Origin of the sequence: Kitasatospora sp. NPDC048407, assembly GCF_043200475.1 — a bacterium.
Taxonomy (GTDB): Bacteria; Actinomycetota; Actinomycetes; order Streptomycetales; family Streptomycetaceae; genus Kitasatospora.
Window position 1 is genome coordinate 102401 of record NZ_JBICXW010000019.1, and the last position, 43236, is coordinate 145636.

The window sequence follows — 43236 nt, forward strand, 5'->3', positions numbered from 1 at the left end:
CCCCGCCGCGACAGCACGAAGTCCCGGAACGCCGCCGCCGGCGGCGTGAGTGGGCGGGTCGCGTGCCAGGCGAGGCCGATGGCTCGGCGGGTGCGGGGGGCGGTGACTTCGAGTTCGACGACGCCGGGGCGGGGGACGAGCGCGGGTGGGAGGAGGGCGACGCCGAGGCCGGCGGCGACCAGGCCGCGGAGGGTTTCGACTTCCTCGCCCTCGAAGGCGATCCGCGGGGTGAAGCCGGCCTCGGCGCAGAAGCCCTCCATGATGTGGCGCAGCCCGTAGCCCTCCTCGACCGTCACCCACGACTCCCCGGCGACCTCGGCGAGCCGGATCCGGCGGCGGACGGCCAGCCGGTGGTCCGCCGGGACGGTCAGGTAGAGCCGCTGCTCGTCCAGCCGGCGCGCTGTCAGGTCGGGCGCGTCGGGGAGCGGGGAGACCAGGCAGAGGTCCAGCTCCCCCGCGCGCAGGCGTTCCAGCATCGCGGCGACGTAGTCCTGCACCAGCTGGAACCGCACCTGCGGGTGCCCGGCCCGGAACCCTCGCAGCAGGGCGGGCACCGCGTCCGTCCCCATGGTGTGCAGGAAGCCGAACGCGACCCGTCCGGCCGCCGGGTCGGCCTCCGCCCGCGCTGCCTCCGCGCCGCGCTGGACCTCGACCAGTGCCCGTTCGACGGCGTCCAGCAGCAGTCGTCCGGCCCGGGTGAGGCGGACGGTGCGGCCCTGCCGGGCGAGCAGGTCGACGCCGAGTTCGGCCTCCAGGCGGGCGACGGCGCGGGAGAGGGTGGGTTGCGGCATGCCGAGGAGTTGGGCGGCCTGGGTGACGTGTTCCAGTCGGGCGACCGCCGCGAATTCCGCCAACTGCGGTGCGAGGCGCGTCACATCGGTGTCCGGGCCGAGCTCGGCGAGGCGGACGGGGGCGGAGCTGCTCTCATGCGTCACAGCATGGATCTTCCCGCATTCATGCATTGGACGCATCAGGCCGCGCGGCCATAACGTCAAAGCCATGCAGCCTGCCAGTACCGAGGCGTTCGCGCCCGCCCCCGAATCCGCCACCGACCTGCGCATGCGCCCCGGCAGCCGGGACTTCCGCCGCGCCAACCTCGCCCTGTTCGCGGCGGGTGTCGCCACTTTCGTCCTGCTGTACTCCACGCAGGGCCTGCTGCCGATCCTCTCCGCCGATCTCGACCTGACGCCCGGCCAGGCCAGTTGGACGGCCTCCGCGTCCACCCTCGGACTCGCACTCGCCCTGCTGCCCGCCAGCGCCCTCTCCGACCGGTACGGGCGCACCGCCGTGATGACGGCCTCCACCCTCGCCGCCGCGCTGCTCGCCCTCGCGCTGCCGTTCGCCCCGGACCTCACCACGCTGGTGGTGCTGCGTGCCGTCCAGGGCGCGGCGCTGGCCGGGCTCCCCGCCACCGCGATGGCCTACCTCGCCGAGGAGGTGCACCCGTCGGCGCTCGCCTCCGCGATGGGCCTGTACGTGGCCGGCAACTCGATCGGCGGGATGGGCGGACGCCTGGCCTCCGGCTGGGTCGCGGCCGCCTGGGGCTGGCGCTGGGGGCTGGCGGTCTCGGCCGTCCTCGCGCTGCTCGCGGTGCTCGCCTTCCGGCTGCTGATCCCCCGCGCCCGGCACTTCCGGCGGACGCCGGTGGACGCCCGGGCACTCGCGACGACCGTCGCCGGGCACCTGCGCAACCCGCTGCTGCTGCGGCTGTACGCGCTCGGAATGCTGTTCATGGCGGTCTTCGGCGCGGTCTACAACACCGTCGGGTACCGGCTCACCTCGGCGCCGTTCCACCTGCCGGAGTCGATCGCCGCGTCGATCTTCGTGGTGTACCTGGTCGGCACGGCGTCCTCCGCCTCCGCGGGCCGTCTCACCGCCCGCTGGGGCCGCCGCGGCACCCTCTACCTGGCGATCTCCACCACCACGGCCGGCCTGCTGCTCTCCCTCGCGAACTCGCTGCCCCTGGCGATCCTCGGCCTGGTCCTGATCACCGCCGGCTTCTTCGCCGGCCACGCCACCGCGTCCTCCTCGGTCGGCCGCACCGCCACCGCCGGCCGTGCCCAGGCCTCCGCGCTCTACCTGATCGCCTACTACCTCGGCAACAGCCTCGGCGGCACGATCGGCGCCGACGCCTACCACTCCACCGGCTGGTCCGGCACCGCCACCGTCGCCCTCACCGCCATGGCCTGCGCGGCCGGCGTCACCCTGTACGCCACCCACCGCGCGACGACCGCCCGACGGGCGGTGGCCGTCGATACACTCCGGGCATGAGCATCGACCCTGCTACGTTCGCCAGGCTCCGCGAGATCGCTGATCTGCTGCCGCAGGTGCCGGGTATAGGGAAGATCGAGATCGCGGACGGCGAGATCGTCATGATGATGTCACCGGTGAGCCGTCACGAGCTGGCGGTGGTCCGGCTGGCTCGCCAGCTCAACGAGCAGCTCCCGCAGACGCACCCGGGGTACCTCGCCCACGGTGGGGCGGACCTGGAGGACCCTGGGCTGGGCCGGCTTCGGAACCCCGACCTGATGGTGTTCCCGGAAGCGGCTCTGGATGCGGAGAAGCCCGCGCTGCTGCCCCACGAGGTGCTGATGGTCGTCGAGATCGTTTCGGCGTCCAACCCCGAGAACGACTACCGCGCCAAGGTCGCCGACTACGCCGCCATGGGCATCCCGCTCTACCTGCTGGTCGACCCCCGCAAGGGCACCGGCATCGTCCACGACGAGCCGGGCTACACCCGCCGCACCGACTTCGTCTTCGGGGACGTCATCACCGTCGGCCCCTGGACCCTCGACACCGGCGTCCTGCGCACGTACACCTGACGGAGCGTGCACAGGACGCCGTGGCAATCCGTCAGGCGATCCGGTCGAGGACGATCGGGGCCGGGGTGAAGAGGGTGCCGGTGGGGGCGACGGTGATGGCGTCGGCAAGGGCCTCGATCGCGTAGGGGAAGCGTTCGGGGGTGTCGGTGTGCAGGGTGAGGAGGGGCTGGCCGGCGGTGACGGTGTCGCCGGGCTTGGCGTGGAGTTCGACGCCGGCGCCGGCCTGGACCGGGTCCTCCTTGCGGGCGCGGCCGGCGCCGAGGCGCCAGGCGGCGACGCCGACGGCGTAGGCGTCGAGGGTGGTGAGGACGCCGGTGGCGGGGGCGGGGAGGACGTGGGTCTCGCGGGCGACGGGGAGGGGGGCGTCGACGTCGCCGCCCTGGGCGGTGATCATGCGGCGCCAGTGGTCCATCGCGGAGCCGTCGCGGAGGGCGTCGGCGGGGTCCTTGCCCTGGACGCCCGCGGCGGCGAGCATTTCGCGGGCGAGGGCGAGGGTGAGTTCGACGACGTCGGCGGGGCCGCCGCCGGCCAGGACCTCCAGCGACTCGCGGACTTCGAGCGCGTTGCCGGCGGTGAGGCCGAGCGGGGTGGACATGTCGGTGAGCAGGGCGACGGTGGCGACGCCGGCCGAGCGGCCGAGTCCGACCATGGTGCGGGCGAGTTCGCGGGCGTCGTCGAGGTTCTTCATGAACGCGCCGGAGCCGACCTTGACGTCCAGGACGAGTGCGCCGGTGCCCTCGGCGATCTTCTTGGACATGATCGAGGAGGCGATCAGCGGGATGGCCTCGACGGTGCCGGTGACGTCGCGCAGGGCGTAGAGCTTCTTGTCGGCGGGGGCGAGGCCGTCGCCGGCGGCGCAGATCACGGCGCCGCAGTCGCGCAGGACGGCGAGCATTTCCTCGTTGGAGAGCAGGGCGCGCCAGCCGGGGATGGATTCGAGCTTGTCGAGGGTGCCGCCGGTGTGGCCGAGGCCGCGGCCGGAGAGCTGCGGGACGGCGGCGCCGCAGGCGGCGACCAGCGGGGCGAGCGGGAGGGTGATCTTGTCGCCGACGCCGCCGGTGGAGTGCTTGTCGGCGGTGGGGACGGCGAGCGAGGAGAAGTCCATGCGTTCGCCGGAGCGGATCATGGCGTCGGTCCAGCGGCTGATCTCACGGCCCGTCATGCCGTTGAGCAGGATCGCCATGGCGAGGGCGGACATCTGCTCGTCGGCGACCTCGCCGCGGGTGTAGGCGTCGATCACCCAGTCGATCTGGGGGTCGGTCAGTTCGCCCCGGTCGCGCTTGGCCCGGATGACGGAGATGGCGTCCATGCAGGTGCTCCAGAGAGGTGTGAAATGCGAAGAGTGCCGCGGGATGTCCTCCCGCGACACTCTACGCGCGTAACAATGTGATCAGCCAGCAGAAACTACAGCTTGTCCGGCCCGAACGCGTCCGGCAGGACCTCGCTCATCGGCCGGACCCCGGAGGGCAGTTCGACCAGCAGGTCCGGTCCGCCGTGTTCGTACAGCAGCTGGCGGCAGCGCCCGCACGGCATCAGCAGCTCGCCGGCGCCGTCCACGCAGGTGAAGGCGGTCAGCCGGCCGCCGCCACTGGCGTGCAGCGCGGAGACCAGGCCGCACTCGGCGCACAGGCTGAGGCCGTAGGAGGCGTTCTCCACGTTGCAGCCGGTGACCGTGCGGCCGTCGTCGACCAGCGCCGCCGCTCCGACCGGGTACTTGCTGTAGGGGGCGTACGCGTTGCGCATCGCCTCGCGGGCGGCGGCGCGCAGCGCCTCCCAGTCGACGGTGGTCACTTGGCCTGTCCCTTGCGGTAGATCTGGCCGTCGGCCTTGGGCATCCGCAGCCGCTGGGAGGCCAACGCGAGCACCACCAGGGTAATCACGTACGGGGTGGCGACGATCAGCGGACGCTGGACGGCGTCGGTGGTGACGTACCAGAGGGCGACGCCGCCGGCCACCACGATGGTGATCGCGCCGGCCAGGAACTTGCGGCGGTAGAAGTGCCACAGCGCGAGCGCCGCCATCGCGATGGCGACCACCAGCAGCAGCACGTGCACCGAGTCGGCGTCGCGCAGCTGGAGGCTGTCGGTGAAGCCGAACAGGCCCGCGCCGGCGGCCAGGCCGCCCGGCATCCAGTTGCCGAAGATCATCGCGGCCAGGCCGATGAAGCCGCGGCCCTGGGTCTGGCCGTCCCGGTAGAAGTGCGCGGCGACCAGCGAGAGGTACGCGCCGCCGAGGCCCGCGAAGGCGCCGGAGGCGATCACCGCGAGGTACTTGTACTTGTAGACGTTGACGCCCAGCGACTCGGCGGCGGTCGGGTTCTCGCCGCAGGAGCGCAGCCGCAGACCGAACACCGAGCGCCAGAGCACGAAGTAGCTGACGATCAGGAACGCGGCGGCGATCAGGGTGACCACCGACAGGTGGGTGGTCAGGCCGCGGAGGATGCCGGCCACGTCGGAGACCAGGAACCAGTGGTGCTGCTCGATGCCGTCCAGCCAGTTCGACAGGCCGGGGACGGTGATGGTGGGCAGCGACTCCGAGGGCGGCGACTGGCTCGCACCGGCGCCCTGGGCCTTGTAGTCCTGGTAGTAGATCCGGTTGACGTACGCGCAGATGCCGGGGATCAGCAGGTTGACGCCGACGCCGGACACGATGTGGTCGACGCCGAAGGTGACGGTGACCAGCGCGTGCAGCAGACCGCCGAGCGCGCCGCCCGCCATGCCGGCCAGCAGGCCGACCCACGGGTTGACCAGGAAGCCGCCCCAGGCGCCGCAGAACGTGCCGGCCACCATCATGCCTTCGAGGCCGATGTTGACCACGCCCGCGCGCTCGGACCACAGGCCGCCGAGGCCGGCCATGGCGATCGGCACGGCGGAGGACAGCGCGGCGCCGATCTGGCCCGAGGAGGTCAGCCCGTGGTTGCCGGTGATCGCACCGACCGCCGCGAACAGCAGCAGGGCGGCCGCGATCAGCAGCAGCACCACCGGCCAGGTCAGCTTGGACTTCTTCTTCACGGGCGCGACGGGCGCCTTCGGCTTGGCGACAGCGGTGCTCATGCCGCCACCTCCTTCTGGGCGGCCGCGGCGACGGCCTGCGCGGCGAGCTCGGCGCCGACCTTGTGCTGCTGGCGCTTCAGACCGAAGCGGCGCACCAGTTCGTAGGCCACGACGACGCAGATGACGATGGTGCCCTGGATCACCGGGATGATCTCGGACGGGTAGTCGCCCCGGGTGGGCAGCTGGGCGCCGGAGGCGTCCAGGAAGGCGAACAGCAGCGCGGAGAACGCGATGCCGATCGGGGTGTTGCGGCCGAGCAGGGCCACCGAGATGCCGATGAAGCCCAGGCCGACCTGCACGTTCTGGCCGAAGTAGTAGGTGTTCTGCATCAGTTCGGGCAGGCCGACCAGGCCGGCCAGCGCGCCGGAGACCACGATCGAGGTGATCACCATGCGCTTGACGTTGACGCCGGACGCCTTGGCGGCGGTCTCCGAGCGGCCGGTGGCGCGCAGGTCGAAGCCGAACCGGGTGCGGTTCAGGGTGAAGTGGAAGACCACGCCGACCAGCACCGCGATCACGATGAAGCCCCACAGGGTGCCGCCCTGGGTCTCGATCGCGAAGAAGTGGCTGGACTCGGAGATCTTCGCGGTCTGGATCGAGTTGGTGACGCCGCTGGTCTTCGGGGCCAGGATGCCCGGCACCAGCATGACGCCGATCACGGCGGTGGCGATGGCGTTCAGCATGATGGTCGAGATGACCTCGCTGACGCCCCGGTAGACCTTCAGCAGACCGGCGATCGACGCCCACAGGCCACCGACGAACATCGCGACGATCAGCATCAGCGGGATCTGCAGGAAGGCCGGCAGGTTCATCTGGGAGCCGACGAACGCGGCCATCATCATGGCCAGCTTGTACTGGCCCTCGATGCCGATGTTGAAGAGGTTCATCCGGAACCCGAACGCGGCGGCGGCCGCGGCCAGGTAGTACACGGTCGCCTTGTTCAGGACGGCGACCTGGCCGTCCGACGCGGTGCCGTAGTCCCACATGATCTTGAAGGCGCTGAACGGGTCGCGGCCGGAGACCGCCAGCAGCGAGCCGGCGATGATCACCGACAGCAGCACGGCCAGCACGGGGGCGGCCAGGCCGAGGCCGATCCGTTCCAGGTCGAACCGCTGCGGACGCGGCCGGTCGGCCGTTCCCGCAGCCGGGGGGTTGGGACTGGTCATGTGGCTACTCCCCCGCCTGCACGTGCTCGGCGGTGTCGGTGGGCGGAACCCGGTCGGAGACTATGTGGCCGGTCGCGGCACCGGTCATCGCGGTGCCCAGGTCCTCGGCGGTGACGGTGGCCGGGTCGGCGTCGGCGACCAGCGCGCCGCGGTAGATCACCCGGATGGTGTCGGACAGGCCGATCAGCTCGTCCAGGTCGGCGGAGATCAGCAGCACCGCCAGGCCCTCGCGCTGGGCGGAGCGGATCTGGTCCCAGATCTGCGCCTGCGCGCCCACGTCCACGCCGCGGGTCGGGTGGGCGGCGATCAGCAGCTTCGGGTGGTGGCTCATCTCGCGGCCGATGATCAGCTTCTGCTGGTTGCCGCCGGACAGCGACGCCGCGGTGACCTCGATGCCGGGGGTGCGGACGTCGTACTGCTCGACGATCCGCTGGGTGTCGGCGCGGGCGCCGGACGGGTCGAGCAGCACGCCCTTGGAGTTGGGCCGCTCGGTGACGTGGCCGAGGATCCGGTTCTCCCAGAGCGGGGCCTCCAGCAGCAGGCCGTGCCGGTGCCGGTCCTCCGGGATGTAGCCGATGCCGGCCTCCCGGCGGGCCCGGGTCCGGGAGCCGCTCAGGTCGGTGCCGTCCAGCGTGACGGTGCCGGCGTCCAGCGGCAGCATGCCCATGATCGCCTCGACCAGTTCGGCCTGGCCGTTGCCCTCGACGCCGGCGATGCCGAGGATCTCGCCCTTGCGGATGCGCAGCGAGATGTCGTCCAGCACCACCCGCTCGACGCCCTCGGCGTCCGGCTTGGCGATCCGCAGGCCCTCGACCCGGAGCATCTCCACGTCGGTGACGGTGGACTCACGGCTCTCCGGGGACGGCAGTTCGGCGCCGACCATCAGCTCGGCGAGCTCGCGGGCCGTCACGACCTTCGGGTCGGCGTCGCCGACCGTGGTGCCGCGGCGGATCACGCTGATCGCGTCGGCGACCGACAGCACCTCGTGCAGCTTGTGCGAGATGAAGATGACGGTGACGCCCTCGGACTTGAGGTCGCGCAGGTTGTCGAACAGCGCGTCGACCTCCTGCGGGACCAGCACCGCGGTCGGCTCGTCCAGGATCAGGATCCGGGCGCCGCGGTACAGCACCTTGAGGATCTCCACCCGCTGGCGGTCGGCGACGCCGAGGTCCTCGACCAGCACGTCCGGCTTCACGCCCAGGCCGTACTGGTCGGAGATCTCGCGGATCTTCGCCTTCGCCTTGGCGCCGATGCCGTACAGCTTCTCGCTGCCCAGGACGATGTTCTCCCAGACGGTGAGGTTGTCGGCCAGCATGAAGTGCTGGTGCACCATGCCGATGCCGCGGGCGATCGCGTCACCGGGGGTGGCGAAGGCCACCTGCTCGCCGTTGATGGCGATGGTGCCCTCGTCCGGCTTCTGCATCCCGTAGAGGATCTTCATCAGGGTGGACTTGCCGGCGCCGTTCTCGCCCATCAGGGCGTGCACGGTGCCGCGCTGCACGGTGATGTCGATGTCGTGGTTGGCCACCACACCGGGGAAGCGCTTGGTGATGCCACGCAGTTCGACGGCCGGTGTCGCCGTCCCCGCGCTGGGGGTGCCGCCGGGAGGGGCGGAGTCGGAGGGAGTGATGGCGATCTCCTGCTGGTCGTCGGGCGCTTCGTCGCGCTGGAGGCTCAGGGGGGCCGGGGTGGGGCAGCCGCTGGACGGACACCGGAGCGGCGGTGGAGGCACAGGCAGGGGCCCGGGGGATGCGCGTGACGCACCCCTTCCGAGCCCCTCCTTGTGATGCGTCAGACCACTGCGCCGCCCGGCGGGCGGGCGGCGCCGTGGCAGGGGATCAGCCCTGCGGAGCGGTCGGAACCTTGGTGGCGCCGCTGACGATCTGCGCGGTGGCGGCGTCGAGCTTGGCCTTGATGTCGTCGATGAAGCCACCGGTGGTGGCCAGCGACACGCCGCCGTCCTTCAGGTCGAAGTTCTTCTTGCCGGACTGGGCGCTGCCGTCCTTGGCCGACTTGATGAAGGTGAACACGCCGGTGTTCACGTTCTTCACCATCGAGGTGAGGATGTGGTCCTTGTACTTCGACAGGGCCGGCTGGCTGGCCTGGTCCGAGTCGACGCCGATGGCCCACTTGCTGCCCGAGGCGCTGTAGACGGCCTCGATGGCGCCGCTGCCGGAGGAGCCGGCGGCGGAGTAGATGACGTCCGCGCCCTTGTCCATCTGGCCCTGCGCGGCCTGCTTGCCCTTGCCCGGGTCGGCGAAGCCGGTGTTGTCCGGCGGGGTGCTCAGGTAGGTGACCTCGATCGCGATGTTCGGGTCGACGGACTTGGCGCCCGCCACGTAGCCGGCCTCGAACTTCTTGATCAGCTCGGACTGCACACCGCCGATGAAGCCGACGTGCTTGGTCTTCGACTTGAGGGCCGCGGCCACGCCCGCCAGGTAGGAGCCCTGCTCCTCCGAGAAGGTCAGCGAGGTGACGTTGCTCGGCTGCTCGGGCGAGAAGGAGTCGACGATCGCGAACTTGACGTTCGGGTTCTCCTTGGCGACCTTGTTGACCGCGTCCTGGTAGACGAAGCCGACCGCGATGACCGGGTTGAAGCCACCGGTCACCAGGGACTTGAGGCGCTGCTCCTTGTCACCCTCGGACTCACCGGACTTGGCCTCGGCCTCGTTGATGGTGGCGCCCAGCTCGGACTTGGCCTGGTCCAGACCACGCGCGGCGGAGTCGTTGAAGGACTGGTCGCCGCGGCCGCCGATGTCGTAGGCCATGCCGACCTTGAGACCCGAGCCGCCGGCACCGGCGTTGGCGTTGGTGGTGTCGGTGCTCTTTGCGCCGCAGGCGGCGAGCGAGGCGATGCCCAGGGAACCCGAGAGCACTGCCGCGGCGAGCTTGAGTGAACGGCGCAAGGGAGTTTCTCCTTCTCACACACCCGAATGGCGTGGTCGAGCGCCACCGTAACGCGCGTAGAACACAGTTGTGTTACGGCCTGCACGGGCCTCGCGGTTGTTATCAAAATGTGGTCGTACGCCCGGGCAAATCCGGACATAGCCGCACACTTGTTCAACTCCCGTTCCGCTACTGGCTGGTAGCGCGCCACCACGGTACGCCTCCGGCCCATACCCGCGAAGAGGCCGCGTCGCACTCGGCGACGCGGCCTCGTGGTACCGGACCGGAATCAGCTCAGCCCGACCCAGAACATCTGCACCGTGCCGTCGGCGTTCCTGTTCTGCGCCGGATCGAAGGTGGACGGCAGCGCGGTGGCGCTGTCCTTCAGCGCGGCGACCCGGTAGGTGGCCGGGGTGAGCCCGGCGTTCAGGAAGGCGCCCGGGTTCGGGAACGTCGACCCGCGCGCGAAGCTCGGCGGGGTGGTGGCGTTGGCCAGCAGCGCCACCCAGTGGAAGCCGGGACCCAGGGTGACCGGCTTGGACAGCGGCATCCGGCACAGCGTGTTCACCCCGCCCGACCAGGCCGTCGCCTGCTCCGCGGTGCCGGCCAGCAGCTTGCCGGTGCGGTCGTACACGCCGGCCACGTTGCCGGTGGTGAACCCGCCGCCGGTCCCCGCCAGCAGCACGGAGACCGCCGAGACGGTGACCGGCTGATGCGTCTCCACCCGCACCAGGTAGACGTTGCCCGAGGCCAGCCGGGCGCTCTGGTCGGACGCCGTGGCCGGGTCGAAGGACCAGGTCCCGAAGCCCGAGTCGGCGGGCTGTGGGGCGTTGCCGGTCGGGGTGATCGCGGGCGACGGCACGTTGTAGGACACGCCCGCGGTGGTGGTCACGTTGTGCATGGTGGTGCCGTTGTCCAGCACGGCGCCCGCGTCGTCGCGCACGCTCGCCTTGGTGCCGGTGAGCATGCAGCCGGTGAGCAGCACCCGCAGCGCGTGGTCGACGTACACGCCGTAGTCGGGGGCCAGCAGCCCGCCGGGCTTGTCGTCGCCGGAGACGTGGGTGGCGCAGCCGGTCAGGGTGACCGGGACGGCGGGGTCACCGGCGGAGGCGGTGATCCGGAAGCCCGCGTAGCCGCCCGGCGTGACGTTGTTGTTCCGTCCGTCGCGGCTGGCCTGGCAGCCCGTCAGAGTGATGGAGTGCGGCGACGGGGCGGAGGCGGGGGTGGTCTGCGGGCTCTCCAGCAGCCAGCCGTTGTAGGCGTTGCGGTCGGTCTGGCACTCGGTGAAGCCGGTGGTCCCGCACTTGCCGGTCAGGTGGAAGCCGTTGCCGCTGTTCCAGGTCGCCCGGACGCCGACGAAGCCGAGGGCACCCGTGCCCGCGAAGTACCAGCCGTCGCCGCCGTTGGCGCCGGCCTCACAGGAGTCGATCACCCCGTCGCCGAAGGCGAACGCCGCGTCCTTGGAGTTGTCGGAGCGCCAGCCGCCGAGCTTGTTGGCCTCCATGCTCAGGTGGGAGACCTCCCAGCCGCCGGGGAAGCCATCCGTACCGGAGTCGGTGAACACGCCGTAGCCGCTGAAGTTGAAGATCCCGACGTTGTTCAGCCGGACGGCCTTGATCTGGCCCGTCGCGGTCAGGCCGTGCACGGGGCCGCCGCCGGTCGAGTTGTCGGTGGCGCGGCCGGAGGCGAGCACGAGGTCGCGCAACCGGGCGCCGGTACCGGCCAGTTGGATCAGCGCGCCGCCGGTGAATTCGCCCCACTTGGGCTTGATGTACACCGGCGGCACCGGGCCGCCGTCGGCGTTCTTCGGGAAGTAGCTGAACCAGCGGCTGCCGACCGTACCGGCCAGCGTGACGTGGGCGGGCACCACCAGGGGCTTCCTGACCAGGTACTGCCCGGCCGGGAAGTACACCACGCCGCCGGGCGGGCAGGCCGCGATGGCGTCGGTGATGGGCTGCCAGTCGTCGTTGCTGTTGTCGCCGAGAGCCCCGTACCGCCTGACGTTGTACCAGTCGAGCAGCGGCTCGTCCGGCTTCGGGACGGTCGGGCCGGCGGCGCCCGCCGACGGTGCGGCGGCCAGTCCGGCGGTGACGGTGGCTCCGGCGGCTCCGGCGGCGAACAGGAGTCTGCGGCGCGTGCTGTCCATGATCGGGTCCCCTCCCCTAAGTGATCGTTGCGCGGACGATTCGACCACGGAACGACTTGACTCGGGAAGGGGCACCCGGCGCTGGACACGGTGTCAGATCCGGGCGTACTCCAGCGCGAGCGAGGCGAACAGTTCGACGCCGACGGCGATCGCCCGCTCGTCCGCGTCGAAGTCGCCCTGGTGCAGATCGCGGGCGCCCTTCTCGTCCGGGCCGCGCACCCCGAGGCGGGCCAGTGCGCCCGGGGCGTGCTCCAGGTACCAGGAGAAGTCCTCGCCGCCCAGGCTCTGTTCGGTCGGCTCCACCACCGGGCCGCGGCCCTCGGCGAACCGGGCGTTCATCGCGCGCTCCAACTGGTCGATCGAATCGGCCTCGTTGACCACCGGCGGGACGCCCCGGTGGTAGTCCAGCGTCCACTTGGCGCGGTGCGTCTCGGCCAGGTGCGCGACCAGGTCCTCCAGCACCTCCGGAGCCTGCCGCCAGCCCGCCAGCTCCAGGCAGCGGACGGTGCCCTCCAGCTCGGCGTGCTGCGGGATCACGTTCGGCGCCGAGCCGGCCGCGATCCGCCCCCACACCAGCGAGACGCCCCAGCGCGGGTCCATCCGGCGGGCCAGCGCGGACGGCGTCTCGGCGGCCAGCTTGGCGACCGCGGTGACCAGGTCGGTGGTCAGGTGCGGACGGGCGGTGTGCCCGCCGGGGCCGTCCACGCTGATCACCACCTTGTCGCAGGCCGAGGTGATCGCCCCGGTCTTCAGGGCGATCCGGCCGACCTGCACCTTGGGGTCGCAGTGCACCGCGAAAATCCGCCCGACCCCTTCCATCCCGCCGGCCGCGATCACGTCCAGCGCGCCGCCCGGCATCATCTCCTCGGCCGGCTGGAAGATCAGCCGCACCGGACGGGTCAGCTCCCCCGCGGCCAGCGCCTCGGCCAGCACCAGCGCGGTGCCGAGCACCACCGCGGTGTGCACGTCGTGCCCGCAGGCGTGCGCCCGGCCGGCCACCGTGGAGCGGTACGGGACGTCCTTCTTGGCGTCGTCGATCGGCAGCGCGTCGATGTCGGCGCGGAACGCCAGCAGCGGGGTGCCGGGCGCGGTGCCCGACGGGACCAGGTCCACCAGCAGACCGGTGCCGCCCGGGAGCACCCGCGGCTCCAGCCCGGCGGCGATCAGGCGCTCGCGCAGCAGCTTGGTGGTGCGGAACTCCTGGCGGCCGAGCTCCGGGTGCCGGTGGAGATCACGGCGGAGGTCGATCAACTCGGCCTGGTGGGCCGCTACTCGGGCCCGGAGGTCGGCGAGCGGGCGGACGGCGGTGACGGTGGCAGCGGCTGCTGGCTGAGGATCGTTCACCTTGACAAGAGTAGGCCGGTGGCGGGCTTTTGGCCCGACTTCCACCAAAGATCTCACCGTTTGGATGCATACCGCCCCCCATGATGGGTATGACTCTTCGATTCGGCCCGCTCCTGTGTTCGGCTCCTCCGCCGCCTGCCATGTGCAACGACCTGCACCGGCGGCCACTCCCGCACCTCGGAGCCAACCCTTCCCCCCGATCGGGTCATGGCGCGGTAAAGCTTTCGGACCCGCTCTTGAGCAGGGCACATCAGTCCGAATAGACAGCTTTCGCACAGTCAACTCCGGTGCCGCAGTGGGGTGGGACAGTCCGCCTGCGGCGCGCCTCGTCACGCCCTCACAAGGGCAGTTGACGCTCCATCGAACCGAGAAGGGGGGACCGACGTGCCCATCACGCGCAATCGGCTCGCCAAGAGCATCGCTCCGGCCACCGTCGCGGCCGCACTGATCATCACCACCCTCGGCGCGGCCGTCCCGGCCACCGCCGCCACCCCCGTGGGCGACACCGCCCGCACCCTGCCGGGCACCCACCCGGAGTGGGCCACCCCGCAGGCCGACGCGGGCGCGGCCGACGCCGCCGCCCCGGCGACCGCCCGCATCTACCTGGCCGGACGCGACGCCAGTGGCCTCGCCGCCCTCGCCCAGGCCGTCTCCGACCCCCACTCGCCCGACTACGGCAAGTACCTGACGTCCGCCCAGGCCCAGGCAAAGTTCGGCGCCACCCCGGAGCAGGTCAAGGCCGTCACCGACTGGGTGTCCGCCGCGGGCCTCACCGTCTCCGCCAGCACCGCCCACTACGTGCAGGTCGCCGGCTCCACCGCCGCGCTGTCCAAGGCGTTCGGCACCGGTTTCCACAACTACCGCACCGCGGACGGCACCCACCGGGCCCCGACCGCCGACGCCAAGGTGCCGGCCTCCGTCTCCGACGCCGTCCTCGCGGTCTCCGGCCTGGCCGACGCGATCCACAAGAACAGCTCCTCCGCCACCTCGGTCCGCGAGGCCGAGCAGCGTCTGAACGCCTCCGCCAAGCAGGCCGGCCCGGACAAGAAGGACCCGGCAACCCTGCCGACCGTCCCGACCTGCTCCGAGGACGGCTACGGCTCGAAGACCGCCAAGGGCGCCCCCGAGGGCTACGAGAAGAACGAGCCGTTCGCCCCCTGCTCGTACATACCGTCCCAGCTCCGCAAGGCCTACAGCGTCACCGACGCCAAGGTCACCGGCAAGGGCGCCCGCGTCGCCGTCATCGACGCCTACGGCCTGTCCACCATGGAGCAGGACGCCAACCACTTCTCCACCCTGCACGGCGACCAGCCGTTCAAGCCGGGCCAGTACACCGAGTACGTCACGCCCGCGCAGTGGACCCACCAGGCCGAGTGCGGCGGCCCCGACGGCTGGGCCGGCGAGGAAGCCCTCGACGTCGAGATGGTGCACGGCCTCGCGCCGGACGCCAACGTCGTCTACGTCGGCGGCAACTCCTGCTTCGACGAGGACCTCTACGACGCCATGGCCAAGGTCGTGGACGGGCACCTCGCCGACGTCGTCTCCAACTCGTGGGGCGAGATCATGCACGGCAAGTCCGGCGACATCGACCCCGCCGTGGTCGCCGCCGACAACCAGATCTTCCAGCTCGGCGCCCTCACCGGCATCGGCTTCACCTTCTCCTCCGGCGACTGCGGCGACGACTCCCCGGGTGCCGCCGCCACCGGCGTCAACTGCGAAGCCGACACCAACCAGGCCCAGGCCCAGTGGCCGTCCTCCTCCCCGTGGGTCACCTCGGTCGGCGGCACCGCCCTCGAACTGGCCGACAAGGAAGGCAAGTACGGCCACGAGGTCTCCATGGGCGACCAGCGCTCGGTGCTCTCCGCCGACCAGAAGTCCTGGAGCCCGATGCCGGGCAAGTTCTACTTCGGCGGCGGCGGCGGTGTCTCCAAGGACTTCGCCCAGCCGTGGTACCAGCAGGGCGTCGTCCCGGACAGCATCAGCAAGACCGCGGCCGACGGCACCCAGTCCAAGACCCCGCTGCGCGCCACCCCCGACATCGCCATGAGCGGTGACCTGGTCGCCGCCACCCTGGTCGGCTTCACCTCCGGCGGCGCCTACAGCGAGGGCGGCTTCGGCGGCACCTCGGTCTCCGCCCCCGAGACCGCCGCCATGTTCGCCAACGCCTTCGAGACCCGCGGCGGCCGCGCCCTCGGCTTTGCCAACCCGGCCCTCTACGACCGCGCCGACACCAACGCCTTCCACGACGTGAACGACAACGCCGTCAACACCAAGCGCGGCAACGTCGTCGACCTCGGCGTCATCAACAACACCCTCCGCGTCCGCCTCTACAAGATCGGCGCCGACTACGGCCTCTCGGCCTCCAGCGGCTACGACACGGCCACCGGCCTGGGCTCCCCGGGCAGGGGCTTCTTCAAGTCCTTCGCCATCAAGAAGTAATCACCGCAAAGCAGTTGAGGGGCGCTGGGGGTCTCCCCCAGCGCCCCTCTTCGCTTTCCCGTCTCCCCCCGGCGCCCGCGTCCCGTCAGGGGCGCGGGCGCTGCGCGGGGCGGAAGGTTCACGCCGGCAAGATCGCGCCACGAACAGCGACCTGCACCTGGGCGCGACCCTCAGAAACGGTCCACCGGCGTATACGTCCCCCACACCCCGCGCAGCGCGTCACAGACCTCGCCGACGGTGGCGCGGGCCGCGAGGGCCTCCTTCATCGGGTACAGCACGTTGTCCGTCCCCTCCGCCGCCTTGCGCAGCGACGTGAGCGACCGGTCCACCGCCGACGAGTCCCGCTCGGAACGCAGTCGCGCGAGCCGCTGCGCCTGCTGCGCCTCGATCGCCGGGTCGACCCGCAGCGGCTCGTAGGGCTCCTCCTCGGCGAGCTGGAAGCGGTTGACGCCGACCACGGTCCGCGCGCCGGAGTCCTGCTCCTGCTGAATGCGGTACGCGGTGCGTTCGATCTCGCCCTTCTGGTACCCCTGCTCGATCGCCGCGACCGCGCCGCCCATGTCCTCGACCTTGGCCATCAACTCCAGCGCCGCGGCCTCCAGTTCGTCCGTCATCGCCTCGACCACGTAGGAGCCCGCGAACGGGTCGACGGTCGCGGTGACGTCGGTCTCGAAGGCCAGCACCTGCTGGGTGCGCAGCGCGAGCCGCGCGGACTTCTCCGTCGGCAGCGCGATCGCCTCGTCGAAGGAGTTGGTGTGCAGCGACTGCGTCCCGCCGAACACGGCTGCGAGCGCCTGCACGGAGACCCGGACCAGGTTGACCTCGGGCTGCTGGGCCGTGAGTTGGACGCCCGCGGTCTGGGTGTGGAAGCGCAGCATCTGCGACTTGGGGTTCTTCGCGCCGAACTCCTCCTTCATGACGCGGGCCCAGATCCGGCGCGCGGCACGGAACTTGGCGACTTCCTCCAGCAGGGTGGTGCGGGAGACGAAGAAGAAGGAGAGCCGGGGGGCGAAGTCGTCGACGTCCATGCCGGCGGCGACGGCGGTGCGCACGTACTCGATGCCGTTGGCGAGGGTGAAGGCGATCTCCTGCGCGGGGTTCGCCCCGGCCTCGGCCATGTGGTAGCCGGAGATGGAGATGGTGTTCCACTTGGGGATCTCGGCCCGGCAGTACTGGAACACGTCGGCGATCAGCCGCAGCGAGGGCTTGGGCGGGAAGATGTAGGTGCCGCGGGCGATGTACTCCTTGAGCACGTCGTTCTGAATGGTGCCGGTGAGCTTGTTGCTGGGCACGCCCTGGGCCTCGCCGACCAACTGGTAGAGCAGCAGCAGCAGCGAGCCGGGCGCGTTGATGGTCATCGAGGTGGAGACCTCGCCGAGCGGGATGCCGCCGAACAGGACGCTCATGTCCTCGACGCTGTCGATGGCGACACCGACCTTGCCGACCTCGCCGGAGGAGATCGCGGCGTCGGAGTCGTACCCCATCTGGGTGGGCAGGTCGAAGGCGACGGACAGGCCCATGGTGCCGTTGGCGATGAGCTGCTTGTAGCGGGCGTTGGACTCGGCGGCGGTGCCGAAGCCGGCGTACTGGCGCATCGTCCACGGCTTGCCGGTGTACATGGTCGGGTACACGCCGCGGGTGAACGGGTACTGGCCGGGGGTGCCGAGCCGGCTCGCGGCGTCGAAGCCGGCCAGGGTCTCGGGGCCGTACACCGGCTCGATCGGCAGGCCCGACTCGGTGCGGCGGGGCTCGGCTGCCATGGGTGTCCTCCGCGGAAGATGGTGGGGGGTTAGCGCCGATCAACGTCTCGGCTGGATACGCAATGTAGCCGTGCCCCTCACGGGCAGACAGATGCCACGGCTGGGAGCTTGCTCACAACACCCCCGGGGCGATCCTTGGGATGATCCCGACACCGAACACCTGGTCGGACCTACGAGGAGTGGACATGAGCGAGCAGAAGGTGGCCGTGGTCACCGGCGCCAGCAGCGGCATCGGGGCGGCGACCGCCCGACGGCTGGCCGCGGACGGTTTCCAGGTGGTGCTGACCGCCCGCCGCACCGAGCGGATCGAGGTGCTGGCGAAGGAGCTGGGCGGCCGCGCCTTCACGCTGGACGTCACCGACCGGGCCGCGGTGGACGCGTTCGCCGCCGAGGTCGGCCGGGTGGACGTGCTGGTGAACAACGCGGGCGGCGCGCTCGGCGCGGACAGCGTCGAGGCCGGCGACCCGGAGGACTGGCGCACCATGTTCGAGGTGAACGTGCTGGGCGTGCTGCACCTGACCCAGGCGCTGCTGCCCGCGCTGCGCGCCACCGGCGACGGCACCGTGCTGATCATGTCCTCGACGGCGGCGCTGGCCGCGTACGAGGGCGGCGGCGGCTACGTGGCGGCCAAGCACGCCGTCCACTCGGTGGCACAGACCCTCCGCCTCGAACTCGTGGGCGAGCCGATCCGGGTGATCGAGATCGCGCCCGGCATGGTGAAGTCGGAGGGCTTCGCGCTGACCCGGTTCCGCGGCGACCAGGCGAAGGCGGACGCGGTGTACGCGGGCGTCGACGCGCCGCTGACCTCGGAGGACGTCGCCGACACCGTCTCCTGGGCGGTGACCCGTCCGGCGCACGTCAACATCGATCTGCTGGTGGTCCGGCCCCGGGCGCAGGCCGCCAACCACAAGGTGCACCGGACCGGCTGAGCGGTTCTGTGTGAACGGGAGCGGCGGCGGGTCACAACTTGATAGCTCGATCGAATGAAATCGGCCCGCCGCCTCCCCAACTGATGAACCCTCAACTACCGTGGAGGCGCTGCCCCGCCGAGCCGTCAAGGCCCCGTGCGGAGGCACTGCCGCACCCCCTCTGTCTCTGCAGCATCCCCCCTTCCCGCCCTCACGAGGAGGATCCGCTGACCAGCGACATCCCGCCGCAGCGTCTCGACGTGCGGACGGACCCGTCCCTCCTGGGACTGCACAGGTTCAACGAAGCCGACTCCGGCGCGGTCGAGGAGGCGCTGCTCGCCTGCTGCGGCAGCCACCGCTGGGCGCTGCGCCTGACCGCCCACCGCCCGTACCCCGACATCGGTTCGCTGCTCGCGGCGGCCAGCGAAGCCAGCTACGACCTGCGCCCGGCGGACCTCGCCGAGGCGCTGGCCGACGAGAGCTGGATGCCGCAGCCGCTGCTCGGCATGCGCGCCCCGGGCAGCCAGGCGGCCCGCACCGCGCTGCGCGCCGCGCACGCCGCGTACGAGGCACGGTTCGGCCACGTCTTCGTGGTCTGCCTGGACGGGGTGGACCAGGAGGAGATGCTGGACGCGGTGCTGACCTCGATCCGCACCCGGCTGGCCAACGATCTGGACGAGGAACGGCTCATCTCGGCCGAGGAGTTGCGCCGGATAGCGCTGACCCGCCTGGAGCACCTGGTGGCGGTCCGGAGCTGACCGCTCCGGACCGGCCGCACGGCGCGACCGGATGGTCGCACAGCGTCAGAGTTCCCGTTCCGATTAGCCCGTGCGTGCCTGATTGATCACAGCAGGGGCCCCGGACGACAGCGGGGCCCGGCGCGTCGATAGGATGCTCGCGGCCGGTGGACCGTATCCGGCCGGGCTGACCGACAGAAAGCCGGCCGAGCCCCCAAACCGCTTCCGGAGGGTTTTCCGTGCCGGCTGGAACGCTGTACCGCGGCCGGGAAGGCATGTGGAGCTGGGTGGCTCACCGAGTCACCGGCGTCCTGATCTTCTTCTTCCTGTTCGCACATGTCCTTGACACCGCCCTGGTGCGGGTGTCGCCCGAGGCGTACGACTCGGTGATCGCCACCTACAAGTTCTGGCTTGTGAACCTGATGGAGTACGGCCTGGTGGCCGCCATCCTGTTCCACGCCCTGAACGGCCTGCGGGTCGTGGCGGTCGACTTCTGGGCCAAGGGCCCGAAGTACCAGAAGCAGATGCTGTGGAGTGTGGTCGGCATCTGGATCGTCCTGATGGGCGGCGCCTTCTACCCCGTTCTGCAGCACACCCTTCGTTCCTGGTTCGGGGGCTGATCCGCATGTCCACTGAGACCAAGGACCTGGTGGTCCCCTCGCTCCAGGCCCACACGGGCCAGGGCCTGGGCACCGGCAACCCGGCCGACGCCTTCGTGGTGGAGCCCGCCCGGGCACGCACGAAGAAGACCCCGCGCCGCACCCGCACCAACTTCGAGATGCTCGCCTGGCTGTTCATGCGCCTGTCGGGTGTCGTCCTGGTGGTGCTGGTCCTCGGCCACCTGCTGATCAACCTGATGCTGGACGGCGGCGTCTCGAAGATCAGCTTCGCCTTCGTGGCGGGCCGCTGGGCCTCGCCGTTCTGGCAGATGTGGGACCTGCTGATGCTGTGGCTGGCGATGCTGCACGGCTCGAACGGCATGCGCACCGTCATCAACGACTACGCGGAGAAGGACGCCACTCGTCTGTGGCTGAAGGGTCTCCTCGGTGTCGCGACCGTCTTCACGGTCGTCCTCGGCACCCTGGTGATCTTCACCTTCGACCCGAACATCTGACGAGCCACCAGAGGCGACTGACCCCATGCAGATTCACCAGTACGACACCGTCATCGTCGGCGCCGGCGGCGCCGGCATGCGCGCGGCCATCGAGTCGACGCAGCGCAGCCGCACCGCGGTCCTGACCAAGCTCTACCCCACCCGGTCGCACACCGGCGCGGCGCAGGGCGGCATGTGTGCCGCCCTCGCCAACGTCGAGGAGGACAACTGGGAGTGGCACACCTTCGACACGGTCAAGGGTGGTGACTACCTGGTCGACCAGGACGCCGCCGAGATCATGTGCAAGGAGGCCATCGACGCGGTCCTCGACCTCGAGAAGATGGGCCTGCCCTTCTCCCGCACCGACCAGGGCCGGATCGACCAGCGCCGCTTCGGCGGTCACTCCCGCAACCACGGCGAGGCCCCGGTCCGCCGGTCCTGCTACGCCGCGGACCGCACCGGTCACATGATCCTGCAGACGCTGTTCCAGAACTGCGTCAAGCACGGTGTGGAGTTCTTCAACGAGTTCTACGTCCTCGACCTGCTGATCAACGAGGGCAAGACCGCCGGTGTGGTGGCCTACGAGCTCGCCACCGGCGAGATCCACGTCTTCCAGGCCAAGGCCGTGGTGTTCGCCTCCGGCGGCACCGGCAAGATGTTCAAGGTCACCTCGAACGCGCACACCCTGACCGGTGACGGCCAGGCCGTGGCGCTGCGCCGTGGCCTGCCGCTGGAGGACATGGAGTTCTTCCAGTTCCACCCGACGGGCATCTGGCGGATGGGCATCCTGCTCACCGAGGGCGCCCGCGGCGAGGGCGGCATCCTGCGCAACAAGGACGGCGAGCGCTTCATGGAGCGCTACGCCCCCGTCATGAAGGACCTCGCGTCCCGTGACGTGTGCTCCCGCGCGATCTACTCGGAGATCCGGGCCGGCCGCGGCTGCGGCCCCGACGGCGACCACGTCTACCTGGACCTGACGCACCTCCCGCCGGAGCAGCTGGACGCCAAGCTGCCGGACATCACCGAGTTCGCGCGCACCTACCTCGGCATCGAGCCCTACACGGACCCGATTCCGATCCAGCCCACCGCGCACTACGCGATGGGCGGCATCCCGACCAACGTCGAGGGTGAGGTCCTGAGCAACAACACCGACATCGTCCCGGGCCTGTACGCCGCGGGCGAGGTCGCGTGCGTGTCGGTGCACGGCGCCAACCGCCTGGGCACCAACTCGCTGCTGGACATCAACGTGTTCGGCCGCCGCGCGGGCATCGCCGCCGCCGCCTACGCCGACAAGCACGACTTCGTCGAGCTGCCGGCGAACCCGGGCGCGCTGGTCGAGGCCATGGTCGAGGGCCTGCGCGAGTCCACCGGCACCGAGTCGGTCGCGCAGATCCGCAAGGAGCTGCAGGAGTCGATGGACACCAACGTGTCCGTCTACCGCACCGGCAAGACGCTGCAGCAGGCCGTCGAGGACGTCGCGGCGCTCAAGGAGCGCTTCAAGAACGTCTCGATCCAGGACAAGGGCTCGCGTTACAACACCGACCTGCTGGAGGCCATCGAGCTGGGCAACCTGCTCGACCTGGCCGAGGTGCTGGTGGTCTCCGCGCTGGCTCGCGAGGAATCCCGCGGCGGTCACTACCGCGAGGACTTCCCGACCCGCGACGACGTGAAGTTCATGCAGCACACCATGGCGTACCGCGAGGTGGCCGAGGACGGCACCACCTCCATCCGCCTCGACTACAAGCCGGTCGTGCAGACCCGCTACCAGCCGATGGAGCGTAAGTACTGATGTCCACTCCGACCGTCGAGAAGCACTCGGCCGCGCTGGACGCGGTCGAGGCGGGCAGCACCAAGCTGGTCAACGTCACCTTCCGGATCCGCCGGTTCAACCCGGAGGAGCACCCGGAGCCGGTGTGGGTGGACTACCAGCTCGAGATGGACCCGAAGGAGCGCGTCCTGGACGCGCTCAACAAGATCAAGTGGGAGCAGGACGGCACGCTCACGTACCGCCGCTCCTGCGCGCACGGCATCTGCGGTTCGGACGCCATGCGGATCAACGGGCGCAACCGGCTGGCGTGCAAGACCCTGATCAAGGACGTCAACCCGGAGAAGCCGATCACGATCGAGGCCATCAAGGGCCTCGCGGTCCTCAAGGACCTGATCGTGGACATGGACCCGTTCTTCCAGGCGTACAAGGACGTCATGCCGTTCCTGATCACCTCGGGGAACGAGCCGACCCGCGAGCGTCTGCAGTCGCAGGCCGACCGCGAGCGCTTCGACGACACCACCAAGTGCATCCTGTGCGCCGCGTGCACCTCCTCGTGCCCGGTGTTCTGGAACGACGGCCAGTACTTCGGCCCGGCGGCGATCGTCAACGCGCACCGCTTCATCTTCGACTCCCGCGACGAGGGCGCCGAGCAGCGCCTGGAGGTCCTCAACGACCGTGAGGGTGTGTGGCGTTGCCGCACCACCTTCAACTGCTCGGAGGCCTGCCCGCGTGGCATCGAGGTCACCAAGGCGATCCAGGAGGTGAAGCGCGCGCTCGTCACGCGTCGCTTCTAGTCCCACGCTGTTCGAAGGGCCCGTCCGGAGTTCGCTCCGGGCGGGCCCTTCGGCGTCGCTCAGGACTCGGGTGCGCGCCTGACGGTGGCCAGGGTGAGCAGCAGCGGGCCGAGGAACAGTGCCACGGCCATCGTCCGGTAGTCCTGCCCGGCGGCGGACGCGGTGAGCGCCAGCTGGGTGCCCAGGACGGCCGCTCCGGCCACCGGGACGAGCGCGGGCAGCCGGTGCCGCCAGGCGTACAGCAGGGCCGCTGCCAGGCCCAGGTACGCCCACAGGGCGCCGCGCCACAGCAGCCAGTCCAGCTGCGGGGCGCGCAGCAGGGTGCGGCTCCAGGCGGCTGCGGAGTGCAGCGGCCGCAGCAGGCCGTGCGAGGACGGGGACGGGTCCGGCACCTCGGTGGCGGCGTGCGGGCCGCCGGTGCCCGCCCACACCGCCCAGGCGAGGCGGCCTCGGCAGAGCCGGGCGTCCAGCACCCGGTCCGGGTGGTCGCGCAGCAACTTCCGCCATTCCCTGGCCAGTTCGTCCTGCTCGCGGCGGGCGGCTGCGGTGTCCCAGCGGTCGGTGAGGGCGGCGGTCGCCGAGCAGTCCGCGCCGGCCGCGTCCCAGTCGGCGGCCGGGGCGAGCGCCGTCAGCGCCCGGTCCTCGCGGCCGGGGTCGCGGTGCTGGGCGAGCGCCAGGTCTGCGGCGCGCAGCGGGTGCAGGTCCCCGGCGCGGACCGTCGGGTGGCCGAGCAGCGCGAGGGCGATCGGCACGGCCAGCGCGAGGGCGGTGAGCAGCGCGAGCCGACCCCGTACCCGGGGCAGCGCCGGCAGCAGCACCAGGGCGGCGATCAGCGCGGTGCCCGCGCCCCGGGGGCCGGTCAGGGCGAGCAGCGCGATGGCCGAGAACAGTACGGCCAGATCCAGCCGCTGCGCCGGTCCGCCCCGGTGCAGCGTCCCCTCCGCCCGCCGGGCGAGCAGCCGCAGGCCCGCCGCGGTGAGCAGCAACGCCCCTGCGGTGGACGGCACTTCGGGGCTGAGCGAGACCACCAGGCTGCCGGTCGGCGGCAGCGCGGCCAGCGCCACCGCCACCGGCCCCGACCAGCGGCCGCGCACCCCGAACCGGGCCAGCGCGGCCACCAGGTGCCCGAGCGCGAACGCCACCACCACGGTCTGCGCCAGCGTCGCCCCCGCCGGGTGCAGGACCCGCACGGCGGCGTCGTACAGCGGCGCCCCGCCGCCCGTGGCGGTGCCGGTGAACGCCGGGTACCCGGCCGCCCACCACAGCAGCAGCACCGCCTGACAGGCCGCCGCCACCGCGAACGGCAGCCGCAGCCGGGACTTGGCGCGCCGGTGCCGGCGTTCCCGTTCCTGGCGCTGCGCCCACTCGGGGCGGGCGTCGCCGAGGGTGGTGCTGGTGCTCATCGCGGAGCCTCCCACATCCCCTGCTCCCCGGCCCGGCCACCGGCCCCTCGCCGCCCATCCGCCCGGGAGTCGTGCCGGGCAGGCTAGCAGCCGGATTCGGCCACCTCCAGGGGTCCGGACACGCCAAAGGCCCGCACCGACCGTGGCCGGAACGGGTCCTGACGCTCCATCAGGCCAGAACGCCCAGGTCCTTCGGGCTGCCCACGCCCTTGAACGTCACCAGGTGCCGCTCGGCGGTGACGGCGTACAGGTCGGCCTGTCCGTCCCCGTCCAAGTCGCCGGAGCTGCCCAGGGTCGGGTACTCGGCCACCGGGAAGGTGCCGATCACGGTGCCGCCGGCCGGGTCGGCGAACGTGGCGAAGTCATAGGTTCCGCTGGCGAGCTTCGGCGCGGTGTACGCACGCAGGGTGCCGGTGGCCTGCTCGCGGGACCACAGCACGAGGCTGCCGTTCGCGTCGGGGCCGGGGGCGATCAGGTCGTAGCCGTTCCACAGGCCGGTGGTGGTGAGCCGGGTGGCGTCGTTGGGCTGGGACGGGTCGTTGATCAGCCACAGGTCGCCGTGCTCGACGTCCATCAGGGTGACGCTGTCGGGGTGCGTCCAGTCGCTCGACCCCAGCGCGACCAGCTGCTGCACCTCGGAGTAGCTGTGCAGCATGTCGGCCGGGCAGACCGCCGGGTCGAACAGGGTGGTGACGCAGCTGGTGGGGTGCGACCGCAGCGTCGCCGGGTGGATTCCGAGCGGAAGCTCGCCCTGGTTGAGGTACTGGTACAGGTAGCCGGTGTTGCCGGCGCTCACGTCCCGGACGTAGATCGTGTCGGCCATGAGCGGGCCCCCGCCCTTGTGGACGACCTGCAGGTCGGTCCATCTGCCGCCGACGGGCGCCCACCTAGCCGGCACCACGGCGCTCGGGGCGGTGCTGTCGGCGTTGCCGCTGATCACCAGCAGGTTGCCCTGCGAGTCGGGCAGCAGGATGTCGGGGACGCCGTCGTTGTCGACGTCGCCGAGCGCGTGCGGCGGGTTCGGGTTCGACCGTGCGTAGAAGCTGTAGGTGAGGGTCGCGGAGACCAAGCCGGCTCCGTCGACGGCCTCGACGCGCAGGTCGTAGTTGCCCCAGTCGGCGGTCTTGAGGGTCACCGAGGCGGTGCCGTCGGGCCCGGCCGCGACGGTGCCCGCCACCGGGCGGCTGCTCGGGGGGCCCTTCAGCACGTACTGGAAGCCGGCCACGCCGGAGCCTGCGTCCGTCGCGGAGAAGGTGAAGACGCCCTTCTCACCCGCGTACTTGCCACCGCCGGCCGCCGGGAAGTCCGTGGAGGCCACGGCGAGGCCGGTGGGTGCGGCGGTGTCGACGCCGAAGCGGCAGGTCTCGGTGGGCTCGCCGGAGCCCGGCTGGTACTCGGGCCAGACCTGCCAGGTGTAGCCGGGGCCGTCGGCGAGGCCGGTGACGGTGACCTGGACGCTGCCGTCGGCGGCGGTGGCGGAGGTGCCGTCGAAGACCTTCGTGCCGGTGGCGTCCCACACCTTGAAGCGGGCGGAAGGCGCGGTGGTGTGCGCGGTGAGCACCGGGTCGGCGGTGGTGACCCAGCCGGGCGTGCCGGTGGCCCAGCAGCCGTCACCGGTCAGGGTCGGCGTCGCCCGGACGCTCGGGCCGGTGACCTTGGCGCCGGGCACCGCCTGCGCGGCGGGCGCGGCGAACAGTCCGGCCGCGAGGACGGTGGTGGCGCAGGCCGCGAGCAGCCGCGGAGAGGTGGTGCGGGACATCGGGATTCCCCCCCAGGAAACGATGCGCGGACGATCGATCGATCGCCCAGCCGCGCATCCTGGCAGCCCCAAGATCCGCCCGCAAGGGTGCGTCGGGCGCTACTCCGCGACGGCCGGCTTGCGCAGCGCGCGCAGGCCGCGGACGCCGATCCAGCCGATGGCGAGGCCGAGCGTCAGGGAGGTGACGGCGAGCAGCAGGTGGACCCAGAAGAAGGCGGTCGGCTGCCCGTGGTCGCCGTTCACGAAGGCCTGGCCGCCGGAGTCCTTCCAGAGGTTCTTGGCGAACGTGGTCCAGATGAAGATCGACCAGACGCCGAAGGCGGTGAGGAACCAGGAGACCGGGCGGCTGAGCTTCATGACGGGTCCTTCGCGGCAGACGGGTGGCCCGTCCAGTATGCGTGGCCCGCCGAACGGAGCAGCGGGCGGTACTCGTTCGTGGCGTCGGGGCCGACTTCGACGGCGGGGCGGCGGAGGGGCGGGTTAGCTTCCGTGAATGCAGACAATCCGCCGGATCGTCCACGGTTCGTCCGCGGCCGCGCTGGTGCTGCTCCCGGTCGGCCCGCCGGCCGCGCGTGCCGTGACGCCCGGCGACGCCCCGCCGCCGCCCGTGGTGGGCGGTGACCGGCTGGGCGCGGCGGGCGTGCAGGTCGCGCCGGGCGCGGGGGCGCCGGCGCTGCCGTCCGGTCTGACCGGGAAGTCCTGGGTGGTGGCGGACGCGGACAGCGGCGCGGTGCTGGCCGCGTTCAACGCGCACGCGCAGCTGCCGCCGGCGTCCACCCTGAAGATGCTGTTCGCGGACACCGTGCTGCCGCGCTTCCCGGCGGACGAGGTGCACCGGGTGGGCTGGACGGAGTTGCAGGGGATGGGCGCGGGCAGCAGCCTGGTCGGCATCAAGGAGGACCTGGACTACAAGGTCGAGGACCTGTGGCGCGGGGTGTTCCTGTCCTCCGGCAACGACGCGGTGCACGTGCTGGCGAGCATGAACGGCGGGGTGGCGAAGACCGTCACCGACATGCAGGCCCGCGCGGACCAGTTGCAGGCCCGCGACACCCACGTGGTCAGCCCGGACGGCTACGACATGGACGGGCAGGTCACCTCGGCGTACGACCTGACGCTGTTCGCCCGGGCGGGCCTGCGCAACGAGGAGTTCCGCGGGTACTGCGGCACCCGCTGGGCGCAGTTTCCCGGCGCGTTCGACAAGAACGGGCAGCGCGGCAGTTTCGGCATCGCCAACACCGACCGGCTGCTCGGCAAGTACCCGGGGCTGATCGGCGTGAAGAACGGTTACACCACCAACGCGGGCGCGACCTACACGGGCGCCGCGGTGCGCGGCGGCCGCACCATGCTGGTGACGGTGATGCACCCGGACAGCAGCCCGAAGGTGTACGACGAGGCGGCGGCGCTGCTGGACTGGGGCTTCGCCGCAGCCGGCAAGGTCACCCCGGTGGGTGCGCTGGCCGAGGACCAGGCGCCGGCGGAGGCGTCGGCCCGGCCGGTCACCGAGGCCCCGTCCGCACCGGCCGCGCCGTCCACCGCGCCGCCGGCGAAGCCGTCCGCCGCACCGGACGCGAAGCGGGCCGACCCGGTGCGGGCCGCGCACACCGCGGCGGACGGTCCGGGCGCGGCGACCTGGACGGCGGTCGGCCTGTGCGCGGCGGTGGCGGCGTCCGGGATGCTGCGGCTGCGCGCGCTGCGCCGCCGGGCCGCCCTGCGGGAGGCCCGGTCCGGCGGCAGACCGTCCGAGTGGCGTTAGGTCCTAGTGCCGCAACAGGCAACCTTTGCCCCGTCGCGGCACTAATCGGACTTGCGGGCGCGGCCGGCGGCCAGGGCGCGGCGGACGGCGCGGGTGGCGACCGGGGGGATCACGTCGAGCGCGACCCGGCGGGCGAGCGAGCGCTGGGAGCTCGGACGGGCGGGCGCGGACGGGCTGCCGGCCTGTGCTCCGGCCGCGGTCTCCGGGCGGCCGTCGGCGCCGTCCCAGGCGAGGCGGTGGCAGATCTGCCCGGCGAGGTGTTCCTCGTCGAGGCGGAAGCCTTCGCCGCGCCAGTCGCGGGCGAGCAGGTCGGCGCGGACGGCGTCCGCGTCGCCCCAGGTGCCGTAGAACTTCTCGGGGGTGAGCAGTACCGGCTTCAGGCCGAGGGTGAACACGGCCTCCCAGACGGCGGCGTGCACGCCGGGGGTGTGCGGGGCGCGGTAGTCGTCGAGGGAGACGATGCCGTTGCCGGCCAGGGCGTCGCGGGCCACCAGGATGTCGCCGGCGACGTGCTCGTACAGGTGCGAGGCGTCGATGTGGACGAAGCGGCAGCTGTCGGCGGTGATCCGGCCGTCGGCGAGTACCGAGGTGGGGGCCTGCACGATCGTCGGGAGTTCGGCGTGGAAGGCCAGGTAGTTGGTCTCGAAGGCGCGCCGGGTGAGGGTCGAGCGGTAGGACATCGACATCTCGGCGGAGTTCTCGTCGTCGGGCGCGTCCATGTCGAACAGGTCGCAGACGGTGAACTTCTCCCCGGGGCGCAGGTGGTCGCCGAGCAGGATCGCGGAGCGGCCCAGGTAGGCGCCCATCTCCAGCAGGTCGCCGGTGACTCCGGCCTCGCTCTGGCGGCTGAGCAGCCAGGCGAAGACCTCACGGTCGACGCGGAAGAACCACCCGGGGACGTCGTCGGGGGTGGCGGGAACGGGCGGAGCGGCGGTGGTGTCGGTGAGTGACACACGGCCTCCTGGGAAGCGGCCGGAACGCGAGGACGCACCGGCGGAACGGTCGGCCGGGGGAACGGCCACGCTGTGGTTGTGACCGGGATCATAGTCAGTTGTCCGGATGTCGGACAGGGGGTGAACCAGGCGTTTCACCGGCCCGTTCCAGCGCCGCCTCGGCCTGTCGGACGGCCCGCCGGCGGGCGGCCTCCGGGTCCGCGAGTGCCGTCCAGGCCGCGCAGTACATCAGCAGTCTGGACACGAAGTTGATCCACAGCAGCAGTGCCACGGGTACCCCGAACGCCCCGTAGAGGCTGCGGCCGGCAACCGAACCCAGGTACGAAGAAAGTGCCAACTTGAGCAGTTCGAAACCGACCGCGCCGATCAGCGCCCCCTGGAGCAGGGCCCGGCGGCGCTGGACGACGATCCGCGGGAACGGGCCGAGCAGGTAGACGAACAGCAGCAGATCGGCACAGACGGCGATCAGGAAGCCGAGCCCGGCCAGCAGCCAGCGGGCGGCCCCGCCGTCCAGGCCCAGCCAGTCGGCCAGCCGGTGCGCGAGCGTGGTGGCGACCGCGGACGCGGCCAGCGAGGCGAGGCAGACCAGACCGAGCCCGAGCAGCACCACGCTGTCCCGGATTTTCACCTGAACGAGGTTCCCGGCGTCGTCGGGCAGCCGCCACACCGTGCGCACGGCGCCGCGCATGGTGTCCACCCAGCCGAGGCCGGAGGCCAGCAGCAGGGCGCCGGAGAGCAGGCCGACGGTGCCGGCGTTGGCGACCATCGCGTTCAGGTCGAGCGCGTCGGCCAGGCCCGGGAGCTGCTCGGTGATCTTCTCCTGGAGCTGGTGCACCCGGGAGTCGGAGAGCGTGGCCAGGGCGATCGCCAGGGCCACGGTGAGCAGCGGGAACAGCGCCAGGAAGCCGAAGAAGGTGACCGCCCCGGCGAGCCGATTGCCGTCCACGTCGGCGAACAGCCGGTAGACCAGGTACGGGCGGCTGCGCATGACCCGGGCCACCAGTGGACCGATCAGGGGCAGGCCGGCAGGGAAGTCCATCCTCCGCTGTATACCGGCCGCGCGCTCCCACGTCCGGGTGACGCGCCGTCGTCCGGACGGCTCAGTGGCTCGGCCGCTCAGCGGCGCACCGCGCGGCGGGCCTTGGCCAGCACCCGCAGGCTCTGGAAGCCCAGGTAGCTGCCGCGGCTGAGCAGTTCGCCGCGGACGCCCTCCGGTCCGGCGGGCGGCCGGTAGCCGGCCGGGCGGTGCCGGGCGCAGTGCTCGGCGGCGCGGCGGAAGAACTCGCGGCGGTCGGCGGCGGGGACACGTCCGGGCTTGGTGACCACGGTGGCGAGGTGGCCGAGCATCATCCGGTAGATGACCGGCCGCCAGCGCTCCAGGTCGGGGCGGGCGTCGAGGAAGGCGAACACCCGGTCGTACTGCTCGAAGACGTCGAAGTGCTTGCGGGAGGCGGTGGCGAGGATGTTGCCGCCCTCGCGGCGCTGCCGGTAGTGCACGCCGACCTGGTCGAGCAGGGTGATGGACTCGGCGGCGAGCAGCGCCGGGTAGGTCCAGGGGGTGTCCTCGTAGTACCCGGGCGGGAAGGTCAGGCCCTGCTGCTGGACGAATTCGCGGCGGTAGGCCTTGTTCCACACCACCTGGAGCAGGTCGAGCAGGTCGCGGCGCTCGTCCAGGGTGAAGGTGTCGGCGCCGGGCTTGGCGAACACGGGGGCGGAGGCGGAGCGCACCACGCGGCCGTCCCAGTAGCTGCGGGCGTAGTCGTACACCAGCAGGTCGGGATCGCCGGTGGCGCGGAGCCGGGCGTCGGTGGCGGCCAGCAGGTCGGGGGTGAGGGTGTCGTCGCTGTCCAGGAACAACAGGTAGTCACCGGTGGCGAGTTCCATTCCGGCGTTCCGGGCGAGGCCGAGGCCGACGTTCTGCTCCAGGTGACGGACCGTCACCCGCTTGTCCCGGTAGGCGACTTCGTCGAGGATCGCGCCGCAGCCGTCGGGCGAGCGGTCGTCGACGGCGATCAGTTCGAAATCGGTGAAGGTCTGTCCGAGGACGGACTCCAGGCAGGCGGGGAGGTACTCCTCGACGGCGTGGACGGGCACGATCACGCTGAACCGCGGCATCTCTTCACTCTCCTCACCTGGCCTGGCCAGGCGCAGACTAGCAAGCCCGGAGAGGTAGGATCGCGGCTGGTGCCGGTCCGGGTTTCGACACATCTGCCGGGCCCACCCGGCAGCACTCCCTGAGGAAAGGCTCTGCGCTCCCGATGGCCCCCCGTCTGTCCGTCGTCGTCCCGATCTACAACGTCGAGCGCTATCTCGAGGAGTGCCTCGACTCGATCGCCGCCCAGACCTTCGACGACTTCGAATGCGTCATGGTCGACGACGGCTCCAAGGACTCCAGCGCCGACATCGCCAAGGCCTACGCCGCGAAGGACTCGCGCTTCCGGCTGGTCCAGCAGGTGAACAAGGGCCTCGGTGCGGCGCGCAACACCGGCTACCGCCACATCTCCGAGGGCACCGAGTTCCTCGCGTTCGTCGACAGCGACGACACCATGCCGCCGTCCGCGTACGAGCTGATGATCGGCACGCTGGACGAGACCGGCTCGGACTTCTGCACCGGCAACGTGCTGCGTTTCCGCGCCGTCGGCCACTACCAGTCGGGCGGCCACCGCAAGCCGTTCGCGGCCACCCGGCTGCGCACCCACATCACCGAGATCCCGGCGCTGGTCACCGACCGCACCGCGTGGAACAAGGTGTACCGCCGCTCGTTCTTCGACCAGGCGGGCGTGCTCTACCCCGAGGGCATCCTGTACGAGGACGCCCCGGTCAGCGTGCCGCACCACTACCTGGCCCGCCGGGTGGACGTGCTCGCCGAGCCGATCTACCACTGGCGCGAGCGGGAGGTCGGCGAGATGTCGATCACCCAGATGAAGACCAACCCCAAGGGCGTCATCGACCGGGTCAAGTCGATGGAGCTGGTCCGCGACTGGCTGGGCAAGCAGAGCGACCCGAAGTTCCGCAAGTACCTGCACTTCTACGACGAGAACAACCTCGTCGAGGAGATCCCGATGTTCTTCGGCTCGGTGCTGGAGGGCGACCCGGAGTACAACGCCGCCTACCTGGAGTCCGTCGGCCGCCTGCTCCGTGCCATCGGCCCGGACCAGGTCCGCAAGCTGCGCGCCCCGCTGAAGCTCAAGTACCACCTGACCCTGCAGGGCCGGCTCGCCGAGCTGATCGAGCAGCTGCGCTTCGAGAAGGACAGCAACGGCGCCGCCCCGGCCCGCGGCCTGCTCCGCCCGTACGCCGACTACCCGTTCCTGCGCGGCGGCCGCAAGAGCGTCCCCGCGGACGTGCTGCGGCTGAGCAACGCCCTGGTGATGCGCTCCCGGGTGTACGAGGCCCGCTGGTCCGGCGGCCGGCTCCAGCTGACCGGGCACGCCTTCCCCGAGCACCTGGGCGCCGAGAACAAGCACGACATGGTCAAGGCGCTGGTGCTGCGCGAGGCCAAGGGCCGTCGCGTGGTGGCGGTGCCGACCCGGGCCGAGTTCAGCCCGGAGGCCACCGCCAGCTCGCCGCACGACCTGTACAGCTGCGACTGGGCGGGCTTCTCCGCCACCATCGACCCGCAGCGGCTCAAGCACCGCGGCGAGTGGAAGGACGGCTCCTGGCGGGTGCTGGTGGCCGGCGCCGGCAAGGGCGGCGTCTACAAGGGCCGGGTGTCGGTCGGCTGGCACGACCGCGCCGAGTACGCGCCCGTGCACTGGGTCGAGGACGACGTCCGGGTGGTGCCGTGGCAGCGTGACGGCCACCTGCTGCTGCGGGTGGAGCGGGTGCGCGCCCGCGCCACCTCGGTGTCCGCCGAGGGCGGCACCCTCGAACTGCGCGGCCTGGTCCGCTCCGGCGCCGACCTGGCCGGCGCGGAACTGCGGCTGAAGCACGTCGAGTCCGAGCGCGACGTGTTCGTCCCGCTGGACCTGGGCGTCCCGGCCGGCCGCGACCTGCCGTTCACCGCGCACGTCCGGGTCGCCAAGCTGACCGCCGTCCGCGAGGCCTGGAACGCCCTCGACCCGACCGCGGAGAAGCGCACCCGCGACCGCTGGGACCTCGAACTCAAGCTCACCGACGGCACCGGCCTGCCGGTCGTCCTGGACGACCGCCGCGCCCCCGTCAGCCTGCACCTGCCGATCGGCGACGGCGCCCGCGCGCTGTACGCCAAGCCCTCCCCCAGCGGCTACCTGCAGCTGTGCGACCAGGTGCTGCAGCCGGTCGTCGAGGAGATCACCCGGGCCAAGGGCGGCGAGGGCTTCGTGCTCAGCGGCTCCTTCCCGCTGCCCGGCACCCACCGCTACGAACTGGTGATCCTGCACGCCAAGCGCCGCGAGGAGCACGCCTACCCGGTGGAGATCGCCGACGGCCGCTTCCGGGCCGCGCTGCCCGCCGTGCCGAACGCGTCCTTCGCCGGCGAGGTCCCGCTGCACAAGGGCACCTGGACGGTGCTGTTCCGCCCGGTCGGCGCCCCCGTCGACAGCGAGTGGCCGGCCGCGGTGCTCGCCGCGTCCACCTTCGACACCCTGCCGCTGGAGCTGGAGGCCCGCGGCAAGCGGGTCACCCTGGAGCGCCGCGTCTACGACAGCCTGTCGCTGGACTCCCCCGACGCGCTTTCCCCCGCCGAACGCAGCGGCTACCGCCAGCGGCAGCTGCGCCACGCGTACACCGAGGGCCAGCGCCGTCCGCTCACCGACACCGTGCTCTACCACACCGTCCGCGAGGACTGGTGGGCCGCCGACGGCGGCCTGTACGCGGACTCGCCGCGCGCCGTGCACGAGGAACTGGTCCGCCGCGGCCTGCCGCTGCGCCACCTGTGGACCTCCGTCGACCTGCAGGCCGAGCTGCCGCAGACCGCCGAGTGCGTCCGGCACCGCTCCCCCGAGTGGTTCGAGGCGCTGTCCACCGCCAAGTACATCGTCACCTCCACCCACCTGCCGACGTACTTCCGCCGCCGCCCCGGCCAGGTCGTCCTGCAGACCTGGCAGGGCAGCCCGCTGAAGCGGATCGGCACCGACTTCGAAAAGGTCTGGTTCACCGACTCCGGCTACCTCGAGCACCTCAAGGAGGAGGTGCCGCAGTGGAGCCTGCTGGTGGCGGGCAGCCGCTGGGCCGCGCCCGTGCTGCGCCGCGCCTTCGACTTCCAGGGCACGCTGCTGGAGACCGGCTACCCGCGCAACGACCTGCTCTTCGCCCCCGACCGGGAGAAGACCGCCGAGCGGGTCCGCGAGCAGCTCGGCCTGCCCGAGGGCAAGCAGGTGGTGCTCTACGCACCCACCTACCGCGAGGACCGTCGCCTGCCCGACGGCGGCTACCAGCTCAACCTGCAGCTCGACCTCGAAGCGGCCCGCACCGCCCTCGGCGACGACCAGGTCCTGCTGGTCCGCGCCCACGAGGTCGTCCGCGGCCGCCTCCCCGAGGCCGGCAACGGCTACGTCTGGGACGTCAGCACCTACCCCGACATGGCGGAGCTCCTGCTGGTCGCCGACGTGCTCGTCACCGACTACTCCTCCTCGGTGTTCGACTTCATGAACACCGGCCGTCCGGTGCTGTTCTTCACCTACGACCTGGAGCACTACCGCGACAACCTGCGCGGCTTCAGCCTCGACCTGGAGAACAAGGCCCCGGGCCCGCTGCTCACCACCTCCGCCGAGGTGGTCGCCGCGCTCGGCAACCTGCCGGAGGTCACCGCCGAGTACGCCGACAAGTACGCGGCGTTCCGCGAGGCGTACTGCGACCTGGACGACGGCGGTGCCGCCGGACGGGTGACGGACGCGCTGCTCGCCGAAGGCAAGTGAGCGGGAACAGCCCCGGGAAAAACGAATATCGTATGTAAATAAATCAATTCCCCTCCTTTTTTAACAAAGGGGGGGAATTGACTTTCCCCGGCATTGTGCACTGGGATATCGGGAATGTCCCACCTCGTACGGCGCCCCACCACCGCCCGGCCCGCGCGCCCCACCGAACCGGCCGCCGCCGCCGCCGCGCTGCGCCGCGCCGTCTGGGAGGGCGGCGAACTCGTCCTGACCGGCGAGGGCCTGCTCCTCGACGCACCCGGCGAACGCCCCGGGCAGACCCGCATCGTGCTGGAACTGCACCCCACCGACCGGAGCCGGCGCCCGCTGCGGCTGCGCACCGTCCCGCACTACCTGCCCGAGGCGACCGACGACAGCGCGCAGACCCGGCACAGCCTCGACTGGACCGGGTTCACCGCCCGCCTCGACCCGGTGCTGCTGCACGCCCCCGCGCTGCGGCCGGTCCCCGGCTGGCGGGTCGAAGCGGTGGTCGGCAGCGGCCCGCGCCGGGCCCGCGCCCCGCTGGCCGGCCACTGGTGCGGCAGCGGCGAGTACCCGCCCGCCGGATGGACCGGCCCGGCGCTCCAACTGGTGCCGACCGTCGAGGACGGCGCGCTGAATCTGACGGTGCGCCCGGCCCGCGCCCGGGTCGACTCCTGCCGCTCCCGCCCCGACGGCTTCGAACTGCGCGGCACCGCCACCGGCACCAGCGGGGCCCTGGTCCTGCGGCACCGCGACACCGGCGCCGTCGTGCAGAGCCTGGTGCACTGGCAGGGCCACGAGTTCACCGCCTTCGCCGGCACCCTCCCGCGTCTCGCCGAGGGCCACTGGGAGCCCTCGCTGACACTCCCCGACGGCGACGCCCCGCTCGTCCTGCGCCACCCTCCCACCGGCAGCTGCCAGCTGCCGATGCCCGCCGGCCAGGTGCTGTACGCCAAGCAACTCGCCGACGACCGACTGCAGTTCTGCGTCCAGCCGGGCGAACCGCTGATCGACCGGATCACCCCCGCCGACGGCGGCTTCGACCTGGCCGGCGAGTTCCCCGGCCGCCCGGACGCCCCACTGGAGCTGGTGCTGCGACACTGCGGCGACGGCCGGGAACGGCGCACGGCCGTCCACCCCGCCGACGGCGACCGCTTCACCGTACGGCTGCCGCTCACCCCCGACGGGCCGGACGGCGTGCCCCGCCCGCTCGGCAAAGGCATCTGGGAGGCCCTGCTGTCCCCCGTCGGCCCCGGGCGGCACCCCGGCCACCCGCTGCGGCTGCACCCGGCCGTACTGCCACTGCTCCCGGCCCCGGGCCGGGCCGGCGACAAGTCCTTCCTGCTGCAGCGCCGCTGGCACGACACCCTGATCGTGGACAGCCTCCCGGTACTCGCCGCCCTCGAACGCAGCGCCCTGAGCCAGCACCGGCTGCGCACCGGGAGCTACCCCGCCGCCCGCCGCCGCCCGCTGCGCGACGCCGTGCTGTACGACGTCTTCGGTGGCCGCGGCTACGCCTGCAACCCGCGCGCCGTGCACGCCGAACTGGCCCGCCGGAAGCTCCCGTTGGAACACCTGTGGGTGATCGACGACGGCCAGGAGCAGCCGCCCGGGCCGGTCCGTACGGTCCGCCAGTGGAGCCCCGAGTGGTACGAGGCGCTCGCCACCTGCCGCTACCTGGTCGGCAACACGCACTTCCCGGACTTCCTGCACCGCCGCGACGGCCAGGTGGTGGTCCAGCTGTGGCACGGCACCCCGCTGAAGCGGATCGGCCACCGCATGCCGGAGAACCGCACCACCGCCGACGGCTACCTGGAACGGCTGGACCGCGAGGTGCGGCAGTGGAGCCTGCTGCTGTCGCCCAGCCCGTTCGCCACCCCGGAGCTGGTCGCCTCCTTCGGCCACCGCGGCGAGGTGCTGGAGGGCGGATACCCGCGCAACGACCGGCTGGTCCGGCCCGACCCGGACGAGGTGGCCGCCGTCCGCCGCCGGCTGCGGGTGCCGCCCGACCGCCGGGTGGTGCTGTACGCACCGACCTGGCGGGACGACCGGCGCGGCCCCGGCGACCGCTTCGAGGTGGACCTCCAGCTCGACCTGGCCGCCGCCCGGGCCGCCCTCGGCCACGACCACGTGCTGCTGCTGCGCCCGCACGTGCACTGCGGCGGCGCGCTGCCGAACGACGACTTCGTCCGCGACGTCGCCGACTACCCGGACGTCCAGGACCTGCTGCTGATCGCCGACGTGCTGGTCACCGACTACTCCTCGGTGATGTTCGACTTCGCGGTGACCGGCCGTCCGATGCTGTTCTTCACCTACGACCTGGAGCACTACCGCGACCGGCTGCGCGGCTTCACCTTCGACTTCGAGGCCCAGGCCCCGGGCCCGTTGCTGACCGGCTCCGATCAGGTGGTGGCCGCGCTACGCGACCTCGACCCGGCGCGGTACCGGGAGAGCTATCGCGCGTTCCGCGAGCGGTTCTGCCCGCTGGACGACGGCGCGGCGGCGGTCCGGCTGGTCGACCGGATGCTCGCCCTCGGCGCCGCCGGCTGAGTCGGCGGGCAGCTCGTAGGGGCCGGGCACCGGGAAGTACGCGGCCAGGAACGCGGCCATCGCCCGGTCCTGCTCCTCCGCGGGGCTGCCGTCGCCGGTCCCGTCGGCCAGACAGAACGCCAGCAGGTCGCGTTCGTCGAGCAGCCGGGCCATCCGGTCCCGGTCCTCGACGCAGTCCACCGCCAGGTACCCGTGGGCGAGGGCGCCGTCGACCGCGGCGCCGCGCAGCAGCGCGTGGTACAGCGCCAGGGTGACGGGGGCGACGTCGGTGGCGGAGCGGAACGCCGAGCTGCCGGTGGCCTCCAGCTCGGTCCGCCAGCGCCGCGCGGAGTCCTCCAGCAGGGTGCGCCGCAGCGCGTACGGGACGTGCGCGAGCACCCGGGTGAAGGCCCGGCCGTGGTCGCGTTCCAGCGCCCGCCGGGTGTTCTGCTGGGCGGCCGTGTAGACATCGGCGGTGCCGGCCCCGGCGGACGGCGGGACGATCCGGGTGTCGCGGAAGACCCTGGGCAGCCCGTTGCCGAGGAAGAAGTGCTCGGGGCGGACCGGCCCGCCGAGGAACATGTCGTCGTTGAAGTACAGGAAGTGCTCGGCCAGGCCGGGGATCCGGTGCAGTCCGGTCTCGATCGCGTGCGAGTTGAACACCGGCCCGCCGTCCAGCAGTTCGCGGTGCGACACCACGGTCAGCCCGGGCACCGAGGTGTCCAGCCAGGACGGCGTCTGGTCGTCGGTGAGCAGGAAGATCCGCCGGATCCAGGGGGCGTACATGGCGATCGAGCGCAGGCAGTGGCGCAGTTCGTCGCGGTTGCGGTAGCGGTGGTCGCCGTCGTCGTGGTCGGTGTCGTCGGCGGACGGCGCGGCGTCTCCGTACAGCCGGGCGCGGGCGGCGTCGCGGCGTTCGCGCCAGGCGGGGTCGCGGTCGTCGACCCAGGTGATCACGGCGTCCACCGGGAAGCGGACGTCCTCGGGCAGGGCGTGCAGGAACGGTTCCGCGACGGGGTAGTCGTGGCCGCCGACCCGGACGGTGCCGGCCACCTCCAGCGAGGGCAGCCACCAGCCGAACGGGGTCTCGTCGATCGAGGCGACGGCGCCGCGCGCCGAGCCGTCGGTGTCCCAGAACTCCAGGTCGCAGCCGTAGTCCTCGCCGTAGTAAAGGGTGCGGGTGCCGGTCACCACCGGCCGGAACAGGCGCACACCTTTGACCCGCTCGGGCAGCTCGCCGGGCTCCACCGGGTCGGTCGCGCCGTCCGGTGCTTCGCCCGTGTCCTGCGCGGTCTCCTCCGCCGGCGGCGGCAGTTCGTGCTCCGCGACGGCCTGCGGCAGCTCCTCGGCGAGCACCGTGCGGTGCACACTGCCGTGGCCGAGCAGCGCGGCGTACACGGGGGCGCCGCGGAAGGTGTCGGCGATGATGTCCAGCACCCGGTCCCGGCCGCCGGGGGGAACGGCCAGCCGGTGGCGCGGGCCGCGGTCGGGGATCAGCGTGTAGCGCACGTCCGCGGCGTCCAGCGCCTCGGCGGCGGCGGTCAGGTTGGCCTGGTGGGCCTGCGGGGCGAGCAGGTCGTCACGGAGCTCGGCCAGCCGGTCGTGGTGCCGCACCAGCCGGCGGTCGGCGGCCAGCAGCTCGTCCTCGCGAACCCGCTGCGGGTCCGGCGGCGGGGCCGGGACAGCTGCGGGAACGGGCGCCGGCAGGACGCCGAGCCGGCGGAGCACCCGGCCCGCAAAACGCCGCGCCAGTTTCCGCATCGACCTGCCAGCCATTCTTCTCCCGCTCCGCGATGGTCCGATTCGACGGTAACAACGGAGAAAGCCCGGGTGAAGGAATGGCAAAGGACTCCCAGACAACTCCAGGAATCCCCGGCCGAAACGCTCAGGATCGACCGAACGCGTAGCTGCGCCACGGCCGCCACACGGCGTCGGCGCCGAACGTCGAGAGGACGAATTCGGTGACGTCGAAGACCGCGCGGAAGGTGCGGGCCTGTTCGTGGGCCTGGTCGAGGACGGGGTCGGGGAGGCCGTGGGCGACGGTGACGTGGGGGTGGTAGGGGAAGGCGAGTTCGCGGGCCAGGGGGCCGGAACGGACTTCGGCTTCCAGGGCGCGGCACTCCTGGGCGCCCTCCTCGACCCGGACGAAGACCACGGGGGAGACCGGGCGGAAGGTTCCGCTGCCCTGGAGGAGCATCCGGAACGGGCGGTGGGCGGCGGCCACCGAGCGCAGGTGGTGTTCGATGCCGGGGAGCCGGTCGGCGCTGGTCTCGGTGGGGGGCAGCAGGGTGACGTGGGTGGGTATCGACCGGGCCTGCGGGTCGCCGTGGCCGGCCCGGGCGTCCTGCACCTGGCTGCCGTACGGTTCCGGGACGTGTATGGACACGCCGATGGTGACGGTCTCGGGGAGACCGTCACCATCGGGGGCGGCAGCCGTCGGCATCAGCGCTTCGGCGCCAGGAAGCCGACGCGGTCGTACACCTCGGCGAGCGTCTCGGACGCCACCGCGCGGGCCTTCTCGGCGCCGAGCGCGAGCACCCGGTCCAGCTCGGCCGGGTCGTCCAGGTAGCCCTGGACGCGGGTCTGGAACGGGGTGACCCAGTCGGTGAACAGGTCGGCCAGTTCGGTCTTCAGGGCGCCGTACATCTTGCCGTCGAAGTGCGCGACCAGCTGCTCGATGCTCATCCCGCTGAGCGCGGAGTGGATGCGCAGCAGGTTGGAGACGCCGGGCTTGCCGGCCTCGTCGTAGGTGACGACGGTGTCGGTGTCGGTGACGGCGCTCTTGAACTTCTTGGCGCTGGTCTTCGGCGGGTCGAGCAGGCTGATCAGGCCCTTGTCGCTGACCGCGGACTTGCTCATCTTCGCCGCCGGGTCCTGCAGGTCCTGGATCTTGGCGGTGGCCTTCAGGATGTACGGCTCGGGGACGGTGAAGGTCTTGCCGTAGCGGGTGTTGAAGCGCTCCGCGAGGTCGCGGGTGAGCTCCAGGTGCTGGCGCTGGTCCTCGCCGACCGGGACGGTCTGGGTCTGGTAGAGCAGGACGTCGGCGACCATCAGCACGGGGTAGGTGAACAGGCCGACGGTGGTGCGGTCGGCGCCCTGCTTGAGGGACTTGTCCTTGAACTGCGTCATCCGGGAGGCCTCGCCGAAGCCGGTGAGGCAGTTCATCACCCAGGCCAGCTGCGCGTGCTCGGGCACCTGGGACTGCACGAACAGGGTGCAGCGCTCCGGGTCGAGGCCGGCGCCGAGGAGCTGCGCGACGGAGACCCGGGTGTTCTGCCGCAGCGTCGCCGGATCCTGCTCGACGGTGATCGCGTGCAGGTCGACGACCATGTAGAAGGCGTCGTTGGCCTCCTGCATGTCGACCCACTGACGCACCGCGCCGAGGTAGTTGCCCAGGTGGAATGAGCCTGAGGTGGGCTGGATGCCGGAGAGCACCCGGGGACGGTCCTTCACCGGACCGGTGACCGCTGCGTTGACCATGCGCCCATTGTTCCAGTTCCCCGGGCCGCTCAGGAAACGTCCTGAGCACCCGGGTTGGGCAGTGTGACGGCACTCACCCGCAGCCGTTCGATCCGGCGCCCGTCGAGGCGGGCGACGGTGAGCCGGGCGCCGGACTCGGTGAGCACCTGGTCGCCCTTCTGCGGCAGCCGGCCGAGCTCGCGCACCACGAAGCCGGCGACCGTCTCGTACGGGCCCTCGGGGAGGGTGAAGCCGGTCTCCTCGGCGAAGTCGGCGAGATTGAGCAGGCCGTCGAGTTCGACGCCGCCGCCGGCCAGCCGGCGGGTCGCCGTGGTGTCCTGGGCGTCGTACTCGTCGCGGATCTCGCCGATCACCTCCTCGACCAGGTCCTCCAGGGTGACGATGCCGGCGGTGCCGCCGTACTCGTCGACCACGATGGCCAGGTGGTGGCCCTCGCGGCGCATCTCGCTCATCGCCTCCAGCACCCGCTTGGTGGCGGGCAGCAGCTTGACGGGTCGGGCCAGGTCGCGGACCCGGGCGGCCTGCTCGCCGCGCACCCCGTACAGGTCGCGGACGTGCACGAAGCCGGTGACGGCGTCGTAGGAGCCCTCCACCACCGGGTAGCGGGAGTGCGGGGAGGAGTCGGTCTCGGACCGCACCTCGCGCACCAGCCGGTCGGCGTCCAGGAAGGTCACCTCGGTGCGCGGCACCATCACCTCGCGCAGCTGGCGCTCCCCCGCCGCGAACACCTCGTTGATCAACTCGCGTTCGTCCGAGCCGAGTTCGGTGTTGGCGGCGACCAGGCCGCGGAGTTCCTCGGGGCTCATCACGCCGCGGCCGGCGGACGGGTCGCCGCCCAGCAGGCGCACCATCAGGTTGGTGGAGTGGCCGAGCAGCCAGATCACCGGGCGCAGCGCCACCGACATCACGTCCACCACCGGGGCGGCCAGCAGGGCGATCGACTCGGCGCGCTGCAGACCGATCCGCTTGGGCGTCAACTCGCCCAGCACCAGGGAGGCGTAGGAGATCACCAGGGTCAGGCCGACCAGCGCCACCGCGTCCGCGACGCCGTCCGAGAGGCCTGCCTTCACGAACACCGGGGCGAGCTTGCCGGCCAGCGTGTCGGCGCCGAACGCCGCCGACAGGAAGCCCATGCACGTCACGCCGACCTGCACGGCGGCCAGGAACCGGTTCGGATCGGCCGCCAGGTGCGCGGCCCGGGCGGCGCGGCGCGAGCCGGCCGACTCCAGGGTGCGGATCTGCCCCTCGCGCAGCGAGATCAGCGCGATCTCGGCGACGTTGAACAGACCGCCCAGCATGATGAACACCAGGACGAGCGCGGCGTCCTGCAGGGTTTCGCTCACGGCCCGAGTGTAGGAGAACGGCCGGGCGCCCCGTGGGCACCCGGCCGTTCACACGCGGCGGAGCGGCGCTCAGATGAGGCCGAGCTCCTTGACCGCGTCGCGCTCCTCGGCGAGCTCCTGGACGGAGGCGTCGATCCGGGCGCGGTCGAACTCGGAGAGGTCCAGGCCCTGGACGATCTCGAACTTGCCGTCCTTGGTGGTGACCGGGAACGAGGAGATCAGGCCCTCCGGCACGCCGTACGAGCCGTCGGAGACGATGCCCATCGAGGTCCAGTCGCCGGCCGGGGTGCCGTTGACCCAGGTGTGGACGTGGTCGATGGCGGCGTTCGCGGCCGAGGCGGCCGAGGACGCGCCGCGGACCTCGATGATCTCGGCGCCGCGCTTGGCGACCTTGGGGATGAAGAAGTTCTCCACCCACTCCTGGTCGGCGCCGACGGCGTCGAACGCGGACTTGCCGGAGATCTCGGCGTGGAACAGGTCCGGGTACTGGGAGGCGGAGTGGTTGCCCCAGATGGTGACCTTCTTGATGTCCTCGACCGTCACGCCGGCCTTCTTCGCCAGCTGGGCGACGGCGCGGTTGTGGTCCAGGCGGGTCATCGCGGTGAAGCGCTCGGCCGGAACGTCCGGGGCGTTGCGCTGGGCGATCAGGGCGTTGGTGTTGGCCGGGTTGCCGACCACCAGGACCTTGATGTCGTCCGCGGCGTTGTCGTTGATCGCCTTGCCCTGCGGGCCGAAGATGCCGCCGTTGGCGGACAGCAGGTCGGCACGCTCCATGCCCGCGGTGCGCGGACGGGCGCCGACCAGCAGCGCGACGTTGGCGCCGTCGAACGCGACGTTCGCCTGGTCGGTGATGGTGATGTCACGCAGCAGCGGGAACGCGCAGTCGTCCAGCTCCATGGCGACACCCTCGGCGGCCTTCACGCCCTGCGGGATCTCCAGCAGGCGCAGGTTCACCGGCACGTCGGCACCCAGCAGGTGACCGGAGGCGATGCGGAAGAGCAGCGCGTAGCCGATCTGGCCGGCCGCTCCGGTAACGGTGACGTTGACGGGGGTGCGAGTCATATCTACCTTCTCCAGCTGTCGCCAGGCGCCCCAGGCACATCGGCGCCGGAGCCGAGGATGATCTCTCGATGTCGAGAGACCCGAGACAGGCTATCGCGAAGGCAGGTGGCTGGGAAAACAGGGGCGGGGGGGGGGGGGGGGGGGGGGGGGGGGGGGGGGGGGGGGGGGGGGGGGGGGGGGGGCGGCGGCGGCCGCCCCCCCCCCGCGGGGCGGCCGGGGCGC

At 71.9% G+C, this 43236-nt stretch carries 32 protein-coding genes and 1 pseudogene; 12 read left to right on the forward strand and 21 right to left on the reverse strand.

Annotated elements, in window-relative coordinates:
- A partial coding sequence (locus tag ACGFWJ_RS28450) for a LysR family transcriptional regulator (RefSeq protein ID WP_387909778.1) occupies nt 1-935 on the reverse strand: 935 nt, incomplete at its 3' end.
- Nucleotides 936-999: 64 nt separating this feature from the next.
- Between ACGFWJ_RS28450 and ACGFWJ_RS28455 the strand changes: the two genes are divergently transcribed.
- Complete coding sequence (locus ACGFWJ_RS28455) at nt 1000-2271, forward strand: MFS transporter (protein WP_392954713.1); 1272 nt, start codon at nt 1000-1002, stop codon at nt 2269-2271.
- Nucleotides 2268-2822: a Uma2 family endonuclease gene (locus ACGFWJ_RS28460; RefSeq protein WP_392954715.1), complete on the forward strand. Its 555-nt coding sequence runs from the start codon at nt 2268-2270 to the stop codon at nt 2820-2822. The genes ACGFWJ_RS28455 and ACGFWJ_RS28460 overlap by 4 nt, the downstream gene beginning before the upstream one ends.
- A gap of 31 nt (nt 2823-2853) precedes the next feature.
- On the opposite strand, the gene ACGFWJ_RS28465 is transcribed toward ACGFWJ_RS28460, so the two are convergent.
- The 8 genes from ACGFWJ_RS28465 to ACGFWJ_RS28500 form a co-directional block, all read right to left on the reverse strand.
- Nucleotides 2854-4131, reverse strand: a complete 1278-nt coding sequence (locus tag ACGFWJ_RS28465; protein ID WP_392954717.1) for a thymidine phosphorylase — start codon at nt 4129-4131, stop codon at nt 2854-2856.
- A gap of 95 nt (nt 4132-4226) precedes the next feature.
- Nucleotides 4227-4613 carry a cytidine deaminase gene (locus tag ACGFWJ_RS28470; protein WP_387644735.1) on the reverse strand — a complete coding sequence of 129 codons (387 nt, stop codon included), beginning with the start codon at nt 4611-4613 and terminating at the stop codon, nt 4227-4229.
- Nucleotides 4610-5875 (reverse strand): ABC transporter permease, encoded by a 1266-nt coding sequence (locus ACGFWJ_RS28475; RefSeq protein WP_387867195.1) that lies wholly within the window; start codon nt 5873-5875, stop codon nt 4610-4612. The genes ACGFWJ_RS28470 and ACGFWJ_RS28475 overlap by 4 nt, the downstream gene beginning before the upstream one ends.
- Nucleotides 5872-7041, reverse strand: a complete 1170-nt coding sequence (locus ACGFWJ_RS28480) for an ABC transporter permease (RefSeq protein WP_387644731.1) — start codon at nt 7039-7041, stop codon at nt 5872-5874. Before ACGFWJ_RS28480 ends, ACGFWJ_RS28475 begins: the two co-directional genes overlap by 4 nt.
- A gap of 4 nt (nt 7042-7045) precedes the next feature.
- On the reverse strand, nt 7046-8515 hold the full coding sequence (locus ACGFWJ_RS28485; protein WP_392954761.1) for an ABC transporter ATP-binding protein: 1470 nt from the start codon (nt 8513-8515) through the stop codon (nt 7046-7048).
- Nucleotides 8516-8879: 364 nt separating this feature from the next.
- Nucleotides 8880-9947 carry a BMP family protein gene (locus ACGFWJ_RS28490; protein WP_392954720.1) on the reverse strand — a complete coding sequence of 356 codons (1068 nt, stop codon included), beginning with the start codon at nt 9945-9947 and terminating at the stop codon, nt 8880-8882.
- Between the two features lie 269 nt (nt 9948-10216).
- Nucleotides 10217-12073, reverse strand: coding sequence for a glycosyl hydrolase family 28-related protein (locus ACGFWJ_RS28495; RefSeq protein WP_392954722.1), 1857 nt, complete (start codon nt 12071-12073; stop codon nt 10217-10219).
- 93 nt (nt 12074-12166) lie between these two features.
- Complete coding sequence (locus ACGFWJ_RS28500) at nt 12167-13417, reverse strand: amidohydrolase (RefSeq protein ID WP_392954723.1); 1251 nt, start codon at nt 13415-13417, stop codon at nt 12167-12169.
- 384 nt (nt 13418-13801) lie between these two features.
- Between ACGFWJ_RS28500 and ACGFWJ_RS28505 the strand changes: the two genes are divergently transcribed.
- Nucleotides 13802-15856, forward strand: coding sequence for a protease pro-enzyme activation domain-containing protein (locus tag ACGFWJ_RS28505; protein ID WP_392954725.1), 2055 nt, complete (start codon nt 13802-13804; stop codon nt 15854-15856).
- A 170-nt stretch (nt 15857-16026) separates the two neighbouring features.
- Here the strand turns inward: ACGFWJ_RS28505 and ACGFWJ_RS28510 are convergent, their stop codons facing one another.
- A complete protein-coding gene (locus ACGFWJ_RS28510; RefSeq protein WP_387644720.1) occupies nt 16027-17616 on the reverse strand; it encodes a methylmalonyl-CoA mutase in 1590 nt (529 codons plus the stop codon).
- Between the two features lie 185 nt (nt 17617-17801).
- On the opposite strand from ACGFWJ_RS28510, the gene ACGFWJ_RS28515 reads away from it, so the two are divergent.
- The 6 genes from ACGFWJ_RS28515 to ACGFWJ_RS28540 all read left to right on the forward strand — a co-directional run bounded on the left by ACGFWJ_RS28515 (nt 17802) and on the right by ACGFWJ_RS28540 (nt 22916).
- Nucleotides 17802-18545, forward strand: a complete 744-nt coding sequence (locus tag ACGFWJ_RS28515; RefSeq protein ID WP_392954727.1) for an SDR family NAD(P)-dependent oxidoreductase — start codon at nt 17802-17804, stop codon at nt 18543-18545.
- A 239-nt stretch (nt 18546-18784) separates the two neighbouring features.
- On the forward strand, nt 18785-19282 hold the full coding sequence (locus tag ACGFWJ_RS28520; RefSeq protein ID WP_392954729.1) for a 2-oxo-4-hydroxy-4-carboxy-5-ureidoimidazoline decarboxylase: 498 nt from the start codon (nt 18785-18787) through the stop codon (nt 19280-19282).
- A gap of 218 nt (nt 19283-19500) precedes the next feature.
- Nucleotides 19501-19881, forward strand: coding sequence for a succinate dehydrogenase, cytochrome b556 subunit (gene sdhC / locus ACGFWJ_RS28525; RefSeq protein WP_387644714.1), 381 nt, complete (start codon nt 19501-19503; stop codon nt 19879-19881).
- A gap of 5 nt (nt 19882-19886) precedes the next feature.
- A complete protein-coding gene (sdhD, locus tag ACGFWJ_RS28530) occupies nt 19887-20375 on the forward strand; it encodes a succinate dehydrogenase, hydrophobic membrane anchor protein (protein ID WP_043914353.1) in 489 nt (162 codons plus the stop codon).
- Between the two features lie 25 nt (nt 20376-20400).
- A complete protein-coding gene (gene sdhA / locus ACGFWJ_RS28535; protein WP_392954732.1) occupies nt 20401-22143 on the forward strand; it encodes a succinate dehydrogenase flavoprotein subunit in 1743 nt (580 codons plus the stop codon).
- Complete coding sequence (locus tag ACGFWJ_RS28540) at nt 22143-22916, forward strand: succinate dehydrogenase iron-sulfur subunit (RefSeq protein ID WP_387644708.1); 774 nt, start codon at nt 22143-22145, stop codon at nt 22914-22916. The genes sdhA and ACGFWJ_RS28540 overlap by 1 nt, the downstream gene beginning before the upstream one ends.
- Before the next feature lie 59 nt (nt 22917-22975).
- Here the strand turns inward: ACGFWJ_RS28540 and ACGFWJ_RS28545 are convergent, their stop codons facing one another.
- From ACGFWJ_RS28545 to ACGFWJ_RS28555, 3 genes are all read right to left on the reverse strand, one after another.
- Nucleotides 22976-24319 (reverse strand): hypothetical protein, encoded by a 1344-nt coding sequence (locus ACGFWJ_RS28545; protein ID WP_392954734.1) that lies wholly within the window; start codon nt 24317-24319, stop codon nt 22976-22978.
- Between the two features lie 169 nt (nt 24320-24488).
- Nucleotides 24489-26078 (reverse strand): hypothetical protein, encoded by a 1590-nt coding sequence (locus ACGFWJ_RS28550; protein WP_392954736.1) that lies wholly within the window; start codon nt 26076-26078, stop codon nt 24489-24491.
- Between the two features lie 99 nt (nt 26079-26177).
- Entirely contained in the window at nt 26178-26435 is a 258-nt protein-coding gene (locus ACGFWJ_RS28555) for an SCO4848 family membrane protein (RefSeq protein ID WP_392954738.1), read from the reverse strand.
- Between the two features lie 136 nt (nt 26436-26571).
- On the opposite strand from ACGFWJ_RS28555, the gene ACGFWJ_RS28560 reads away from it, so the two are divergent.
- Entirely contained in the window at nt 26572-27831 is a 1260-nt protein-coding gene (locus ACGFWJ_RS28560; RefSeq protein WP_392954740.1) for a D-alanyl-D-alanine carboxypeptidase family protein, read from the forward strand.
- 41 nt (nt 27832-27872) lie between these two features.
- Here ACGFWJ_RS28560 and ACGFWJ_RS28565 read toward each other — a convergent pair whose 3' ends face one another.
- The 3 genes from ACGFWJ_RS28565 to ACGFWJ_RS28575 form a co-directional block, all read right to left on the reverse strand.
- The gene (locus ACGFWJ_RS28565; RefSeq protein WP_387644694.1) at nt 27873-28784 is read right to left on the reverse strand and encodes a class I SAM-dependent methyltransferase; all 912 of its coding nucleotides are present in this window, start codon (nt 28782-28784) and stop codon (nt 27873-27875) included.
- Between the two features lie 94 nt (nt 28785-28878).
- On the reverse strand, nt 28879-29823 hold the full coding sequence (locus tag ACGFWJ_RS28570) for a YihY/virulence factor BrkB family protein (protein WP_392954742.1): 945 nt from the start codon (nt 29821-29823) through the stop codon (nt 28879-28881).
- Between the two features lie 77 nt (nt 29824-29900).
- Nucleotides 29901-30899, reverse strand: a complete 999-nt coding sequence (locus tag ACGFWJ_RS28575) for a glycosyltransferase family 2 protein (protein ID WP_392954744.1) — start codon at nt 30897-30899, stop codon at nt 29901-29903.
- A gap of 143 nt (nt 30900-31042) precedes the next feature.
- On the opposite strand from ACGFWJ_RS28575, the gene ACGFWJ_RS28580 reads away from it, so the two are divergent.
- Together ACGFWJ_RS28580 and ACGFWJ_RS28585 are read left to right on the forward strand one after the other, a co-directional pair.
- A complete protein-coding gene (locus ACGFWJ_RS28580) occupies nt 31043-34621 on the forward strand; it encodes a CDP-glycerol glycerophosphotransferase family protein (protein WP_392954746.1) in 3579 nt (1192 codons plus the stop codon).
- A 114-nt stretch (nt 34622-34735) separates the two neighbouring features.
- On the forward strand, nt 34736-37150 hold the full coding sequence (locus ACGFWJ_RS28585) for a CDP-glycerol glycerophosphotransferase family protein (protein ID WP_392954748.1): 2415 nt from the start codon (nt 34736-34738) through the stop codon (nt 37148-37150).
- 9 nt (nt 37151-37159) lie between these two features.
- On the opposite strand, the pseudogene ACGFWJ_RS28590 reads toward ACGFWJ_RS28585, so the two are convergent.
- The 5 genes and pseudogenes from ACGFWJ_RS28590 to ACGFWJ_RS28610 form a co-directional block, all read right to left on the reverse strand.
- Nucleotides 37160-38905 (reverse strand): annotated as a pseudogene (locus ACGFWJ_RS28590) (stealth conserved region 3 domain-containing protein); the annotation flags it as partial.
- 109 nt (nt 38906-39014) lie between these two features.
- Nucleotides 39015-39572, reverse strand: coding sequence for a 2'-5' RNA ligase family protein (locus tag ACGFWJ_RS28595; protein WP_392954750.1), 558 nt, complete (start codon nt 39570-39572; stop codon nt 39015-39017).
- Nucleotides 39572-40609: a tryptophan--tRNA ligase gene (gene trpS, locus ACGFWJ_RS28600; RefSeq protein WP_387644679.1), complete on the reverse strand. Its 1038-nt coding sequence runs from the start codon at nt 40607-40609 to the stop codon at nt 39572-39574. Before trpS ends, ACGFWJ_RS28595 begins: the two co-directional genes overlap by 1 nt.
- A 29-nt stretch (nt 40610-40638) precedes the next feature.
- Entirely contained in the window at nt 40639-41952 is a 1314-nt protein-coding gene (locus tag ACGFWJ_RS28605) for a hemolysin family protein (protein ID WP_387644676.1), read from the reverse strand.
- 69 nt (nt 41953-42021) lie between these two features.
- Nucleotides 42022-43014, reverse strand: a complete 993-nt coding sequence (locus ACGFWJ_RS28610; RefSeq protein WP_387644674.1) for a malate dehydrogenase — start codon at nt 43012-43014, stop codon at nt 42022-42024.
- Between the last annotated feature and the right edge of the window lie 222 nt (nt 43015-43236).

Excerpts from the sequence above, each read along its gene's own strand:
- ACGFWJ_RS28455 (WP_392954713.1), top strand. The coding sequence starts at position 1,000 with ATGCAGCCTGCCAGTACCGAGGCGTTCGCGCCCGCCCCCGAATCCGCC.
- ACGFWJ_RS28460 (WP_392954715.1), top strand. The coding sequence starts at position 2,268 with ATGAGCATCGACCCTGCTACGTTCGCCAGGCTCCGCGAGATCGCTGAT.
- ACGFWJ_RS28465 (WP_392954717.1), bottom strand. The coding sequence starts at position 4,131 with ATGGACGCCATCTCCGTCATCCGGGCCAAGCGCGACCGGGGCGAACTG.
- ACGFWJ_RS28475 (WP_387867195.1), bottom strand. The coding sequence starts at position 5,875 with ATGAGCACCGCTGTCGCCAAGCCGAAGGCGCCCGTCGCGCCCGTGAAG.
- ACGFWJ_RS28480 (WP_387644731.1), bottom strand. The coding sequence starts at position 7,041 with ATGACCAGTCCCAACCCCCCGGCTGCGGGAACGGCCGACCGGCCGCGT.
- ACGFWJ_RS28485 (WP_392954761.1), bottom strand. The coding sequence starts at position 8,515 with ATGGGCGAGAACGGCGCCGGCAAGTCCACCCTGATGAAGATCCTCTAC.
- ACGFWJ_RS28495 (WP_392954722.1), bottom strand. The coding sequence starts at position 12,073 with ATGGACAGCACGCGCCGCAGACTCCTGTTCGCCGCCGGAGCCGCCGGA.
- ACGFWJ_RS28510 (WP_387644720.1), bottom strand. The coding sequence starts at position 17,616 with ATGGCAGCCGAGCCCCGCCGCACCGAGTCGGGCCTGCCGATCGAGCCG.
- ACGFWJ_RS28515 (WP_392954727.1), top strand. The coding sequence starts at position 17,802 with ATGAGCGAGCAGAAGGTGGCCGTGGTCACCGGCGCCAGCAGCGGCATC.
- sdhD (WP_043914353.1), top strand. The coding sequence starts at position 19,887 with ATGTCCACTGAGACCAAGGACCTGGTGGTCCCCTCGCTCCAGGCCCAC.
- sdhA (WP_392954732.1), top strand. The coding sequence starts at position 20,401 with ATGCAGATTCACCAGTACGACACCGTCATCGTCGGCGCCGGCGGCGCC.
- ACGFWJ_RS28540 (WP_387644708.1), top strand. The coding sequence starts at position 22,143 with ATGTCCACTCCGACCGTCGAGAAGCACTCGGCCGCGCTGGACGCGGTC.
- ACGFWJ_RS28545 (WP_392954734.1), bottom strand. The coding sequence starts at position 24,319 with ATGAGCACCAGCACCACCCTCGGCGACGCCCGCCCCGAGTGGGCGCAG.
- ACGFWJ_RS28550 (WP_392954736.1), bottom strand. The coding sequence starts at position 26,078 with ATGTCCCGCACCACCTCTCCGCGGCTGCTCGCGGCCTGCGCCACCACC.
- ACGFWJ_RS28555 (WP_392954738.1), bottom strand. The coding sequence starts at position 26,435 with ATGAAGCTCAGCCGCCCGGTCTCCTGGTTCCTCACCGCCTTCGGCGTC.
- ACGFWJ_RS28560 (WP_392954740.1), top strand. The coding sequence starts at position 26,572 with ATGCAGACAATCCGCCGGATCGTCCACGGTTCGTCCGCGGCCGCGCTG.
- ACGFWJ_RS28570 (WP_392954742.1), bottom strand. The coding sequence starts at position 29,823 with ATGGACTTCCCTGCCGGCCTGCCCCTGATCGGTCCACTGGTGGCCCGG.
- ACGFWJ_RS28575 (WP_392954744.1), bottom strand. The coding sequence starts at position 30,899 with ATGCCGCGGTTCAGCGTGATCGTGCCCGTCCACGCCGTCGAGGAGTAC.
- ACGFWJ_RS28580 (WP_392954746.1), top strand. The coding sequence starts at position 31,043 with ATGGCCCCCCGTCTGTCCGTCGTCGTCCCGATCTACAACGTCGAGCGC.
- ACGFWJ_RS28585 (WP_392954748.1), top strand. The coding sequence starts at position 34,736 with ATGTCCCACCTCGTACGGCGCCCCACCACCGCCCGGCCCGCGCGCCCC.
- ACGFWJ_RS28595 (WP_392954750.1), bottom strand. The coding sequence starts at position 39,572 with ATGCCGACGGCTGCCGCCCCCGATGGTGACGGTCTCCCCGAGACCGTC.
- trpS (WP_387644679.1), bottom strand. The coding sequence starts at position 40,609 with ATGGTCAACGCAGCGGTCACCGGTCCGGTGAAGGACCGTCCCCGGGTG.
- ACGFWJ_RS28610 (WP_387644674.1), bottom strand. The coding sequence starts at position 43,014 with ATGACTCGCACCCCCGTCAACGTCACCGTTACCGGAGCGGCCGGCCAG.